The organism is Polaromonas sp. P1_G1 (assembly GCF_056405595.1).
In genome coordinates this window covers 1-49255 of the sequence record NZ_JBFUBU010000036.1, presented here as the reverse complement: position 1 = coordinate 49255, position 49255 = coordinate 1, and the positions used below count along the sequence as shown (strand labels likewise).

The following is a 49255-nucleotide window of genomic DNA, read 5'->3' as shown; positions in this document are numbered from 1 at the left end:
GGCCTGCACCGCGCCTGGAAGGCCTACACCGTGCTGGTGGCCAACGTCAAGGAGGGCTACCAGGTGCTGGACATCGCCGGCGGCACCGGCGACCTGGCSCTGGCYTTYKCCMMMAAGGTGGGCARSASCGGGCRKGTGGTGCACACCGACATCAACGAGGCCATGCTGCGCGAAGGCCGCAACCGGCTGCTGGACGCCGGCGTGAACCTGCCGACGCTGGTCTGCGACGCGGAGCACCTGCCTTTCCCCGATGCGAGCTTCGACGTGGTGACCGTGGCCTTCGGCCTGCGCAACATGACGCACAAGGAAGACGCGCTGCGCGAGATGAACCGCGTGCTCAAGCCCGGCGGCAAGCTGCTGGTGCTCGAATTTTCCAAGGTGGCCAAGCCGCTGGAAAAAATTTACGACTGGTATTCCTTCAAGGTCCTGCCCCGGCTGGGCAAGCTGGTGGCCAACGACGACTCAAGCTACCAGTACCTCGCCGAGTCCATCCGCATGCATCCGGGCCAGGAAGAACTTAAAGCCCTGATGCGCAAAGGTGGTTTCGGCCATGTGGACTATCACAACATGTCGGGCGGTGTGGTGGCATTGCATGTTGGAATCAAGTGCTGAGGCATTGAACCGCTGAATTGAAATTGAAGTGTTGAGTGTGATTAAGGAGACGATATGAAAACGAAAATCTGGTCCGCGATTCTTTCCACCGTGCTGGTCACGGCCATGGCCCTGGCAGGCACGTCGGCCGAGGCCAAGCGCCTGGCCGGCGGCAAGTCGATCGGCAAACAGTCGTCCAATGTCACACAACGTGAGGCGGCGCCGGGCGGCGCCAGCTCGGCCACCAATTCCGCCGCCAAGCCGGCCACGCCCGCCGCGGCGCCCGCGCAGGCGCCTAAACGCCCCTGGGGTGCAATGCTGGGCGGCCTGGCCGCGGGCCTGGGCCTGGCCTGGCTGGCTTCGTCGCTGGGCCTGGGCGGCGCCTTCGGCCAGATCATCATGTTCGCCCTGCTGGCGCTGGTGGTCATGGTGGTGATCGGTTTTGTCATGCGCAGGCTCAAGGGTGGGGCAGCCGCGACGCCCGGTGCGGCGTCCGGCCAGGCGCCATTCGCCTTCCAGGGCGCTGGCAATGCCACCACCCCGAAGAACTACAGCCCCGAGAACGTGGGCAACGATGCCTCCGCGCGCCCCTGGGAGCGCAGCAGCATGGCTTTCGACGCCAACAAATACGACGCGGCAGCACCTGCCGCAGGCGGCTCCATGATCGGCTCGGCCCTGCTGGGTTCGCAGTCCTGGGGCGTGCCAGCCGGGTTTGACGCCGAAGGCTTCCTCAAGGCCAGCAAGGCCAACTTTGYGACCTTGCAGGATGCCTGGGACCGCTCCGACATCCAGAGCCTGCGCGCCATGATGACCGACGACATGCTCGAGCAGATCAAGACCCAGCTCGCCGACCGCGAATCGCACACCGGCGGCCAGGTCAACAAGACCGAGGTCGTGATGCTGGACGCCCAACTGCTCGGCATCGAGGAACTGAGCGACGTCTACATGGCCAGCGTGGAGTTCTCCGGCATGATCCGCGAAGACGCCTCTGCAGGCGCCAGCCCCTTCCGCGAAGTCTGGAACATGACCAAGCCACGCAGCGGCGGTAGCGGCTGGTTGGTGGCTGGGGTCCAGGCTTTGCAATAAGCCCCCACGCTTTTCACTTCGTCTTCGACTTCGTGTAATTCGCGAGGCCTTGCAGGCCGCGGCTCGCGAGACGCTTCGCCTCTGTCGCCCGTCCAAGCCTGCGCAGGCAGGCTTGGAGCCGCGGGCTCCAGCCCCTCAGGGGCGCTGCGCCTGCTGCCCGGCAAAGTCGGTTCCGCGGCCCCGACTGGCAGATAAATAGGCTACTTACCTCGTCGGGCGTTTTATCCTGCAAAATCGGGGTCGTATGAACACTACGACCCCTTTTTCATTTCTGGAATCCATTGCCACCCGCTTTCAGCCGCCCACCTGGGTGGTCGATGAAGGGCAGCAACGGCTGGTGCTCTTCCTGAACCACGTCCTGATGCAGGAAAAGCAGGCCCAGGACCGCCTGCTGCGGCAAAAAGGGCGGGTGGTGCATCTGCGCTGGGGCCTGTTTTCGATCGACCTGGTGGTCACGCCGGCGGGCTTGGTGGACCGGGYGGGACCCGGCGCCACGCCGGATCTGACGCTGGCCGTCGCCACCGAATCGCCCCTGACGGTCATGCAATCCGTGCTGGCCGGCAAGCCGCCGCCGGTCAAGATCGAAGGCGATGTGCAGCTGGCGGCCGAACTCGGCTGGCTGGCGGAAAACCTGCGCTGGGATGCCGAAGAAGACCTGTCCCGCCTGATCGGCGATGCACCCGCGCATGCGGTGGCCGACGCCGGACGCCGCTTGTTTGAAGGACTCAAGCAGTTCCTGGCCAGGACGCCTCTGTCCCCGGCTCCTGTGTCATCCGGGGTTGCCAGCCCGGCGGCCCCCGCAAGCCCCGCGGCGGCAGGCGAGGGCGCCCCTGCCGCGAAGGCTTCTGCGTGACCCGGCTTTTCCGCGGCATCTTCATCGTCTGGACCGTGCTGCGGTTCGGGCTGGACGAACTGGTGTTGTCCAGTTTCGAGCGCCCCTGGATACGTCTGCTGACGCGCATTGTTTCAGTGGGACGCAACCTGAAGGCGCCGCGCGGCGAGCGCCTGCGCGAAGCCCTCGAAAGCCTGGGGCCCATCTTCGTCAAGTTCGGCCAGGTGATGTCCACTCGCCGCGACCTGCTGCCGCCCGACATCGCCGACGAACTGGCCCGCCTGCAGGACCGGGTGCCGCCCTTCGAATCGGCCGTGGCCGTCGCCATCATCGAAAAAGCCTTCGGCCGGCCGCTGGACCGGATTTTTGCGAGTTTCGAGCAGACGCCGGTGGCCAGCGCCTCCATCGCCCAGGTGCACTTCGCCACCCTGCCGAACGGCCGCGAAGTCGCTGTCAAGGTGCTGCGGCCCAACATGCTGCCCGCCATTGAAAAAGACCTGGCGCTGATGCATATGATGGCCGGCTGGATAGAAAGCGCCTCGGCCGACGGCAAGCGCCTCAAGCCCCGCGAGGTGGTCGCCGAATTTGATAAATACCTGCACGACGAACTGGACCTGCTGCGCGAGGCGGCCAATGCGGCCCAGTTGCGTCGCAACATGCAGGACATTGACCTGGTCATGATCCCCGAGATGGTCTGGGACTTCTGCATGCCCGACGTGATGGTGATGGAGCGCATGAAAGGCGTTCCCATCAGCCAGGCCCAGCGTCTGCGCGATGCCGGTGTGGACATGAAAAAACTGGCGCGCGACGGCGTCACCATCTTTTTCACCCAGGTGTTCCGCGACGGCTTTTTCCATGCCGACATGCACCCGGGCAACATCCAGGTGAGCCTGGCGCCGGCAACCTTCGGCCGTTACATCTCGCTGGACTTCGGGATCGTGGGCACGCTGACCGAGGTCGACAAGGAATACCTGGCGCAGAACTTCAGCGCCTTTTTCCAGCGCGACTACAAACGCGTGGCCGAGCTGCACCTCGAGTCCGGCTGGGTGCCCCCCGAAACGCGGGTCGACGAGCTGGAAGCCGCCATCCGCGCCTGCTGTGAACCCTATTTCGACCGGCCCCTGCGGGAAATCTCGCTGGGACTGGTGCTGATGCGGCTGTTCCAGACCTCGCGGCGCTTTCACGTTGAAATCCAGCCCCAACTGGTGCTGCTGCAGAAAACCCTGCTCAACATCGAAGGCCTGGGGCGGGAACTGGACCCCGACCTGGACCTCTGGAGCACCGCCAAGCCGTTTCTCGAAAAATGGATGCTGGAGCAGGTGGGCCCCGAAAAACTGCTGGCGCAGCTCAAGGCCGAGGCGCCGGCCTATGCCAAGCTGCTGCCGGGCCTGCCGCGCCTGCTGTCGCAATACCTTAAATCCCCGCCCGGCCTGCATCGCCGCGAAATCGAGGAACTGCTGTACGAGCAAAAACGCACCAACAAGCTGCTGCAAAGCGTGATTTATGGCGGACTGGGCTTTGTTTTGGCGTTGGTCACCATACAAGTCGTGCAGGTGCTGCGGTTCCGCTTGTTCTGAGCTTGACGGGCCCCTCAACGGCCTATAATTGAAGGCTTTGCATCTGGGTGCCTTTTTCGGGCAATCCAGGCGAATTTCCCCGGGTATTCCTCGGAATACCCCTCTCAAAGCCTTAAGCACTATGCCAATCTACGCCTATAAATGCGAGTCCTGTGGGCATGCCAAGGACGTCCTGCAAAAAATCTCCGATGCGCCGCTCACGGTGTGTCCGCAATGCGGCGCACCCGCGTTCAAGAAGCAGGTCACGGCCGCGGGTTTCCAGCTCAAGGGCTCGGGCTGGTACGTGACGGACTTCCGCGGCGGCAACAGCACGGGCGGCGCGCCCGCGCCCAAGACCGACAGCGGCGAAACGGGCGCGGCTAAAGGCGCCGACAGCAAACCAGCCGATTCCGGCACAGCCGCGCCGGCAAGCGCCGCCGCAGCCCCTGCTTCCGCGCCGGCCGCGCCCGCCAAGGCTCCGGCCGGCGATTCTTCCTCCAAATCGTCTTCGTGATGGCTTCAATCCGCCGATGGCTTCTGGCCGGACTGCTGGTGCTGGTTCCCCTGGCGATCACGCTGTGGGTGCTCGACTGGATCGTCGGCACGCTGGACCAGACGCTGCTGATCCTGCCGGGCTCCTGGCATCCCGACAAGCTGCTGGGTTTTCACATCCCGGGTTTCGGCGTGCTGCTTACGCTGCTGATCGTGCTGCTGATGGGCGCCATTGCCAGCAACTTCTTCGGCAAAAAGCTGGTGCGCTGGGGCAATTCCTTCCTGAGCCGCATTCCCATCGTCCGCTCTATTTATTCCAGCGTGAAGCAGGTCTCCGACACGGTGTTTTCGGAGAACGGCRACGCTTTCCGCAAGGCGCTGCTGGTGCAATGGCCGCGTGAAGGCGTCTGGACCATAGGCTTTCTCACCGGCACGCCCGGCGGCGATGTCGTCAACCACCTGCAGGGCGACTACCTGAGCGTTTACGTCCCGACCACGCCCAACCCCACCGGCGGCTACTTCGTGATGCTGAAAAAAAGCGATTGCATCGAGCTCAAGATGAGCGTCGATGAAGCCCTGACCTATGTGATTTCCATGGGTGTCGTGGTGCCCGCAAAACCTGCGCCGCTGCCCGCGACCCTGCCCCTGACCCCTCCCCTTTAAACGGCGAAAACTGCCCCAAAGGCGCTGAAAGTTCGAGTATTTTTATGGCCATCGTTTCCCAAATGCGTTCCAACTATTGCGGTCTGGTGACCGAGAGCCTCATGGGCCAAACCGTGAGCCTGTGCGGCTGGGTGAACCGCCGCCGCGACCACGGCGGCGTGATCTTCATCGACCTACGCGATCGCGAAGGTTATGTGCAGGTGGTCTGCGACCCTGACCGCGCCGACATGTTCAAGACCGCCGAAGGCGTGCGCAACGAATTCTGCGTGCAGGTCAAAGGCGTGGTGCGGGCCCGTCCCGAAGGCACGACCAACGACAACCTCAAGAGCGGCAAGGTCGAGGTGCTGTGCCACGAACTGATCGTGCTGAACCCCAGCGTGACGCCGCCCTTCCAGCTTGACGACGACAACCTGTCGGAGACGACGCGCCTCACGCACCGCGTGCTGGACCTGCGCCGCCCCTACATGCAGAACAACCTGATGCTGCGCTACCGCGTGTCCATGGAAACGCGCAAGTTCCTCGACGCCAACGGTTTCATCGACATCGAGACCCCGATGCTGACCAAGAGCACGCCCGAGGGCGCACGTGATTACCTGGTGCCCAGCCGCGTCAACGAAGGCATGTTCTTCGCGCTGCCGCAAAGCCCGCAGCTGTTCAAGCAGCTGCTCATGGTGGCCGGCTTCGACCGCTACTACCAGATCACCAAGTGCTTCCGCGACGAAGACCTGCGCGCCGACCGCCAGCCCGAATTCACGCAGATCGATATCGAAACGTCCTTCATGGGCGAACAGGACATCCGCGACCTGTTCCAGGGCATGATCAGCAACATCTTCAAGACCGTGCTGGCCACAGACCTGGGCGAGTTCCCCGTCATGGCCTATGCCGACGCCATGCACCGCTTCGGCTCCGACAAGCCCGACCTGCGCGTGAACCTGGAATTCACCGAGCTGACCGACGTCATGGCCGCCGTGGACTTCAAGGTCTTCAGCGCACCGGCCACGGCCGTGGGCGGCCGCGTGGTGGCCCTGCGCGTTCCCGGCGGCTCCGAGATGAGCCGCGGCGAGATCGACGGCTACACCGAGTTCGTGAAAATCTACGGCGCCAAGGGCCTGGCCTGGATCAAGGTCAACGACGTGAGCAAGGGCCGCGAGGGCCTGCAAAGCCCCATCGTCAAGAACCTGCACGACGCGGCCATCGCCGAAATCCTCAAGCGCACCGGCGCGCAGAACAACGACATCCTGTTCTTCGGCGCCGACAAGGCCAAGATCGTCAACGACAGCATAGGCGCGCTGCGCCTGAAGGTCGGCCATAGCGACTTCGGCAAGAAGACCGGCCTTTTCACCAAGGGCTGGAAGCCGCTGTGGGTAGTGGACTTCCCGATGTTCGAATTCGACGAGGACGGCCAGCGCTGGAGCGCCGTGCACCACCCCTTCACCGCRCCCAAGGMCGGACACGAGGACTGGATGGACACCGACCCCGGCCGCTGCATCGCCAAGGCCTACGACATGGTGCTCAACGGCTGGGAGCTGGGCGGCGGTTCGGTCCGTATCCACCGCGCCGAAGTCCAGAGCAAGGTGTTCAGCGCCCTGAAGATCGGCCCTGAAGAAGCGCAAGAGAAATTCGGCTTCCTGCTGGACGCGCTGCAGTACGGCGCGCCGCCGCACGGCGGCCTGGCTTTCGGCCTGGATCGCATCGTCACCATGATGACGGGCGCCGAGTCCATTCGCGACGTGATCGCTTTCCCGAAAACCCAGCGCGCGCAGGATCTGCTCACGCATGCGCCCAGCCCGGTGGACGAAAAGCAATTGCGCGAACTGCACATCCGCTTGCGCAATCCCCAGCCGGTCTAATGTGGCCCCCACGGTCTCTCACTGCGTGTAGTTCCCTGCCCCCCGAGGGGGCCGCTGCGCCTGCGGCCCGGCAAAGCCGGTTCCGCGGCCCCTGTTGGTCTATGGCTTTACCTTTCGTTCGCCCTGTGGCTCGGCGGAAAAAGTGTGGCGTTCAGGGCTAGCTTGAAAGCCTTCAAGATCCCCGAATCGGTGCTGGTGGTCATCCACACACCGCAACGCGAGGTGCTGCTGATAGAGCGCGCCGACAACCCCGGTTTCTGGCAAAGCGTCACGGGGTCCAAAGACACGGTGGATGAGCCCTTGCTGGAAACAGCGATGCGCGAGGTACTGGAAGAGACCGGCATCACAGCCGCTGCCTCGCAGTTTCTCGACTGGGGCTTGTCCAATGTGTATGAGATCTACCCCGTCTGGCGGCACAGGTACGCAGCCGGCGTCACCCGCAACACCGAACATGTCTTCAGCCTGTGCGTACCGGATGCCTGCGAGGTGAGGCTCAATCCCGCGGAGCACACCACCTGGCGATGGCTGCCGCACCACGAGGCCGCCGACCTGTGCTTTTCACCCTCGAACGCCGAAGCGGTGCTGCTGCTGCCGACATTCATGGCGTGAGCAACGCGGCGCGGCAGGCGCAACACTTTGTGAGTTGGCGTTTCATGGGATTGGCAAACACCGGCCGCTCGGTTTAAATGGGCTGGACCTCACGCCCATCTCCACCCACTCGCAAGGACGACCGCCACCGGCCATGCTGTACCCATTTCACAAGACCGGCGAGCTGCAACTGCTGCAAGGCGGGCGGGAATATTTTCCCGCCTTGATCCGGGCACTTGACGCGGCGCAGACCTGGATACAGCTGGAAACCTATATTTTCGATTTTCACGGCGCCGGGGCCGGGGTCGCCGAGGCGCTGGTGCGCGCGGCCGGCCGCGGCGTGACGGTCCAGGTGCTGGTGGACGGCATAGGCACCAACCCCCTGCCGCCGCAGTGGCGAGAAAAATTCGCGGAGGCCAAAGTCGAGTGGTTTGTCTATTCGCCCCTGGGGACGGGCCTGCGCGGCCTGGGCCTGCTGCTTCCGGAGCGCTGGCGTAGGTTGCATCGCAAGCTCTGCGTGGTGGACCAGCACACGTTATTTTGCGGCGGCATCAATGTGCTCGACGATTTTTACGACCCCAACCATGGCGAGCTTCAGGCGCCGCGTGTCGATTTCGCCGTGTCCGCCACCGGGCCGCTGGCGCGGGAAGCCGCCGATGCCATGGCGCTGCTGTGGTGGCGCGTGCAGGCGGGTTACAGCGCGCGGCAGCGGCACATGACCGCGGCGTGGGAGACGTTCAAGGCGGCGGGCTACGGCGGACGCACCCAGGCCGAGCCCTCTGTCGCAGGCAATAGCGCCGGCGCCACCGGTCCTCGGGCGGCGCTGGTGCTGCGCGACAACCTGCGCAACCGCAGCAGCATAGAGCGCGCCTACCGCAAGGCCATCGGCAAGGCGCACCGCGAAATCATCATTGCCAACGCCTACTTCCTGCCGGGCGGCAAGCTGCGGCGCGCCCTGATCGGGGCCGCGCGGCGCGGCGTGCGCGTGACGCTGCTGCTGCAGGGACGCTACGAGTACTTCATGCAGTACCACGCGGCCCGGCCTGTCTACGGTGCCTTGCTGGAGGCCGGCGTGGAAATCCATGAATACGAGGCCGGCTTTCTGCATGCCAAGGTGGCCGTGGTGGACGGGCATTGGGCCACCGTGGGTTCGTCCAACCTCGATCCGCTGAGCCTGCTGCTGGCCCGCGAAGCCAATGTGGTGGTCGAGGACAAGGCCTTTGCCGAAGGGCTGGCGGCCATCCTGCGCGAGGCCATGCTGACCCAGGGGCGGCGCATGGAGCCGGCCGCCCACAGCCACCGCCCCCTGGGCCAGCGCCTGCGGGGCTGGGTGGCTTACGCGCTGGTGCGGCTTGCGCTGCTGGTGGCCGGCCAGCGTTATTGAGGCCTTGAGGCCGCGCTGCCTCTAACAGCTATCAAATTGATAGCTGCTTGTGCCCATGTGGAAAGGGAGAAATGCCAAAGACCCTGTCAAATTCCGGACAAGACGGCACAGGGTCAGGCTGGTAATATCTGGCATGCTTATGAAATCCGACACGCCCCCCCAGGACGCGACCGGCGAGGGTACGCCTGTCTCCGTCAAGATCCGCGAACGGCTCGCCCTGGCGCGCAAGCGCTTTCACGCCAATGACAACATCGCCCAGTTCATCCAGCCCGGAGAGCTCGAAAAACTGCTGGACGAGGTCGAGGTCAAGATGCAGGGTGTGCTCGACAGCCTGGTGATAGACACCGCCGGCGACCACAACACCAACAACACGGCGCGGCGCGTGGCCAAGATGTACCTCAACGAGGTGTTCAAGGGCCGCTATGTGCAGCCCCCCACGATCACCGAATTTCCCAATGCCGAGCACCTCAATGAGCTCATGATCGTCGGGCCCATCACGGTGCGCAGCGCCTGCWSCCACCAYTTCTGCCCGGTCATCGGCAAGATCTGGATMGGCGTSMTGCCCAATGAACACACCAATGTGATCGGCCTCTCAAAATATGCGCGCCTGGCCGAATGGGTCATGGGCCGCCCGCAAATCCAGGAAGAGGCCGTGGTGCAACTGGCCGACCTCATCATGGAAAAAACCCAGCCCGACGGCCTGGCCATCGTGATGGAGGCCAGCCATTACTGCATGGCCTGGCGCGGCGTGAAAGACATGGACAGCAAGATGATCAACTCGGTGATGCGCGGCGTGTTCTTGAAGGACTYGACCTTGCGCCGCGAATTCCTCGCACTGATTCCGCAGAAGGGCTAAAGATGTTGGTACGTTTACTTTATGCAAGCCGCGCGGTCGACACCAGCCCCGAAGCCATCGAGGGCATCCTGTCGCAGTCGCGCCAGCACAACCCGGCCACCGGCATCACCGGCATCCTTTGCTACGGCGGCGGCATCTTCCTGCAGGCCATCGAAGGCGGGCGCATGGCGGTCAGCGACCTGTTCGGCCATATCCAGCACGACGCACGCCACAAGGACGTGGTGCTGCTGCACTTCGAGGAAATCTCCGAGCGGCGTTTCGGCGGCTGGACCATGGGCCAGGTCAATCTCTCCAAGCTCAATCATTCCATCCTGCTGAAGTATTCCGAGAAAGCCGAGCTCGATCCCTATTCCGTTTCGGGCAAGGTTTCGTACGCGTTGCTCGAAGACCTGATGGCCACCGCCTCCATCTGCGGGCGCGTTTGAGCCTGGCGGCAGCGCCGGTGACAGGGCTGCTTCTGGGCTGCGATTTCTCCAGCAGCCCGAGCCGCCGCAAACCCATCGTGATGGCCACCGGCTCCGCCGCCGGCGGCCGCGTGCTGCTCGCGGGCCTGGAACGCATCGAGTCGCTGGACGGCTTCGAGCAATGGCTGCGCCGCGAACCCGCCTGGCTGGGTGCTTTTGATTTTCCCTTCGGCCTGCCGCGCGAACTGGTCGAGCAACTCGGCTGGCCCGGCCAATGGCCGGAGCTGATGCTGCACTATGCGGCCCTGAGCCGGCCCGACATCCGCACCGCCTTTGCCGCCTTTTGCGACGCGCGTCCCGCCGGGCGGAAATTTGCCCACCGCGCAGCCGACGGGCCGGCCGGTTCCAGCCCGTCGATGAAATGGGTCAACCCGCCGGTCGCCTACATGCTGCACGCCGGCGTGCCGCGGCTGCTGGCGGCCGGCGTGCACCTGCCCGGCTTGCACGAGGGTGACCTGAACCGCATCGCGCTGGAGGGCTACCCCGGCCTGCTGGCGCGCGAGGTGCTGGGCAGCCGCTCCTACAAAAGCGACGACAAGGCGAAACAGACGCCGGAACGGCTGATCGCGCGCAAAGACCTGATCACCGCGCTGGAAAACGGGCAAACCCGGCTGGGGCTGCGCCTCAAGGTCAGCCATGCCCAGCGCGATGCGCTGGCCGACGACGCCAGCGGCGACAGCCTGGACGCCGTGCTGTGCCTGATGCAGGCGGCCTGGGCCTTGCAGCAGGGCGCACCGCGCTATGGCTTGCCGCTCGAGATGGACCCGCTCGAAGGCTGGATCGTCACGGCCTGAGATCTGCGCGAAGGTGGGCGAACCGTACTGTTTGTTTGTCCAGTATATTCAAGACCCTTCCTTCCGCAGTTCACGGGCCTCTTCGGACAATGTCTTCCCTTTCACGCACCCTTGCCATGGCTGCATTGCTGGTCGCATGGCTTCTTCCGGCTCAAGCCTCTTCACCAGGCAAATCCTCGGCGCCGGCCTGGTCCGGTGTCGTCAGCTATGTGGTCGACGGCGATACCGTCAGGGTGCGGCCGCCCGGTGGCGGCAAGCCCATCAGCGTTCGCATCAACGGCATAGACGCACCGGAAATCTGCCAGGCCGGCGGCACCGCCTCCCGCGACGCGCTCATGCGCAAGCTGCTGGGCCAGCGCGTTGCGGTGCACGGCCGGCATCATGACGACTATGGCCGCCTGCTGGCGAAGATCACGCTCAAGGGCGAAGACACAGGCGGATGGATGGTGGCGCAGGGCCTGGCCTGGTCTTACCGCAGCCGCGGCAGCGCCGGCCCTTACGCCGTACAGCAGCGGCGCGCCAAGGCCGCGGGGCTGGGAATTTTTTCACCGTCGCACGCTGTGCCGCCTGTGTATCCGGCGCAGTTTCGCAAGCGGCACGGAAGCTGCCACTAGCCGCGCTCGCTGTCCTTTGTCCTACGGCTATTTCAGCCGGCGCCGATGCGCGGGAGCGAGCCCGCTGACTAGAGTGAATGTGCGCGAACGCTGCTTCGCCATCCTCCCAGCGCACCACCAGCCCAGGCCAGCGCACATTCCCAACAAGGAGCCATCATGATTCCAAGCCCTTTGAACCTTTCGCATGCGGGCTATGCCCTCCGTCCTGTAGCTGTCGTGGTTGCGCTTTCCGTGGCGATGGCCCTGTCGGCCTGCAACAAGCAGGATGACGGGAAAACCGCCGGCCAGCAACTCGATTCAGCCATTGCCAAAACCGAAGAGGCCGCCGCCAGGGCCAAGGCCAAGGCTGAAAGCGAAATGGCCAGTGCCGGCGCCGCGGTGAAGAACGCGACCCAGGGCGCCGAGGCTTCCGGCAAGGACATGGCCGCCAAGGCCGGGGAAAAAATCGATGACCTGACGATCACGACAACCGTGACCGCGGGGTTCGCGAAAGACCCCGACTTGAGCGTGCTCAAGATCAATGTGGACACCCGCAATGGAGCCGTGACCCTCAAAGGCTCCGCGCCCACGGAAACCGCCCGTGAAAAAGCCGCCACCGTGGCCAAAGAGGTCAAAGGCGTCAACTCGGTGGATAACAAACTGGTGGTGAAGGCAGCCGGCTAGTCCAGGCTTTCGGCATTATTCCGCCGGACACGAAAAAGGCAGGCCATGGGAAATCCCATGCCTGCCTTTTTCCAGCCGCCTCGCGGGCGGCCGGCCTTGCAAAACCGTTTACGGACGAACGACGATGTCGTTGCGCACGGCTTTCACGTTCTTCACGTTGCGGGCAATGTTTTCAGCCTGGGATTTTTCCGCACTGGATTTGGCAAAGCCGGACAGCTGGACCGTGCCGTTGAGCGTTTCCACCTTGATGGAGGAAGCCGCCACGGTTTTGTCCTCGACGAATTTCGCCTTCACGGAAGTCGTGATGGCGGCGTCGTCGACATAGGCGCCTGCGGACTCCTGACCACGCCCGACAGCGCAGCCGCTGCCAATGATGGTGATGCCTGCCAGAGCGGCGAATGCAATTGCGCGAGCGTATTTCATATTGTTTTCCTCTTCGGTTGATTTCAATGGTTTTGGTGCAGGGTTGAAAAAGCCTGCCGGTGGGCGGCACCACGCCCACCGGCCTGCGGTAACGGTTATTTCTCCAGCCAGTCCTTGAGTTCGTCGGCGTGCTCTTCCTCGTCGGCAAGAACGTCTTCGAGCATGCGTCGCGTCGTCGGGTCCTTGTCGCCGATCAGCGCGATCATCTGGCGGTAGGTCTCCACCGCGATGCGCTCGGCGACCAGGTTGACGCGCACCATGGTCTTCAGGTCGTTGGATTCGTCGTAGTCCGCGTGGCTGCGCTGCAGCAGCGTTCCGGGTGAGAAATCGGGTTCGCCTCCCAGCTGCACGATGCGCCTGGCGATGCGGTCCGCGTGCCCGGATTCTTCGTTGGCGTGCACCAGGAATTCGTCGGCGATGGGCGGAGACGACACGCCGCTGGCCATGAAGTAGTGGCGCTTGTAGCGCAGCACGCAGACCAGTTCCGTCGCGAGCGCGTCATTGAGCAGTTTTACGATGGCATCGCGGTGCGGCCCGTAGGCCGGCGTGATGGCGCCGTCGGCCAGGCTGTTGCGGGCCGCGTCCAGGCCGGTCTCGTCCAGCACAAGTTCGCCAGAAGCCGCTGTGGGGAGTTTGGAAATGACGGAGGAGTTCATGGGGGTGTCCTTTGAGTCTGTTCATTGCCTTGCGCGGGGCTGGACAGCATCGACAGCAAGGCGCCGGAGATCTCCGACGACTTGAGCGCGGCCAGCAGCACGCTGCCCAGCGACACCAGCCGCCAGGGCTTGAATGCCACGGCCGCCGCGCCCGCCACCGCGGCGATGCCCAGCAGCTGCAGGGGTTTTTCCCTGGCGTAATTGCCGAGCACCGGCCGCGCCAAGCTGAACGCGGCGCTCACGGGGTGGTGCTGCCACCAGGCGCCCAGCGCGTGTTTGATGAAGCCCCAGCTTCCGCCCCCGGCGTGTTCCGGATCTTCTTCACCATGCTGTCCGGATTGCTCCTGCTCATCGTGGGACAGCTTGTCGCGGCTCATGTGCCGGACGATGGCCTTGCGGCTGCTGGCCAGTCTTTCCTGCGGTGTTGGCTGGGTGAGCGATGTCATGGCGCGGTCTTCAGTACGGTGTTCACGCGGCCATGCGCAAGGCACGGGCGTCGCTGTCGATCTGCGCCTTCAGCTCGGGAAAGCGTTCCGTGGCGAAAGGCTTGCGCGCCCGCAGCATGGCAACGACAAGAATCGCCAGTGCGACGCCCGGCACCACCACCAGCGCCCAGTGGAACTGGTTGTGCAGCATTCCCAGCATCACGGCCGTGCCGGCCAGGCCCAGGAAGACAGCGGCCGCCACAACCGCCACGGCCCAGGCCACCACGCGCGCCACCACCTCCGAGCCGGCTTCGGAAGCTTCTTCCTGGAACAGCGCCGCGTAGGCCGACAAATGGTCCACGACCAGGTCGGGCCGCTGCACGATGGTGGAGAAAAGAGGGTGGAGCATGGGCGGGATGGTCTTGGTGGCGGCGATGACTCAATAACGGTCGTGGTTGCGGTGGCGTGCCGAGGAAATCAGCAGCGCGACACCGGCGCCCACCGCCGCGGCGATCAGCACGGAACGCAGCGGCTGGTCGGCGACGTAGCGCGAGGTGGCGCCTGCGGCATTGGACAGCGATCGCTGTGCGCGTTCCTTGGCTTCAGCGGCGAGGTCCAGGCTCTGGCGGGCCAGGTGCTGGGCCTTGGAGGCCAGCATGTCGACCACGGGGTCGACGCTGCCGCGCAGGTCGCGCACCTTGTTCTCGGCCTTGTCGAGGGCTTCGTTGGCGTAGCTGCGGGTGGTGCCCACGGCTTTCTCGGCGGTCTGCAGCAATTCATCGGAGGTTTGTCGTGCGGTGTTGGCGGCGGTCTGGGTGTTCATGGCAAATCCTTGGCGGGTTGAAGGGAGGAGTGAAAAGAAGAAGGGAAAACAAAAGCCGGGTCACCGGGTGACGCGGCTCATGCGGGGAAGCTCCGGTGAAAAACGCGGTGCCGTCAGTTCTTGCGCAGAAGGCTGATAACAAAACTCACCACGGCCATCACGGCGAAGATGAAGAACAGGATCTTGGCGATCTCGACGGCGCCGGCCGCGATGCCGCCGAAACCGAAGACGGCGGCGATCAGCGCGATGACGAGGAAAACGACGGAATAGTGCAGCATCTTGGGCTCCTTGGCTGTGGGTGTGCGGCCTATGCTTCGTTTGAAGCTTCGTTTGAAAAGGCCTTGAGCCAAGCTTAGTGAGCGCCCCTGCTTTGCCTCATCGGCTGCCAGCGTGTGCCTCTGTCAGTTCGAATGGCCATGCCCTGTAGGAGGGGGCCGACAGTTTGTTACGCAGCTTTTGCGCGTCGTATGCGCGTCGCCGCCGCGGCCGACCAAAGGGATCGACGCGTCTTCGGGTCAGCGATGCTCAAAGCGTCTTCGGCAGCACCGCGGAAATTTTGGTGCCTTCGCCTTCGGTGCTGGTGACCGTCAGGCGCCCGCCGGCGGCTTCCACGCGATGCCGCATGCCGGCCAGCCCATGGCTACCGGCGCTCACGCTGCCGACCTTGAAGCCCTTGCCGTTGTCCTTGACCTCGACAGTGATGTAGCTGTCGAAGTTGTGCAGGCTGATTTCGGCCTGCTTGGCTTCTGCGTATTTGCCCATGTTGGTCAGCGACTCCTGCACCAGGCGATAGACCGTCAATTGCGCGGAGCCGCCGAGTTCGACGGCTTCCAGGTCGGTGGTGATGGACAGTCCCGAGCGTTCCTCGAACTCGCGCGCCAGGATCTCCAGCGATGCCACCAGGCCCAGGTGCGACAGCGAGGACGGCCGCAGGTCTTCCACGATGCGGCGCTTGAGCGCGATGCCGCTGTTGAGCGTGTTGGTCAGGTGCGTCAGCCGTTCCGCGGCTTCCGGCAGGTTGCCCGCCAGGCGCGACTTCAAACGGGCCACGTCGAGCTTGGCCGCCGTCAGCAGCGCGCCCAATTCATCGTGCAGTTCGCGCGCGAGGTGGCCACGCTCGTCCTCGCGCACGTTCTGCAGGTGGGTGGCCAGCTCGGCCAAGTTGGCGGTGCGCTCGCGGACCTGCACCTCCAGGAAGTCGCGCTCGCGCTGCAGCGACTCCTGCTCGCGGCGGCCGGAAGCCAGCAAGGCCTTGGTCTGCAGCAGGTACATGTAGAACGCCAGCAGGCCCGCCAGCGCCATGGTGGCCACGCCGATGCGCGACAGCTGCAGCGTTCGCCTGATCTGGTCTTGCCCCTGTTCCATTTTGCTGACGCTGCCGGCGGCCAGCTTGGCGGACTGCTGGCGGATGGCCTCCATGTGCTCCTTGCCGACGTCGGTGGTCAGCACGAATTTCCAGGCGTCCTCGTTGCCCTCTTTGCGCATGCGGATGCTCAGGTCCATTTCAGCGAGCTTGCGCGAGACATGCCGCGACATCAGGCCGAATTCCGCGAGCTGCTCCCGGTACGGGGTGAACAGCTGGCGCAGCGCGTTCAGGTTGTCGTCGATATCGGCCAGGGCGGCGTTGTAAGGCTCCAGGTAGCGCGCGTCACCCGTCAGCAGGTAGCCCCGCTGGCCGGTTTCTGCGTCCAGCATATGCTGCAGAAGTTTATTGATGGCGCCGCGGGTCAGCTGGGCCTCTTCAATGCTGGCGGCCGCCTCGGTAGACTTGCGAAAACTCGCCTCATTGATGAAGATGAGGAAGGCGGCAGCCAGCACCGCCAAAGGCAGGCTGATGGCCATTCTGGGTATCGCAAATGGTTTCACGGCAAACTCCGTTTGGTACTTCGATGAAGAATTCGTCAATAATGGATGCTGAAAATTAAAGCAGGTGCCGTTCCAGGCATCTCTCTTTCACGGCACCGCCGGCTTGCGCGGGCTTTATAAGGAAGACAGCGACATGATCAAAATTGGAATTGTGGACGACCACGCCATTGTGCGTTCGGGGCTCAAGCAGTTTTTCTCGGACCAGGTTGACTTGCGCGTCGTCGGCGAGGCCGGCAGCGGCCGCGAGGCGATTGACCTGGTTCGCAATGTCGAACTCGACATCCTCGTCATGGATTTGTCCATGCCCGGGCAGAGCGGTATTGATGCGCTGGCCATGATCCGCGCGAAGGCGCCCGACGTCGGCATTCTGATCCTGAGCGGCTACCCCGAGGAGCACTATGCGGTCAATCTGATTCGCCAGGGCGCCAGCGGCTACCTCAACAAGGAGTGCGATCCCTCCGAAATCGTCGACGCCATCCGCGTGATCTCGCTGGGAAAACGCTACATCACGCCGGCGGTGGCCGAGCTGCTGGCGCAACAGCTGAACCGGCCCAACGACGTGGCCTCGCACGAGCAGCTGTCCGAGCGGGAGTTCCAGGTGTTCCTGAAACTGGCCAAGGGTGAAACGGCGGGCGACATTGCCAAGGCGCTGTCGCTGAGCGTGAAAACGGTGAGCACTTACCGCACACGCGTGATGGAAAAAATGAGCCTTTCCTCCAACAGCGACCTGACTTATTACGCCCTCAAGAACAAGTTGATCGACTGAGTTCAATCGACGGCGGCGCTCTGCTGGATGCAATAGTCCACCAGGGCGTCGATCTCGTTGGATTTGTCGAACACCGCGTCGACACCCAGCTGGGTGCAACGCTGGCGGATATCGGCTGTGGCGTAGTTGCTCAGGACCACGACCTTCTGCCGCGAAGGGCGATCCCTGCAGGCGGCCAGCACGCCCAGGCCGCTCCCCTGTTTGAGAAACAGGTCAACAATCGCCAGATCCCAGTCCCCGCTGTTTTCCGTCAGCCAGGCCTTGCCTTCGTTCTCGGTTTCTGCGGTTCCTACGGCATCAATGCGTGCCAGCTCCTCAAGCGTCCCGATCAGGTTTTCACGAATCGTGGGATTGTCTTCTACGATGTACGTTTTCAGTCTCACTGCTCAGGTCCAGGTAGGAGGCGGCGTGGCTCTCGAAGTATTACGAAAGTCCAAAGAATTCGAGAGTCTCTTGTTTCCTAATGTATCTTTTATCAGGGCCCATTCTGCCAGCGGCAAAGGCCAGCACTTGTAGGAGGGCTCCTACGCCCCCGATTTGCCCAAGCGCTAGACGCTCGTTTGCGCACTGTAGGCACYTGCCCACAGGGTGTCGTGGCGCCTGCCGACTGTTGCGTTGTGCGATTCCGATCGATAGTAAGGCACCTGGAAAAACAGAGCCCTGCGCCGTTTCCAGACGCGGACATCACACCCACAAACGCAGGGAGGCGGCGCATGTCCGGCAGTGTTTCCAACGCCTTCCCGGCCACTGCATGACAAGCCTCACGCCTTCCTTTTGATGCAGGCTTGACCCTCTATGCCATCCATGAACGACACACAGTCCCCCCCGGTCCTTTGGCGAAGATGGCTTGCCGGTATTGCCGCCGTGCTGGCCGTCCTTGTCCTGGTGCTGGTGTTTTTTCCCTGGGATGTTCTGCGCGGCCCCATCAACCGCCATGTCTCGGACCAGCTGGGCCGGCGCTTTGAAATTACGCGGCACCTGTCGGTGCATCTGGGGCGCACCGTCACGGTCAGGGCCGACGGCGTGGAGTTCGCCAACCCCGAGTGGGCCGACAAGCCTTACCTTGTCAAAGCGCAGGCGGCCGAATTCGACATCAAGCTGCTGCCGCTGTTGGTGGGCAAGGTCGTGTTGCCCCGTATTGCGCTGACCGCGCCGGAGATCGGGTTGCAGATGGAACCCGACGGACGCAGGACTTGGGCGCTGTCACGCGACACCTCCGACGAAGGCGCCACCCCGCGCATTGATGCCCTTCTGATCGACGGCGGCAGCGTCGATTACCAGGCGGCGGCGCAGGGTGCGAACATCCATGTGGATTTTTCGCTCGCGCAGGAAACCGCCGGCCAGTTGCCGCTGAGTTACAAGGCAACGGGAAAATGGCAAAACGAGCCCTTCAGCGCCAGCGGCCGCACCGGCGGTGTGCTGCAGCTGAGCAAGGACCTCGAAGCGCCTTTCCCCATCGAGGTGAGCGCGGTGGCCGGCAAGACCAGCTTGAAGGCCAAGGGGACCATCGCCAACCTCGCGGAGCTTGCGGGGGTGGATGCCAGCTTCGACCTGCAGGGCCGCAACCTGGAAGAACTCTACAAGCTGCTGGGCGTGGTGCTGCCTTCCACACCCCCTTACAAGCTGCGCGGCAAGCTTGCCAAGCACGGCAAGGTCTGGGCCGCCAGCCAGATCCAGGGCACGCTGGGCAGCTCGGACCTCAGCGGCGCGCTCAGTTTCGACCAGTCGGCTGCGGTGCCGCTGCTGACCGGCAAGGTGCAGTCAAAATTGCTGGACTTTGCCGATCTGGCGCCGGTGATCGGGCTGCCTCCGCCCGCCGGGCCTACGCCCGTGAAAGCAGCGGCGACCAAAGCCGGGGATGAACCCGTGCCGGCTAAAAGAAGCACACCCGGCGGCGCATCGCGAAAAGTCCTGCCCGTCGCGACTCTGGACGTCACCCGGCTCAAGGCCATGAATGCCGATGTGGTGTATTCCGCATCCGACATCCGGCATGTGGAGGTCCTCCCGCTCGACAAGGGCAGCGTCCACGTCAAGCTGAACGCCGGCGTGCTGCAACTGGAGCCGATCTCCCTGGGCATCGCGGGCGGCACGGTGGCCGGCAGCATACGCATCGATTCCAATGTGATGCCCGCGACCTTCGCGACGCGGCTGGACCTGCGCGCGGTGCAGCTCAACCAGCTCTTTCCCGCAGTGGAAACCAGCAAAAGCAGCCTCGGAAAAATCAGCGGCCAGTTCGACTTGAAGGGAAGGGGCAATTCGCTGGCGCAAATGCTGGGCACTTCCTCCGGCGATGTGGCCGTGCTGATGGGCAAAGGCGAGATCAGCAACATCCTGCTTGAATTCATGGGCCTGGACGGCGGCGAAATCATCAAGTTCCTGTTGCGCGGCGACCGCAATGTGCAGCTGCGCTGCGCGGCTGCCGCGTTTGAGGTCAAGCAGGGCCTGATGAGCACCAAAACCATCGTGCTGGACACCACCGACACGGTGATCAACGGGCGCGGCACCATCAGCCTGGCCGATGAAACGCTGGACCTGATCCTGGACCCGGCGCCCAAGGACCGCAGCATCCTGAGCTTCAGGTCGCCTTTGAAGATAGGCGGTACTTTCGCGGCCCCGTCGGCGGGGCCAGACAAGAGCGCGCTGGCCGGGCGGGCCGGCATCGCGCTGGCGCTGGGCGTGGTCAATCCGCTGCTGGCTTTGGCTGCGACCATCGAAACCGGGCCGGGCCAGGATGAAAATTGCGTCGCGATCCTGAAACAGGCCGCTGCCTCCAGCGCCGGCTCACGCATGCCCGTGCCAGCCGTCAAATAACGGCGGCGCTCAGCCGTGAACGCCGCCGCAAACCGCGCAAGCGGTGTTGCGTGCCAGCTTCATTTCGCTCCACTCCATGCGTTTTCCTTCCAGCATCAGCAGGCGACCGGTGAGCGCCTCACCCACGCCGCAGATCAGCTTCAAGGCCTCGGCCGCCTGCATGCTGCCGATAATGCCGACCAGCGGCGCGAACACACCCATGGTGGCGCACAGCGCCTCTTCCATCAGCTCCGATTCGGGGAACACACAGGCGTAGCACGGCGACTGCGCATCGCGCGCGTCGAAGACCGCGACCTGGCCGTCGAAGCGGATGGCYGCGCCCGAGACCAGTGGTTTGCGATGCTTCACGCAGGCGCGGTTGATCGCGTGGCGGGTGGCGAAGTTGTCGGTGCAGTCGAGCACCAGGTCGGCCTCGCCGACCAGGCGGTCGAGCAGCGCACCCTCGGCCCGCTGCGTGACCGGCGTGACCTCGACGTCGGGGTTGATGGCCGCGATGGCCTGTCGCGCGGACTCGGCCTTGAATTCGCCGACGCGGCCCAGGGTGTGGGCCACCTGCCGCTGCAGGTTGGTGGCATCGACGCGGTCATGGTCGGCGATGGTGAGGTGGCCGACACCGGCGCTGCCCAGGTAGAGCGCCACCGGCGAGCCCAGCCCGCCGGCCCCGACGATCAGCACATGCGCCTTGAGGAGCTTGTCCTGGCCTTCGATGCCGATTTCGTCGAGCAGGATGTGCCGGGAATAGCGGAGCAACTGGTCGTCGGTCATGGGAGGAAGAGGCTGCCCTGAGGGCAGGGCGGCCCGGTGGAGGAAGGAGCGAGGAGCGCGAGAAACAAAACGGGAAAGGCCGGCATCTCCGGCGCTATCCCGTCACAGCTTTAGTTCTCTTTTTTCTCGTTTTTTGGCTCAACCACGGCCGTCTTGCTGACCAGCACAGGGCGGCCCTTGAGCTGGTTGATCGCCTGGGCCAGCTGGAAGTCCTTGTCGCTGCCCAGTTCGGGCGGGCGGCGTTGTTCCGGCGTCTTCTTGGCTTCCTCTTCGAGGCGCTTCATGGCTGCTTCGCGGGCTTTTTCCCGGTTGGCATCCTTGACTTCAGCGCCCTGGCCGCTGTTGAGGTGTTTTTCCAGGTCGGCTTCGCGTGTGCGCAGGGCGGCAAACGGGCTGCCTTCGGCGGTGTCGTCCACCATCACGTCGGGCACGATGCCGCGCGCCTGGATGGATTTGCCGCTGGGGGTGTAGTAGCGCGCCGTGGTGAGTTTCAGGCCGGTGTCAGGGCCCAGCGGACGCACGGTCTRCACCGAGCCCTTGCCGAAGGTCTGGTTGCCCATGATGGTGGCGCGCTTGTAATCCTGCAGCGCGCCGGCCACGATTTCGCTGGCCGAAGCCGAGCCTTCGTTGACCAGCACCACCAGCGGCACGGTTTTGAGCGCCGCGGGCAGGCGCTTGAGCGGGTCGGAGCCGTTGCGGCGCTGGTAGAACTCGGGCGAGGCCTTGTAGGTGAACTTGCTTTCGGCCAGCTGGCCGTTGGTGGACACCACGGTGACGTTTTCGGGCAGGAAGGCGGCCGACACCGCGACGGCGGCATCCAGCAGGCCGCCCGGGTCGTTGCGCAAATCGAGCACCAGGCCCTTGAGGTTGGGTTCCTGCTTGTAGATCTGCTCGAGTTTGGTCACGAAGTCGTCGACCGTGCGCTCCTGGAACTGGCTCAGGCGTATCCAGGCGTAGCCGGGTTCCACCACCTTGCTGCGCACCGACTGGGTGCGGATTTCTTCCCGCGTGATGGTGACCGGGAAGGTGCGGTTTTCGTCCTTGCGGAAGATCGTCAGCAGCACCTTGGTTTTGGGTTCGCCGCGCATTTTCTTGACGGCTTCATTGAGCGTCAGGCCTTTGACGGCGGTGTCGTCGATGCGTGTGATCAGGTCGTTGGGCTTGAGGCCGGCGCGGTCGGCGGGCGAACCTTCGATCGGCGAGACCACCTTGACCAGGCCGTCTTCCTGGCTGATCTCGATGCCGACGCCGACAAAGCGGCCGGTCGTGCCTTCGCGGAATTCCTTGAAGGACTTCTTGTCGAAATAGACCGAATGCGGATCCAGGCTGGCGACCATGCCGGAAATCGCGTCGGTGATGAGCTTTTTCTCGTCCACCGGCTCCACGTAATCGCTCTTGACCATGCCGAAAACGGCGGCCAGCTGTTGCAGCTCCTCGAGTGGCAGCGGGGCGATGCCCGCGCGGGCCACCGCCTGCAATTGCACTGTGGTGAGGGCCCCTGCCACGGCGCCGATTGAAATCCAGCCTGCTATCTTGAGCTTCTGACCCATAAAAATACCTTCTTTAGCCTGTTGGGGAACCCTTGTTCCCCCTGTGGGAAGCAATATACACCTTGGAGAAAGGCCGGGGGCCCCAGTTCCGTCCCTGGTGCGGCGCGGTGCGAAAAAAGAGGCGAAACAGGCGGCTATTTACAGGACTTTTACAAAAACCAGGCCGGGCGAGCCCTCGGGAGGAATCAGGCCTTGCCTTGTGCGCCCACAGCCGCCGCGGCCTTGGCCGCAGCCTCGCTGTCGCCCAGGTAATAGTGGCGCAGCGGTTTGAGTGCGGCGTCCAGTTCGTAGACCAGCGGAATGCCGTTGGGGATGTTGAGCCCCACGATGTCGCTGTCGGAGATGTTGTCCAGGTATTTCACCAGCGCGCGTATGGAATTGCCGTGGGCCGCCACCACGATGCGCTTGCCGGCCTTGATGGCGGGCGCCATCGACTCATTCCAGAAAGGCAGGACTCGATCCACGGTGTCTTTCAGGCATTCGGTCAGCGGCACCTGGCCGGGCTGCAGCTTGGCGTAGCGCGGGTCGTCGCGTTCGCTGCGCGGGTCGTTGGCCTCGAGCGGCGGCGGCGGCGTGTCATAGCTGCGGCGCCAGACCAGCACCTGCTCGTCGCCGAATTTTTTCGCGGTTTCGGCCTTGTTCAGCCCCTGCAGGGCACCGTAATGCCGCTCGTTGAGGCGCCAGCTGTGCACCACGGGCAGCCAGGTGCGATCCATCTCGTCCAGCGTGTGCCAGAGCGTGCGGGTCGCGCGCTTGAGCACGCTGGTGTAAGCGAGGTCGAACTCATAACCGTCGTTTTTAAGCAGCTTGCCGGCGGTTTTGGCCTGCTCAATGCCGGTTTCGGTGAGGTCCACGTCGGTCCAGCCGGTAAAGCGGTTTTCAAGGTTCCAGGTCGATTCGCCGTGGCGTATGAGCACGAGTTTGTACATGGTGGGAGGGATGAAGAGTGAGAAAAAGGGAGAAAAGAGGGAAAAAAGGGGATAGGGAGGGTGGCCGGCGGGGCCTTTTCTCCCTCCATTCTAAAATCACGGGTTAGCCGAAAAATACACAAAGGGTATACCGTGAAATTTCTGATCGATAACTGGATGCTGATTTCGATAGCACTCGCCTCGGGCGGCATGCTGGTTTGGCCCATGATTGCCAGCGGCATGAACGCCGGCGCGCTGACCGCCAGCGGCGCGGTGCAGCTGATCAACCGCGAAAAAGCGGTGGTCGTGGACGTCAGCGAAGCCGACGAATTCGCCGCCGGCCACGTCACGGGTGCCAAAAACGTGCCTTTCAGCGAGTTGGAAGACAAATTGCCCGCCACGGTCAAGAACAAGGGCCTTCCCCTGATCCTGGTATGCGCCACCGGCGCGCGCGCCGGCCGTGCCGTCGCCGTCGCCAAAAAGCTCGGCTATGAGCAGGCCCAATCGCTGGGCGGCGGGCTCAAAGCCTGGAAAGAAGCTAACCTTCCCCTCGAAAAGGCCTGAATCAGGGTTTGGCCAGGCTAGGGCGGGCATGAAACCTGCCTTACCCGGCCGGCCCGCTTCACCCACTTTCCACCGCTGCGCTCAGGCCGGCGCGACACGGAGAAACCATGCAAACCGTCAAGATCTACACCACCGGCACCTGCCCTTACTGCATCCAGGCCAAACAGCTGCTCAAGCAGCGCGGCGTCACCGAACTCGATGAAATTCGCGTCGACATGGTGCCCGGCGAACGCCAGAAGATGATGGACATCACGGGACGGCGCACGGTGCCGCAGATCTTTATCGGCGAAACCCACGTCGGCGGCTGCGACGACTTGATGGCCCTCGACGGCCGAGGCGGCCTGATGCCGCTGCTGAATAATCCAGCCTGAATTTTTGAGGCAGGAATTGCCTGAGATAATGCGCGCTGGCCGCCGGCCTGCCGGCGCATCGATCCCCCTCCCCGCACCCGAAAGAACACCATGGCTGAAGCCAATCTTGACCCCGTATTCCAGATCCAGCGCGTTTACCTCAAGGACGTGTCGCTGGAGCAGCCCAATTCGCCCGAAATCCTGCTGAACCAGGAGCAACCCAGCGTGGACATCCAGCTGGGCGTGGGCGCCACCCCCATCGCCGAAGGCCTGTTCGAAGTCGCCGTGACGGCCACCGTGCAGACCAAGATCGCCGACAAGACCGTGTTYYTGGTGGAAGCCAAGCAGGCCGGYATYTTCGARATCCGCAACGTGCCGCCCGAGCAGCTGGGCGCCATCCTGGGCATTGCCTGCCCGCAGATCGTCTATCCCTACCTTCGCGGCAACGTGGCTGACGTGATCCAGCGCGGCGGTTTCCCGCCCGTGCACATGGCCGAAATCAACTTCCAGGCCATGTACGAGCAGCAGCAGGCCGAAGCCGCGGCCGCCGCACCGGCCGCTTCCCAGATCATCGTGTGATGGCCCGCCGGGATAAATGTCCCGGCCGCCTCATGATGTCCTCATGAAAATACTGGTCATTGGCGCGGGTGCCTGGGGCACGGCGCTGGCCGTCAGCAGCGCCTCGCGCCACCAGGTCACCCTGTGGGCGCGCGATGCGGCGCAGCTGGCAAGCCTGAAGTCCGAACGCACCAACACCCGCTACCTGCCCGGCATTGCCTTGCCTGCTGCCCTGGCGCTGCAGGGCGGCGATACGCCGCTGGCCCAGGCCCTGGCCGGGCAAGACCTCATCATCCTGGCCACGCCGGTCTCGGCGGCGCGCGGCATGCTGCAAAGCCTGCAGCATGCCAGCGCGCCCGTGGCCTGGCTCAGCAAGGGCTTTGAAGCCCCAGTGGCCGCCGCTTCCTCGCCGTTCGGGCTGATGGTTCATGAAATCCGTGCCCAGGCTGCCCCCGATTTAAGGGCCGGCGTGCTCAGCGGCCCCAGCTTTGCGCTGGAAGTCGCGCGCGGCCAGCCGACGGCGCTGGTCGCCGCCAGCGAGCATGCCGAGGTGCGCGATGCGCTGGTCGCCGCTTTCCACGGCGCCACCCTGCGCGTGTACGCCAATGACGACGTGGTTGGCGTCGAGGTGGGCGGCGCTGTCAAGAACGTGCTGGCCATCGCCACAGGCCTGTGCGACGGCCTGCAGCTGGGCCTGAATGCCCGCGCCGCGCTCATCACGCGCGGTCTGGCCGAAATGACGCGCCTGGGCGTGGCGCTGGGCGCCCGCGCCGAAACCTTCACCGGCCTGTCGGGCCTGGGTGACCTGGTGCTCACGGCCACCGGCGACCTGAGCCGCAACCGCAAAGTGGGCCTGCTGCTGGCCCAGGGCCAGACGCTGGCGCAGGCGGTTGCTTCGCTGGGCCATGTCGCCGAAGGCGTTTACTGCGCCCGCGCCGTGGTGCAGCGCGCCGCCGGCCTGGGCGTCGAAATGCCGATCGCGCAAAGCGTGGTGGCCTTGCTGGACGGCAAACTCCAGCCCGCCGAAGCGGTGGCGATGCTGATGGGCCGCGGGCCTACGGCTGAGCTGGCCTGATCCACCGGCCCATGCCGGGCCTATTTACACAAATGCAGCGTCACCAGTAGCGATGAGTCCTGCACCGCCGTCAGGCCGTGCGGCGCACCGCCTGCCAGCCAGAGCAACTGGCCGGCTTTCATGGGCTGGGTCTGGCCGTTCGCGGTGAAGGCCACCTCGCCCTCCAGGCACTGCACGGTGATTTCGCCTTTGACCTGGTGCGAAGGCACGGTCTTGCCGGCCGGCACGATGAGGCGCATGACTTCCAGTTCATCGCTTTTGAACAGCGCGACGGTCCTGGCTTCCGAGAGTTTTCCCGCCAGCGGCTGGACGTTGATCAGCTGCCCGGAGGCGGCGTGGGGAATGGCCATGGTGGAACTCCTGCAAACATGGAGACGATCCGGAACTTTATACCCCAAGGCCGGTGTCGCCCGTCCGCGCGTTTGACCTGATCAGGTCGGCACCACCGCCCCGGGAATCGACTTGTTGTAATACAGGAAAACCTCGTCGCGCACCCAGTCCAGTGATTCATACAAGGCCTGCGCGCTGTGGTTGGTTTTGGCGGTGCTGAGGTCCAGCCGAGCAACGCCCTGCTGCCGGGCATGTTCGTGGGCCTCCTGCATCAGCGCGCGGCCGGCGCCGGTCTGGCGTGCTTCGGGCGCCACATAGAGGTCGTAGAGCGTCAGAATCGGCTGGGCGATCACCGAGCAGAAACTGGGGTAGAGCTGGCAGAAGCCGACGATGGATTCCGCGGCATCGGTAGCCTGGGCGACCAGGATCACCGACTCCTGCTTACGCATGCGGTCCCCGATGAATTGCAGCGCCAGTGCCGTGTCGGCGGGCTGTTCGTAGAACTGCCGGTAGGCGTCAAACAGCGCGGCCACGGCCGGCAGGTCGGGCAGGGCCGCGAGACGGATGGATACCGCGCTCACGCCTAGATTTCCAGGTTGTCGATCAGCCGCGTGCTGCCCAGCTTGGCCGCGCCCAGCACCACCAGCGGCTCGCCGGCCAACGGGCCTTGCGGCGCCAGCAGGTCGGCGCGGCGGCGCACGGTGAGGTAGTCGGGCTTCCAGCCGCGGCGCGCCAGCGCCTGCATGGCATGGGCTTCCAGCGCGGGCAGGTCGGGCGTGCCGCCTGCGCGGGCGGCCTCGCCCAGCGCGCGTATGGCCTTGGAGAGCTCCACGGCCTCGGCGCGCTCGGTGGCACTCAGGTAGCCATTGCGCGACGACAGCGCCAGGCCATCCTCGGCGCGCTGGGTCTCGCCGGCCAGGATCTCGATGGGCAGCGCGAACTGCTGCACCATGCGGCGCACCACCATGACCTGCTGATAGTCCTTCTTGCCGAAGGCTGCCACGCCCGAGGGCATGCCGGCGAACACGCAGCTGAACAGCTTGAGCACCACGGTGCTCACGCCGATAAAAAAGCCGGGGCGGAAGTGGCCTTCCAGGATGTCGCTCAAGTCCGTGGCCGGATGCACCTTGTAGGTCTGTGGCTCGGGGTACAGGTGTTTTTCGAGCGGCGCGAACAGCACGTTGCAGCCGGCGGCCTTGAGGCGCTCGGCGTCGGCGTCCARGGTGCGYGGGTAGSTGTCRAAGTCYTCGTGCGGSGCRAACTGCARGCGGTTCACRAAGATGSTGGASACGSTCACGTCGCCCAGCGGCTTGGCCTGSCKSACSAGCGCSAWGTGGCCSKCRTGCAGGTTGCCCATGGTGGGCACAAAGGCCGGGCGCTTGTAGGGGCTGAGGGCCTCGCGCAGTTCGGGAATGGTATGGACGATCTGCATCATGTCTCCAGAAAAGGCGTGCGCAAGAGGGCGGGGCTCACCACGCGTGGGTGGCGTTCACCGGAAAGCTGCCGTCCTTGACGGCGCGCACATAGGCTTCCATGGCGCCGCGCACGCTGGCGCTTTTGTTGTCCGGGCCTTCCATGAAGTTGCGCACGAACTTCGGCATCTTGCCCAGGTTCATGCCCAGCATGTCGTGAAGCACCAGGACCTGGCCGGCCGTGCCGCTGCCCGCGCCTATGCCTATGGTGGCGCAGTGGGGGAGGGCCTTCGTCAGCTCGGCCGACAGGGCCGCGGGCACCATCTCCAGCACCATCATGGCGGCGCCGGCATCCTGCAGTTCGCGGGCCTGCTGCTTGAGCGTGGCGGCGGCTTCCTCGCCCTTGCCCTGCACGCGGTAGCCGCCCAGCGCATGCACGGTCTGCGGCGTCAGGCCCAGGTGGGCGCAGACGGGAATGCCGCGCTCGACCAGGAAGCGTACGGTTTCGGCTGTCCAGCCGCCGCCTTCCAGCTTGACCATGTGGGCGCCGGCCTGCATCAGCACCACGGCGCTGCGCAGCGCCTGCTCTTTGGACTCGTGGTAGCTGCCGAAGGGCAGGTCGCCGATCAGCCAGGCCGTGGCCTGCGAGCGGCGCAAGCCGTTGGCCACACATTCGGTGTGGTGGCGCATGGTCTCCAGCGTCACGCCGACGGTGCTGGTCAGGCCCTGGCAGACCATGCCCAGCGAATCGCCGACCAGGATGCATTCCACGCCCGCCGCATCGGCCACGGCCGCGAAGGTCGCGTCGTAGGCCGTCAGCATGGTGATTTTTTCGCCCTGCGCATGCATTTCGCGCAGGCGCGGCAGGCTAAGCGGCTTGCGCGCCGACGGCGTGGACGAGGGCGGCAGCGTGCCGTAGGGCGTGGCGGAGGTATTGGAAGCAGACGTCATGGGGCAGGTCCGGAATTTAGCGAGAGTCTAACCAGCTTCACCGTGCTTTTTAGCGCGCGGTTTAGAGAGCCCAGACAAGCTGTGCGTGTTACCGAACTTCAGGCGCCGATCGGCTCATGCCCAGGCGTTCCAGCAGCTTGACGTCGGCCTCGGTGTCGGGGTTGCCGGTGGTCAGCAGCTTGTCGCCGTAGAAGATCGAATTGGCGCCGGCCAGGAAACACAGGGCCTGCACGCCGTCGCCCATTTGCTGGCGGCCAGCCGACAGGCGCACGCGCGCGGTCGGCATGGTGATGCGGGCCACGGCAATCGTGCGCACGAACTCAAACGGGTCCAGGTCGGCCTGGTTCGCCAGCGGCGTGCCTTCGACCTTCACCAGGTTGTTGATGGGTACCGACTCGGGGTAGGGCGTGAGGTTGGCGAGCTCGGCCACCAGGCCGGCGCGCTGGCGGCGCGTTTCGCCCATGCCGACGATGCCGCCGCAGCAGACCTTGACGCCTGCGCTGCGCACGCGCGCCAGCGTGTCCAGGCGGTCCTGGTAGTCGCGCGTGGTGATGATGTCGCCGTAAAAATCAGGCGCGCTGTCGAGGTTGTGGTTGTAGTAGTCCAGGCCCGCGCTTTGCAGGGTTTGCGCATGGCCGTCTTCCAGCATGCCCAGCGTGGCGCAGGTTTCCAGGCCCAGGGCCTTCACGGTGCGCACCAGCTCGGCGACTTTTTCGATGTCGCGGTCTTTGGGCGAGCGCCAGGCCGCACCCATGCAAAAGCGCGTGGCACCGGCGGCTTGCGCGCGTTGCGCGGCGGCCAGCACTTCGGCGGGCTCCATCAGTTTGCTGGCCTCCACGCCGGTGTCGTAGCGCGCGGCCTGCGGGCAGTAGCCGCAGTCTTCGGCGCAGCCGCCGGTCTTGACCGACAGCAGGGTGGCGAACTCGACGTGCGTCGGGTCGAAATTTTCGCGGTGCACCGTCTGCGCGCGGTGCATCAGTTCAGGGAAGGGCAGGTTGAACAGCGCCTCGATGGCGTCAACGCTCCAGCGTGGGTCGCCGGCGGGGGCTGGCGCGGCTTTGGCGCGGGGGCGGTGCAGGGTGACGGTTTGTTCTGCGGCGTGGGACATGTGTTCTTCCTTCCGAAGCGTGGGTTTTGGAGTCTAGCTGATGAGATTGGGGCAATAAGGTGTAACGATCAAGCGGCCTGCCGCGCCAGCGTGCCCAGGGCGTCAACCAATTGGTCGACGTCGGCCTCGCTGTGCGCGGCCGACAGCGCGATGCGCAGCCGGGCCGTGCCCTCGGCCACGGTGGGCGGGCGTATCGCCGGCACCCAGATGCCGCGCTCGCGCAGGCCGTCCATCACGGCCAGGGCTTTGTCATTGGGGCCTATCAGCAGTGGCTGGATGGCGGTTTGCGAGGCCGACAGCTGCCAGCCGCTGCCCTCAAGGCTTGCCGTGAGGCCATCACGCAGGCGTGCGATGAGGCGCTGCAGATGCGCGCGCCGCCACTCGTCTTGCTCAATCACTTGCAGGCTGGCGCGCAGGGCGCTCGCCAGCAGCGCGGGCGCGGCGGTGGCAAATATATAGCTGCGGGTTTTTTGCAGCAGCCATTCGACCAGCGCCTCGTCGCCCGCCACAAAGGCGCCGGCGACACCGGCGGCCTTGCCCAGCGTGGCCATGTAGAGCACGCGGCGCGAGGCTTGCGCGCCATGCAGGCCGGCGGCGGCCAGGCTGCCACGGCCCTGCGGGCCCAGCACGCCGAAGCCGTGGGCGTCGTCCAGCAGCAGCAGGGCGTCGTGGCGCTCGCACAGCGCCAGCAGCGCGGGGATGTCGGCGCTGTCGCCGTCCATGCTGAACACGGCGTCGCTGATCACCAGCTTGCGCGGCGCATCGCTGCGAGAAAGTTCGTTTTCGAGCGCGCCAAGGTCGGCATGCTCGTAGCGGTGTATCTGTGCGCGCGACAGCCGCGCGCCGTCGATCAGGCAGGCGTGGTTGAGTGCGTCCGAAAAGATCGCGTCGCCGGCGCCCMCCAGCGCCSGCACGATACCGATGTTGGTCGCGTAGCCCGCGTAAAAATACAAGGCACGCGGCAGGCCCACAAAGGCCGCGAGCTCGCGCTCCAGCGCCGCGTTGGCCGCACTGTGGCCGCTGACCAGCGGCGAGGCGCCGGCCCCCACGCCATAAGCCTGCGCGCCTTCACGGGCGGCCTGCACCAGGGCCGGGTGGGTGGCCAGGCCCAGGTAGTCGTTGCTGCAAAAGGCCAGCATGCTCTGGCCGTCCACCGTCAGGCGTGCCCCGCTTTCGGGTGTGACCTCGCGGCGCCGGCGGCGCAGGTGGGCGCTGTCCAGCTCAGCCAGGCGGGCCGGAAATTCATCGAGCCAGGAAGCGGTCGTCATTGCCATGCGGGGGGAAGCTCAAAGATGACCGCGCGCGGGTCGGGCGCGGCCTGGTGGGGAATGGTGGCCAGCAACGGCGCCTGCAGTTTTTGCCGCAGGAAGGCKATGTTGTCCTCTTGCGCCAGCATGGCGGCATCGACGTGGTTGGCCACCCAGCCCGCCAGCGTGAGGCCGCGCGCGCGTATCGCGTCGGCGGTCAGCAACGCATGGTTGAGGCACCCAAGCCGTAGGCCCACCACCAGCACCACGGGCAGGCCCAGCGCCTGGGCCAGGTCGGCACCGGTCTCGCGGTCTGACAGCGGCACCTGGAAACCGCCCGCGCCTTCCACCACTACGGCGTCGGCCAACTGCGCGAGCCGGCGCTGGCAATCCACCAGCTCGGCGATGCGTATGGGGCGCCCGGCACGGCTAGCGGCGATGTGCGGTGACACCGGGTCGGGCAGCAGCACCGGGTTGTCGAGTTCGGGCGGCACACGGCAGGTCGAGGCGGCGCGCAGCGCGACCACGTCTTCATTGACGTCTTTGCCATCGATGTGCACCGTGCCCGCCGCCACGGGTTTCATGCCGACGACGCGCACGTGGTGGCGCGCCAGCGCATTCAGCAGCGCGGCGCTGGCCAGGGTCTTGCCCACGCCGGTGTCGGTGCCGGTCACGAACAGCGAGATCGGCCTGCGCGCGGCTTCAGCCATGGGCGCCTTCTTCGGCCAGCGTGGCCTCCAGCGCCGCCAGCGCGCCGCGCGCCAGGTGCTGGGCGGATTCCGCATCCATCACATAGGGCGGCATCGCGTAAATCGTCTGGCCTATGGGGCGCAGCAGCACGCCGTTGGCCATCGCATGCTGTGTGTAGCGGCGCGCGAAGTGGGGAAGGCTGTCGGGCTCCACGTCCCAGGCCCAGATCATGCCCAGCCGGCGTGCGTGCCGGACGGCCTTGTGTTGCGTCAGCGGCGCGAAGGCCGCGTCCAGCATCTGGGCCGTTTCGGCGTTGCGCGCCAGCACGTCGGTCTGCTCGAACAGCTCCAGCGTGGCAAGCGCGGCGCGGCAGGCCAGCGGGTTGCCGGTGTAGGAATGCGAATGCAGAAATCCGCGCGCCACTTCGTCGTCGTAAAAGGCCTCGTAGACCGCGTCGGTGGTCAGCACGGCCGACAGCGGCAGCGTGCCGCCGGTCAGTCCTTTTGAGAGGCAGATGAAGTCCGGCCGTATGCCGGCCTGCTGGTGCGCGAACATCGTGCCGGTGCGGCCGAAGCCGGTGGCGATTTCGTCGGCGATCAGGTGCACCTCGTAGCGGTCGCACAGCGCGCGGGCTTCGCGCAGGTAGGCCGCATCGTGCATGGCCATGCCGGCGGCGCACTGCACCAGGGGCTCGACGATAAGCGCGGCGGTCTCCGCGTGGTGCTGCTCCAGCCAGGCCTGCAGGCTGGCGGCAGCGCGGTGTGCCGTGTCTGCCGCGCTTTCGCCGGCCTGGGCGCCGCGCGCATCGGGGCTGGGCACGGTGGCGGCCAGCCGAACCAGCGGCGCATAGGCTTCACGGAAGATCGCGATGTCGGTGACCGCCAGCGCACCCACGGTTTCGCCGTGGTAGCCGCCGGCCAGGCCGATGAAGCGGCTTTTTTCGGGCCGGCCGCTGTTGCGCCAGTAGTGGGCGCTCATCTTGAGCGCGATTTCGGTGGCGCTGGCGCCGTCGCTGCCGTAAAAAGCGTGGCCCAGGCCGGTCAGTGCGCCCAGGCGCTCGGAGAGTTCCACCACCGGGGCGTGCGTGAAGCCGGCCAGCATCACGTGGTCCAGCGTGTCGAGCTGCTCGCGCAGCGCCGCCTTGATGTGCGGATGGCCGTGGCCGAACAGGTTGACCCACCAGGAGCTGACGCCGTCCAGGTAGCGCCCGCCTTCAAAGTCGTAAAGCCACAGGCCTTCGGCCCGCGCAATGGGCACAGGTGGCTGGGCTTCGTGCAGCTTCATCTGCGTGCAGGGGTGCCACACGTGGCGCAGGCTGCGCCGGATCATCGCTGCGTTGTCCATGAGTCCTTGTGTGAAGAGAAGAGGAAAAAGACCGCGGCCCCGCTCGGGGCCGAAACGGCTCAGGGCTGCTGCACCGGGATGGTGGAGCGCTCTTCCTTGATGCGGTTGTCCGGGTTCACGAACACCAGCTTGGGGCTGAAGCCCGCGACATGCTCCTCATGCACCTGCGCAAAGGCGGCGATGATGACCAGGTCGCCCACCGCGGCGCGGCGCGCGGCCGAGCCGTTGACCGAGATGATGCGGCTGCCGCGTTCGGCGCGTATCGCGTAGGTGATGAAGCGCTCGCCGTTGTTGATGTTCCAGATGTGGACCTGCTCGTTCTCGGCCAGGTTGGCGGCGTCCAGCAGGTCTTCGTCGATGGCGCAGGAGCCTTCGTAGTTGAGTTCGCAATGCGTCACCGCAGCGCGGTGGATTTTGGATTTGAGCAGGGTTCTGAACATGGTGGGCGTCGATGAAAATGGGGCAAGAGGCAAAGCGCCACTGTTGGGCGGTTGGGCGGGCGGATCGCGGTATACAGGCGTCTGGCCAGCCGCTGTAACATTTGCGACAGTTTTCGGCTCTATTTAATAGTTTAGTGCACGGTATGGCGTGCTCCCAATCTTAGATTGCTCATGAAAAAGTCATTTGATTTCACGGCCGAAGCGCTGGCCGCCCTGGCCCAGGCCGACGCGGCGCGCGCCCTCGCCGAAGACATAGGCGCGGGCGACCTGACGGCCGGCCTGATCGATGCGGCCCGCCAGGCACGCGCACAAGTGGTGGCGCGCGAAAGCGCCATTGTCTGCGGCGCCGCCTGGGTTGAGGCGACGGTGCGGCAGCTGGACCCGCAAGCCCAGCTGACCTGGCATGTAAAGGACGGCGAGCGCTGCGAAGCCGGCCAGGTGGTGTTCGAGGTGCGCGGCCAGGCCCGTGCCCTGCTGTCGGCCGAACGCACGGCGCTGAATTTTTTACAGCTCCTAAGCGCCGTTGCGAGTAAAACAGCGGTTTACGCCGACATCGTCAAAGGCACGAAGGCCGTCATTGTGGACACGCGAAAAACCTTGCCGGGCCTGCGCCTGGCGCAGAAATACGCCGTGGTGGCCGGCGGCGGCAGCAATCACCGGGTCGGTTTGTACGACGCGGTGCTGATCAAGGAAAACCACATCGCGGCGGCCGGCGGCATTGCCCAGGTGCTGGCGCGCGCGGCCGAAGTCGCTTCTCAGGCCGATTTTGTGCAGATCGAGGTCGAGAACCTCGACGAGCTGGCCCAGGCCCTGAATGCAGGTGCGCGCATGGTGCTGCTGGACAACATGAGCTTGCCCGACCTGAAAGAGTCGGTGCGCATCAACGCCGGACGCGCCGTGCTGGAGATTTCCGGCGGCGTCACGCTGGACGGCCTGCGCGTCCTGGCCGAAACCGGCGTGGACCGCATTTCCATCGGCACGCTGACCAAGGATGTCCGGGCGATCGATTTTTCCATGCGCTTTGACGCACAGGCGGCCTGAGCATGCACGCAACCCTGCCGATTCGCGTCGAGTACGAGCAGCCCGAAGCGGCCGGCGCCTGCAGCACCCACCAAGCCTGGGCCCGCGTGCCGGCCGAGCCGACGCAGGCCGAGCGTGCGGCGCTTAAAAGCCGCATCCGCGAGCTGCTCAAGGCGCGCAACGCTGTCATGGTGTCGCACTACTATGTGCACCCCGACCTGCAGGACCTGGCTGAAGAGACCGGCGGCCTGGTGTCGGACTCGCTCGAAATGGCGCGCTTTGGCCGCGACCATGCGGCGCAAACCCTGGTGGTCTCCGGCGTGCGTTTCATGGGCGAGACGGCCAAAATCCTGTCGCCCGAAAAACGCGTGCTCATGCCCGACCTCGACGCGACCTGCTCGCTGGACCTGGGCTGCCCGGTCGACGAATTCAGCGCGTTTTGCGATGCCCATCCGGACCGCACCGTGGTGGTCTACGCCAACACCAGCGCCGCCGTGAAGGCGCGCGCCGACTGGGTGGTCACTTCCAGCTGCGCGCTCGACATCGTGCGCGCGCTCAAAGCGCAAGGCCAGAAGATCCTCTGGGCGCCCGACCGGCACCTGGGCGGCTACATCCAGCGCGAGACCGGCGCGGACATGGTGTTCTGGAACGGCGCCTGCATCGTGCACGACGAGTTCAAGGCCTTCGAGCTGCAGGCCCTGAAAGCCGAACACCCCGGCGCGCGCGTGCTGGTGCACCCCGAATCGCCTGCCGACGTGGTGGCGCTGGCAGACGCCGTGGGATCCACCTCCGGCATCCTGAAAGCTGCGCGCGAGATGGATGCCAAAGAATTTATCGTSGCCACCGACAACGGCATGCTGCACAAGCTGCGCACGCTGAACCCCGGCAAGACCTTTATCGAAGCGCCCACCGCCGGCAACAGCGCCACCTGTAAAAGCTGTGCGCACTGCCCCTGGATGGCCATGAACGGCCTGGCGGGACTGGCGCAGGTGCTGGAGACCGGCACGAATGCAATCACCGTCGATGCGGCTCTGGGCCAACGCGCGCGCCTGCCGATTGACCGCATGCTGGCCTTTACCGAAGCCCTCAAGGCGGGGCGGCCGGTGGCGGGCTTGGTGCCGCATATCGGCGCCGCCTGATCTGACGTGACAGGCAGCCTCTCCGCCCTTATCGACTTCGCCGATCCCCAGCAGCCCGACGGGCCGCGCCTGCAGCAGGCCTTCGGCGCGCCGCGCGAAGTACTGGTGGCACATCGGCCCGAAGAGGTGCGCGCGGTGCTCGATGCCGCGCAGGCCGCGGCGCAGCGCGGCGCCTGGTGTGTGGGCTACCTGCGTTACGAGGCCGCCCCCGCTTTTGATGCCGCGCTGGTGGTGCACCCGGCCGAGGGGCCGCTGGCCTGGTTTGCGGTGCATGAGCAGGCGCTGCTCTGGCCGCAGCCGATACAAGAGGCCTCGCCGCAGCTGCAATGGCAAGAGGCGATCGCGCGCCCGGCCTTCGACGCCGCCCTGGCCGAACTGCAGCGCGCGATTACCGCCGGCGAGTATTACCAGGTCAACTTCACGGCGCAGATGCGGGCTGTGCTGGACGGCGGTTCGGGCAGCGCGCCGGCCTTGTTCCAGGCCCTGCAGCGCGCCCAGCCGGGCGGTTATGCGGCCTTCCTCGACACCGGCGAGGAGCAACTGCTGTCGGTCTCACCCGAGCTTTTTTTCGACTGGCGCGAGGGTATGCTGCTGGCCCGGCCCATGAAGGGCACGGCGCCGCGCGGCGCGAATCCCGAGGACGATGCCGCGCAGGCCGAGGCTCTGCGCAACTCGCCCAAGGAGCGCGCCGAAAACGTGATGATCGTCGACCTGCTGCGCAACGACCTGTCGCGTATCGCCGAACCCTTCAGCGTGCGCGTGCCGCGCCTGTTCCACACCGAGGCCCTGCCGGCGGTCTGGCAGATGACTTCGGATGTGGAGGCGCGCACGCGGCCCGGCTGCAGCCTGGCCGACGTGTTTGCCGCGCTGTTCCCCTGCGGCTCGATCACCGGCGCGCCCAAGGTGCGGGCCATGCGGGCGATTCACGCGTTGGAGGCTGCGCCGCGCGGTGCCTACTGCGGCGCTGTGGGCGTGCTGCGCCCGGGCGGCGCGGCCACCTTCAATGTGCCGATACGCACCGTGACCTTGCGAGGTAACTCGGCGCGTTGCGGCATCGGTAGCGGCATCACCTCAGGCGCCACGGCCGCCGGCGAGTGGCGCGAATGGAAACTCAAACAGGCATTCGTGCAGCGCGCCAGCGCGCCATTCGAGCTGCTGGAAACGCTGGGCCTCGCAGATGGCCAGTTGCGCGATGCGGGTGCCCACCTGCTGCGCATGTCCCAAGCTGCGCAGCACTTTGGCTACCCGTGGGATACACGGCATGTGCAGGGCGCACTGCAGTCAGTGGCCGACTCACATGCCCAGGGCGCGTGGCGTGTCCGTTTGCTGCTGGATGCACAAGGGCGTGCCCGCGCCGAAGCCTATGCGCTGCCGGCTTCACCTGCGCGCGTGCGCCTGCAACTGGCCGTACGTGCGCTCGACGAGGCGCATGGCGAATTCGTTCGCTGCAAGACCACCCGGCGCGCCCACTATGACGCCTTCACGCCCGCACAGCCGGAGGTGTTCGACACGCTGCTCTGGAACACCGACGGCGAATTCACTGAGTGCACGCGCGGCAATGTCGCCTTCCTGCTGGACGGCCGCTGGGTTACGCCGCCGCTGCGCTGCGGCTTGCTGGCCGGCGTGGGGCGTGCCCGTGCGTTGCAAGACGGCCGCATCCAGGGGGAATCCGTGGTGCGAGTGAAAGACTTGTCGCGCGTGGAGGCACTGGCCTTTGTCAACAGCCTGCGGGGTTGGATACCTGCTGATCTGGAACCGTCCGCCGGGCTGGACCTTGGGCTTGCCTAGGCAAAGCCCCCGGGGGGTCCCCAACCGCCAGGACAAGGCGACAATGTGCCAGGTTCGTGTGGATTTTGAATTGAAAGGCAAGTTGTGCTGGAAAAACTAAAAACCTGGTTTGAATCGGAAACGCCTGTAGTTGCCCGTGACGCTGCATTCAAGAGGCAAGGCGACCAACACCTGGCTCTGGGCCAGTTTGACGAGGCCGCTGCTTGTTACCGTGACGCGATCTCGATCAATCCGGACTTTGTTGATGCGCATGTGGGCCTGGGGTTCTCTTTGGTTGAACAGCGGAAATTCGGGGAAGCCATCGCGGCGCTTGAACGTGCCTTGTCGATAGATCCCGCTCTTGCGGACGTTCACTACCTGCTGGGCAAGGCGTCAAAAGCCGTTGATGACCAGGCTGGCTCCATCCGGCATTTCACAAGGGCCCTGGAACTCAAACCGGACTTCGAATTTGCTTATCGTGATCTCTTCGACCTTTTATTTCAGTCCGGCAAGACTGAAGATGCCAAGGCGCTCATCCAAAAAGCAATTCTTGCATTTCCCCGGTCGGCGGAGTTTCACTTCTTCCTGGGTAATTTGCTTTTTAATGAGGCGGACTTTTTAAGCGCCATTCTTTACCATGGCAAAGCAGTGGCGCTGGAGCCCACCGCGGCGATGTCTTACAAAATCATGGGTGATGCGCACGGCCGTCTTGAGCACCGTAAAAAAGCCATTGAATGCTATGAAAAGGCGATTTCCATAGCCCCCGCTAACGCGGATATCCATGTAGCCCTTGGCGGTGCCATGAATGCGTCGGGGAAAAGTGCAAATGCCATTGCATCCTATCGGCGCGCAATTGAGCTCAAGCCTGAGCATGTTGAAGCGCATCGCTTTCTGGGGAACATTCTCCTGGAGAGCGGGGACAAGGAAGGCGCGATTAACTGCTACCGGCGAGTCGTCGAACTGCAGCCTGACAGCCCGGTCGCCCATCTGGTGGCCGCCATGTCGGGGGAAAACTCCGACCGCGCTCCCAGCGGGTATATCGAGCAGCTGTTTGACGAGTATGCGCAAACCTTTGACTCGCATCTGGTGCAGACGCTGCGCTACGACGCGCCGAAAAAACTGATTGACCTTATATGCGAGGCGACCACCCCGGCCGCGGGGCAATGGTCCGTGCTGGACCTCGGTTGCGGAACGGGGTTGTCTGGCGCAGCGATTTCTCCCTACGCAAAAGAGTTGGTGGGCGTTGACCTCTCCGGCAAGATGCTCGCGAAGGCTCGGGCCCGGGGCATCTACTCCCGGCTCGAGCACATGGATTTACTCGCCATGATGCAAAAGGAGGCGGCCCTCAGTTATGACATGTTGATTTCCACAGATGTTTTTGTCTATATCGGAAGGCTGGATGACTTGTTCAGCGAAGCGCAAAGGCTGCTGCGCGCAGGTGGTTTGTTCGCATTTTCCGTGGAGTCCATTGACACGATTGCCGATAAAGCGCCGGACTTGCCGGACGCTCGCGACTTTCGGCTGCACGCCACGGGCCGCTACACGCATTCCCTTGACTATGTGGCCCGTACCGGTTTGCACAATGGTTTCGAGATGCTGAGCATGAAAAAAAATCAGGTCCGCATGGAGTACGGCAGGTCCGTACCGGGCTACCTGATGCTGTGGCGCCAGCGGAACGGCGGGCCGCCATTGCCGGCTTAGCCGCTTAGGCAATCAAGGGCGTCGCTGCCGATCAGAAGGACGCAAGGGCCGGTTTAAGCTGCCTGCGCCTGGGTAGCAGGCGGCACCAGTACGGTAGGCACGGCAGACGCGGCCATCCCGGGATAGTCGCGGCTGACGTGCAGACGGTCTCTTCGATCGCAAAGCGGTCGTGCGGGTCGACGCCTTGGCCGCGGTGGATGCCTGGGCCTTTGTGAACAGCCTCAGGGGCTGGATAGACGCGACCCTTGCCTGAACCCGGCTTGCCTTAAAGCTTTTCCTTGACGTAGGACGCGCGGTCCATGTCCACCATTTCCACGCTCAGTTGCACCATCAAGCCCGCGGGCCGCGGGCTCAGGCGGCGCAGCACTTCGGCGATGCGCGCGCCCAGGTCTTTCTTGGCTTCAGGTGTACGGCCTGAGAGCAGGCGCAGCTGGGCATGCACAAAGGCGCGTGAGGCCGGCGCGGCGCCGATCTCAAAATCGTCCAGCGCCACCAGGCGGGTTTTCAGGTCGGACTCGTCCTGGATTTCAGGGCTGGCGGTGAGGACCTGGTTCAGGGCCCGCAGCACTTCGGCCTTGGGGAAGCCGGCGAGGTTGCTGGAGTATTCAACGATCAGGTGAGGCATGTAAATTCCAGAGAGGGGAGTGGCAAAAAAATCGGGAATGATCAGCTTCCGGGCGGCACCAGCACGGTGGGAATGGCCTGCTCGGCGATGCCGGGATAGTCACGGCTGAAGTGCAGGCCGCGGCTTTCATGCCGGCCGTGGGCCGAGCGCACGATCAAATCGGCCACCTGCACCAGGTTGCGCAATTCCAGCAGGTCGCGCGTGACGCGGAAATTGGCGTAAAACTCCTGGATCTCGGCATCCAGCAGCGCGATGCGATGCGCCGCGCGCTCCAGCCGTTTGGTGGTGCGCACAATGCCCACGTAATTCCACATGAAGCGGCGCAGCTCGTCCCAGTTGTGTGAGATCACCACGGCCTCGTCGGCGTCGGTGACCTGGCTTTCGTCCCAGGCGGGCAGGGCGGGCGTTTCGGCGGCGGCTTCGGCTTCAATCGCGGTCGCGGCGGCGCGCGCCAGCACCACACATTCGACCAGCGAGTTGCTGGCGAGCCGGTTGGCGCCGTGCAGGCCGGTGCAGGCGGTCTCTCCGATCGCATAGAGGCCCGCCACGTCGCTGTGGCCTTGCAGGTCGGTCAGCACGCCGCCGCAGGTGTAATGCGCGGCCGGCACCACCGGAATCGGCTGGCGTGTGATGTCTATGCCGAGTTCGAGGCAGCGCTTGAGGATGTTGGGAAAGTGCTCCTGCAAAAAAGCCGGACTCTGGTGCGAGATGTCCAGGTAGACGCAGTCCAGGCCGTGCTTTTTCATTTCAAAGTCGATGGCGCGGGCCACCACGTCGCGCGGCGCGAGTTCGGCGCGTTCGTCATGCGCCGGCATGAAGCGCCCGCCGCCGGCCGAGGGCGGCAGCAGCAGCTTGCCGCCTTCGCCGCGCACGGCTTCGGTGATCAAAAATGATTTAGCCTCGGGGTGGTAGAGGCAGGTCGGGTGGAACTGGATGAACTCCATATTGCCCACGCGGCAGCCCGCGCGCCAAGCGGCGGCAATGCCGTCACCGGTGGCGGTGTCGGGGTTGGTCGAATACAGGTAAACCTTGCCCGCGCCGCCTGTCGCCAGGATGGTCTGGCCGGCACTGAAGGTCAGCACCTGGCCGCCGGCCGTGTCGAGCACATAGGCGCCGTGGCAGCGTTTGCCGGACCGCTTGAGTTGGCGGTCGGTGATCAGGTCGACCAGCATGTGGTGCTCAAACAGCGTGATTCCCGGCGTGGCGCGCACCCGCTCCATCAGCGTGCGCTGCACGGCCGCGCCGGTGGCGTCGGCCGCGTGCACGATGCGGCGCTGGCTGTGGCCGCCTTCGCGGGTCAGGTGCAGCTCGCCCGGGTGCTCGCCGTCTTCCGAAAACGCCACACCCAATTGACGCAGCCAGGCGATGGCCTCGGGCGCGCCCTGCACAACGGCCTGCGTGGCCGGCAGGTCGCACAGGCCGGCTCCGGCCACCAAGGTGTCCTCTACGTGCTGCGCCAGCGTGTCGCCTACAGCCAGCACCGCGGCCATGCCGCCCTGGGCCCAGGCGCTGGAGCCGTCGTTGAGTTCGCGTTTGGTGACCACCGCCACGCGCCGCCCCGGGGCCAGCAGCAGTGCGGCGGCCTGGCCGGCCAGGCCGCTGCCGATGATGAGGRCGTCAAAGGCGTGCTGCGGCGGGGCCGGCAAGCGTGTCATTGATGAAAAGGTTGGGGCCTAAGCAGGCGTGTACGCAAGGCGTACGTAGATGGGCGCAAAAGCCTCGGCCTGCGTGACTTCCAGCAGGCCTTCCTTGGAGAGCTCGAGCAGCGCGATAAAGGTCACGACCAGCACCGGCATGCCGCGCGCGGCGTCGAACAGTTCTTCGAACTCCAGGAACTTGCGGCCCTGCAGTTTGCGCAGCACGATGCTCATGTGCTCGCGCACCGAGAGTTCTTCGCGGCTGATCACGTGGTGCTGGATCAGGCGCGCGCGCTTGACAATGTCGCGCCAGGCTTCCTGCAGGTCGACCACGTTGACGTCGGGAAAGCGCGGCTGCAGCGACTGCTCGACATAGACCTGCGCGCGCAGGAAGTCGCGGCCGAATTGCGGCACCTCGTTGAGCTTGTGGGCTGCCAGCTTGATCTGCTCGTACTCGAGCAGGCGGCGCACCAGTTCGGCGCGCGGGTCCTCGGGCTCCTGGCCCTCGGCCACCTTCTTGGGCGGCAGCAGCATGCGCGACTTGATCTCGATCAGCATGGCCGCCATCAGCAGGTATTCGGCCGCGAGCTCGAGATTGGTGGCGCGAATCTCGTCGACGTAGGTCAGGTACTGGCGCGTGACCGCCGCCATCGGGATGTCGAGGATGTTGAAGTTCTGCTTGCGGATCAAGTAGAGCAGCAAGTCCAGCGGGCCCTCGAAGGCCTCGAGGAAAACCTGCAGCGCATCCGGCGGGATGTACAGGTCGTGCGGCATGGCAAACAGCGGCTCGCCATACAGGCGGGCCAGCGCGACCTGGTCTATCACCGCAGGCATGTCCGTGCCCGTTGCCTCAGGCTGCGCCTGGCCGGCGGGCGGCGGCAGTTCCTGGGGAGCGGGGGGGAAATGGGGCTGGGACATGAAAAAAGCAGCGGCTGCGGTCGTCGCGAAGGGCTGTGGCGCCCTTATTTGCCGTTGGGGTGGCTGCTGGTGCCGTAGACGTAGGGCTGCTGCGGCACGCGGGCCTCGCCGTATTCGGCCTGCTCGGTCCGGTCCAGGTTCTTGTCCCACAGCAGGGCGCGCCCTGCGCGCTGTTCGGCCTCCAGCGTGGGCTTTTGGGCCTTGAGCTGGTCGATGAATTGCGTCGTGTCGGAGGTGTAGTCGGAGCGGCGGAAGATGTTGAGGAGGGCCATGGGGTCTAAACTGCCTGAAACGTATAGTGGGCTGATTTTACCGGGGTCTGCCATGCCTTCCTTGTTTTCGCCCTTTTCGCCCTTGTTACCGGCCCAAAAGGGCGGTTCCTCCGCCTTTTCATCAAGAAGGGTGCTTGCCTGTATGGGTCTGCTGTCATTTGTTCTGGGCCTGGTGGGCTGCGACCCGCAGCGCATCGCCGAACTCGAGGAAGGCGTAGCCACCGAAGCCGACGTGCGCGCCCGCTTCGGCGAGCCCGAAAAAATCTGGAGCGCGGCCGACATGGCCGAGACGCCCCTGCCGGGCGCGGCCGCGGCGCCGGGCGCCCGCACCTTTGAATACAACCGTCAGCCGCAGGGCCAGGTCAATTACATGATCACCATAGGCGCTGATGGCAAGATGAGCGCGCTCAGGCAGGTGCTCACGCCGCAGAACTTCGAGAAGGTGCTGCCCGGCATGCGCATGGAGCAGGTGCGCAAGATGCTCGGCAAGCCCATGAAGGTCACGCCCTACGCGCTCAAGCAGGAAACCCATTACGACTGGCGCTACCTGAATCCGCCATCGACGGCGCGCATCTTCACGGTGGTGTTTGACGCCGACCTCAAGGTCAAGGGCACGGCGTCCACCGACGAGGAAAGCATCAGCCCTAGCGGCGGCACGCGCTAAACCGTCTCGATTTTTGCCAGGAAGCCGGATCGCTCCATCACGGCCAGCGGCTGGGCGTTGAGCCCGGCGACCACCAGCCGGCCGCCGCGCAGCACGATGGCCTTGTGCAACTGCTCGAGCACGTCCAGGCCCGAGGTGTCCAGCGACTGCAGCGATTGCACGTCCAGCCGCACGACCAGGCCCTTGGGCGCGCTTTCCACGACGTTGAGGATGGGGTCGAGCTTGGCCACCGCGCCGAAGAACAGCGAGCCATAGAGCTGGAAGCTCGCGGTGTCGGCATCGCGTGAGACCTCGACCACCTGGAACAGGCTGCTCATGCGCTTGACGAAGAGCACGCAGGCCAGGATCAGCCCGACCTGCAGGGCCACCGTGAGGTCGAACACCACGGTCAGAAAAAATGTGCCCAGCATGATGAGCCGGTAGTGGCTGCTGGCCTGGGGTAGCCGGGCGAACTCGCGCCACTCACCCATGTTCCAGGCCACATAGAGCAATATGCCCGAGAGCACGGCCAGTGGCACGTGCACGGCCAGCGGCGCGGCGGCCAGCACGATGACGACCAGTGTGAGCGCATGCACCAGGCCGGAGACCGGCGACGTGGCGCCGGAGCGCACATTGGTCACGGTGCGGGCAATCGTGCCGGTGGCCGGCATGCCGCCGAAAAAAGGCACGACGAAGTTGGCCACGCCCTGGGCCATCAACTCCTGGTTGGGGTCGTGGCGCGGCAGGCCCGAGACCTGGTCGGCCACGCGCGCGCAGAGCAGCGACTCCACCGCGCCCAGCATCGCGATGGTGATGGTGGGCGCCACCAGCAGGCGCACCGTTTCCCACGAAAAATCCGGCAGCGCGAAGGAGGGCAGGGCGCGCGGGATGCCGCCGAAGCGCGTGCCTATGGTTTCCACCGGCAGCGACAGCGCGTAGGTGAAGGCCGTTAGCGTCACCAGCGCCACGATGGGGCCAGGCATGCGCGAGGCCATGCGCGTGGCGCGCTTGAGCTGCACACCCTCGACCGCCTGCATCATGCGTATCAGTCGCATGGTGAAGCCGCCGGCGCCGCGCGCTTGCGTGTCGAACAGCCGGGGCCAGATGAACAGGCCCAGCAGGCAGATGAGGCCCAGGCCCAGCGCATAAGGGTTGAAGCTGTCCAGGTGGCCGCCGAGGACCTTGATCTGCGAGAAAAAATCGGCCGGCATCTTGGGCACGACCAGGCCCAGCAAATCCTTCACCTGCGACAGCGCGATCAGCACCGCGATGCCGTTGGTGAAACCGACGACGATGCTGACCGGCACATAACGTACCAGCGTGCCCAGCTTCAGCAGGCCCAGCAGGAACAGCAGCACGCCGGCGCAGGCGGTGGCGATCATCAGGTTGGCCAGGCCGTAGCGCTCGAGGATGCCGTAGACGATCACGATGAAGGCACCGGCCGGCCCGCCGATTTGCACCGCCGAGCCGCCCAGTGACGCGATCAGCGCGCCGGCGATGATGGCCGTCCAGATGCCGGCTTCGGGCTTGAGGCCGGACGCGATCGCAAAGGCCATGGCCAGCGGCAAGGCCACAATACCGACGGTGACGCCGGCCCCGGCGTCTTTCAGAAAACGCTCCCGCGTGTAGCCCGCCAGCGCTGAAAACAGGCGAGGGCGAAAGGGCGCGAGGTAGGCGGGCCAGTGCATGGGTCCCCGATTGTGGCGCTGCGAGTGGGTGGACGAAGCGTCCTTTGCGTGACTTTTTTCCATTGTTCGCAATGTAAAGATTCGTTACATTAAGAGTGAAAATTAGACCTAATGGATTACTTTTTTAAGGCTTTACTGACTCAAAGCTTGCCGCTTAGGTCAGGATACGCCTCGGCATGTTCGGCATGCTTTTCTCGGGGGACGTGATTGCCTGTTGTTGTTTCTTCGTTGATGTTGCCGCGCTTGCCATCCTTTGCCGCCTTCTTGGCCGCTTTGCTGCTGGCCCACGCCATGGCGCTGGCGCAGGAAGTTCCTGTTTCCCCCGCGGTAGACGCTCCCGCCGGTATCCCCGCCGCCGCGGTGACTGGCCCTTTCAAGGCCGGGCGCGGCGTCATGGGCGAGGGCCAGGTGTTGGTCGACAGCGTGGGCACCCTCAGCTTCGAGCAGGTACGCAGCAAGTTTGATGCCGGTGAGGGCAGTCCCGTCGAGTCCGGGGCCATCATGCCCACCGGGGGCGGGGCGGCACTCTGGTATCGGTTGGCCTTGCCGGCGGTCGCCGTGCCCACGCCGCTGATGCTCACAGTTCCCCATCCCAATATGGACAGCGTGGACCTGTACCGTCCCGCGGCCGGGGCATCCGGCGCCGGTGCCTGGCAACTCGAGCGTTCCGGCGACGCGGTGCCCGTCTCGGCCTGGCCGGTGCGCCATCTGACGCCGGCGTTCGAGCTCCTGCTGCAGCCCGGCGAAACCCGGCCCACCTACCTGCGCGTGGCGCACAACTATCCCATCAGCGTGCCCTGGCAACTGTCCGACCCCGACAGCTTCCACGAACAGTCCAAGGAGGCGCACCTGCTGCTCGGGGTGTACGTAGGCCTGGTGCTGCTGATCGCGCTGATGAGCGCGCTGCACGCCGTGTCCTGGCGCGACGGCATCCATCTCTTCTTCGCGGGCTATGTGCTGGTGGTGGCGGCGGGCCAGCTGGCGCTGACCGGGCTGGCGGGTGAATTCCTCTGGCCGGGCAGCGCCTGGTGGAACGACAGCGCGCCGGTCGCCATGACGCTGGCCACCGCCGCGTTGCTGCACCTCTTTTTACGGCAGATGGTGGTCGACCGCGACGCACCCTGGCTGTCGCGCGGCCTGCTGATGATGACGCTGATAGGCGCGGGCATCCTGGCGGCTTTCCTGGTGATGGGCAACAAGTCCTCCTTCAACTTGGCCACGCCCTACTACCTGGGCAGCATGGCCGTCTACCTCAGCGTGGCCGGCTGGTATGTCTGGCGCCGGCCCCTGGTCGGCATGTGGGTGCTGGCCGCCATGGTCTGCCTGACGGTGGGGTCGGTGTTTCCCATCCTGCGCACGCAGGGCCTGCTGCCGCTGGGGGTCGCCACGCAGTACGGCGCGCAGATTGGCGCGGCCTTCGAAATCCTGCTGTTGGTGGTGGCCCTGTACCTGCGCAGCCGCGAAAAGCGCGACAACCAGGCCCGCGTCGGCGCGCTCACGCGCGTGGACCCTTTGACCGGGCTGGGCAACCACCGCGTGTTGTTGCTGCGGCTGGACGCCCTGCTGGTGCGCCAGCGGCGCGACCCGGGCGCCGGCGCGGTGATGCGCGTGCGGCTGGGCAACGCCATCGACATCCGCCAGGATTACGGCATGGAAGCGGCGCAAAGCGCGGTGGTGCAGGCCGGGGCCTGCGTGGCGGGCGTGGCCAGCGATGGCGACACCGTGGCGCGGCACCGAGACGGCGATTTTCTGCTGATCCTGCAGGGCCACCTCACGCGCGACGAACTCACGCAGATGGCGCAGCGCCTGATCGCCCGCGGCCTGGCCGACAGCCCCAGCCTGCCGCCCGGCACCATGATGCAGTTCAGGATCGCCGTGGCCGAGGCGCCTTTCAACCAGCCCGACGCCGAGCAGTTGCTGCACGCCATGGGCGATGTGCTGAGGGAGCTGTCGGGCCGTTCAGGCACCGGCCTGCGCTTTATCAGCGCGGCGGCAGGCTGAGGCCGGGCGGCGCGGAAAGCGCTCGCCCTGTCCGCGGCTTAGTGGATGCGCATGCCCGGTGTCGCACCCGGCAGCGGCTCCAGCACATAAATACCCGGCTGGGTTTTTTCATCGGCATGGCTGGCGGCCAGCACCATGCCTTCGCTGATGCCGAACTTCATTTTTCGCGGCGCCAGGTTGGCGACCAGCACAGTGAGCTTGCCGACCAGGTCTTCGGGTTTGTAGGCCGAGGCGATGCCGCTGAACACATTGCGCATGCGGCCTTCGCCGGCATCCAGCGTCAGGCGCAGCAGCTTGGTTGAGCCTTCGACTGGTTCGCAGTTGACGATCTTCGCGATGCGAAGGTCGACCTTTGCGAAATCGTCAATCGTGATGGTGGGGGCTAGCGCCTCGCCGCCCGGCAGGTCCGTGGGCGCGGCCGGTGCGGGTTCGGTCTGGGCCGGCGGTTCGAACAGTGCCTCGAGCTGCTTGGGGTCGACGCGCTGCATCAGGTGCTTGTAGTCGCCGATCACATGGCCCTTGCCCAGCATGGCGCCGGCGTCGGCAAAACCCAGCGGGCCGACCTTCAGGAAGGCTTCGACCTGCGCGGCCAGCGCGGGCAGCACGGGCTTGAGGTAAATCGTGAGCAGGCGGAAGGCTTCGATGCAGACCGTGCAGACATCCTGCAGGCGCGCGTCCATGCCGTCCTGCTTGGCGAGCTCCCAGGGTTTGTTCTGGTCCACATAGGCGTTGACGCGGTCCGTCAGCAGCATGGTTTCGCGCAGGGCCTTGGCGAACTCGCGGCTTTCGTAGAGTGGCGTGATCACGTCCTTGGCCGCGCGCAGCGCGTCCAGCAGCGCGGCGCCGTCGGCCGACACCGCGCCGAGCTGTCCCGCAAAACGCTTGCTGATAAAGCCCGCCGCGCGGCTCGCGATGTTGATGTACTTGCCCACCAGGTCGCTGTTGACGCGCGCCATGAAGTCGTCGGCGTTGAAGTCGATGTCCTCGTTACGCGCATTGAGCTTGGCGGCCAGGTAGTAGCGTAGCCATTCGGGGTTCATGCCCAGGCTCAGATACTTGAGCGGGTCCAGGCCGGTGCCGCGGCTCTTGCTCATCTTCTCGCCGTTGTTCACCGTCAGGAAACCGTGCACAAACACGTTGTCTGGCGTCTTGCGGCCGCTGAAGTGCAGCATGGCCGGCCAGAACAGGGTGTGGAAAGTGACGATGTCCTTGCCGATGAAGTGGTACTGCTCCAGGCCGGGCGTGGCCATGTAGGCGTCGTAGTTCTCGCCGCGTTTTTCGAGCAGGTTTTTCAGCGAAGCCAGGTAGCCGACCGGCGCGTCCAGCCAGACGTAGAAATACTTGCCCGGCGCGTCGGGGATTTCAATGCCGAAGTAGGGTGCGTCGCGGCTGATGTCCCAGTCGCCCAGGCCTTCGCTCTTCGTGCCGTCGGCGTTCTCGCGCACCGAGAACCACTCCTTGACCTTGTTGGCCACCTCGGGCTGCAGCTTGCCGTCCTGCGTCCATTTTTCGAGGAACTCCACGCAGCGCGGGTCGGACAGAGTGAAGAAAAAATGCTCCGAGCTTTTGAGCACCGGCTTGGCGCCCGACAGGGCCGAATAAGGGTTGATCAGGTCGGTGGGYGCRTAGACSGMGCCGCASACYTCGCAGTTGTCGCCGTACTGGTCTTTGGAATGGCAGTTGGGGCATTCGCCCTTGATGAAGCGGTCGGGCAGGAACATGTTCTTCTCTGCGTCGAAGAACTGCTCTATGGTCTTGGTGGCGATCAGGCCGGCCTTTTTGAGGTCCAGGTAGATCTGCTGCGCGAGCTGGTGGTTTTCCGGGCCGTCGGTGGAGTGCCAGTTGTCGAAGCTGATGTGGAARCCRTCCAGGTAGGGCTTGCGGCCCGCGGCGATGTCGGCCACGAACTGCTGTGGCGTCTTGCCGGCTTTTTCGGCGGCGATCATGATGGGCGCGCCGTGGGCGTCGTCGGCGCCCACGAAGTTCACCGCATTACCCTGCATGCGCTGGAAACGCACCCAGATGTCGGCCTGGATGTATTCCATGATGTGGCCGATATGGAAATTGCCGTTGGCATAGGGCAGGGCGGTGGTGACGAACAGGCGGCGCTGGGACATAAGGATCTTTTTTGGCTTAATGAGGGTAGAACCTGTTCACGGTCTAAACGGGGCCGCGTTGGGGTGCAATCGGGATGAGTGGGCCGACCGGGCACGCTGCATGGGCTAATGCCCATGCAAGGGACTGGGTGGCTCAATCGCCCGATTTCACCCCAACCCGGAGGGCAAGCGCCTTCTCGGGCGGTCTGCGGCGTTGCGGCGCTAACCCATAGCTGTGCTATGGGTGTCGCAC

The 49255-nt window shown here is 65.0% G+C and carries 52 protein-coding genes; 26 read left to right on the top strand and 26 right to left on the bottom strand.

What is annotated here, in order from left to right; all coding sequences use genetic code 11:
* From AC1D1Y_RS18170 to AC1D1Y_RS18105, 14 genes are all read left to right on the top strand, one after another.
* Nucleotides 1–612, top strand: a 612-nt coding sequence (locus tag AC1D1Y_RS18170; RefSeq protein ID WP_477683547.1) for a class I SAM-dependent methyltransferase, incomplete at its 5' end; no start/stop codon positions are given.
* 54 nt (nucleotides 613–666) lie between these two features.
* Nucleotides 667–1677 carry a Tim44 domain-containing protein gene (locus AC1D1Y_RS18165; RefSeq protein ID WP_477683546.1) on the top strand — a complete coding sequence of 337 codons (1011 nt, stop codon included), beginning with the start codon at nucleotides 667–669 and terminating at the stop codon, nucleotides 1675–1677.
* A gap of 244 nt (nucleotides 1678–1921) precedes the next feature.
* On the top strand, nucleotides 1922–2530 hold the full coding sequence (locus AC1D1Y_RS18160) for a ubiquinone biosynthesis accessory factor UbiJ (RefSeq protein WP_477683545.1): 609 nt from the start codon (nucleotides 1922–1924) through the stop codon (nucleotides 2528–2530).
* Entirely contained in the window at nucleotides 2527–4086 is a 1560-nt protein-coding gene (gene ubiB / locus AC1D1Y_RS18155; protein ID WP_477683544.1) for a ubiquinone biosynthesis regulatory protein kinase UbiB, read from the top strand. Before AC1D1Y_RS18160 ends, ubiB begins: the two co-directional genes overlap by 4 nt.
* 121 nt (nucleotides 4087–4207) lie before the next feature.
* Nucleotides 4208–4579 (top strand): FmdB family zinc ribbon protein, encoded by a 372-nt coding sequence (locus AC1D1Y_RS18150; RefSeq protein WP_477683543.1) that lies wholly within the window; start codon nucleotides 4208–4210, stop codon nucleotides 4577–4579.
* Complete coding sequence (locus AC1D1Y_RS18145; RefSeq protein WP_477683542.1) at nucleotides 4579–5220, top strand: DUF502 domain-containing protein; 642 nt, start codon at nucleotides 4579–4581, stop codon at nucleotides 5218–5220. Before AC1D1Y_RS18150 ends, AC1D1Y_RS18145 begins: the two co-directional genes overlap by 1 nt.
* A gap of 44 nt (nucleotides 5221–5264) precedes the next feature.
* Nucleotides 5265–7070 carry an aspartate--tRNA ligase gene (gene aspS, locus AC1D1Y_RS18140; RefSeq protein WP_477683541.1) on the top strand — a complete coding sequence of 602 codons (1806 nt, stop codon included), beginning with the start codon at nucleotides 5265–5267 and terminating at the stop codon, nucleotides 7068–7070.
* Nucleotides 7071–7232: 162 nt separating this feature from the next.
* Entirely contained in the window at nucleotides 7233–7679 is a 447-nt protein-coding gene (gene nudB, locus AC1D1Y_RS18135; RefSeq protein ID WP_477683540.1) for a dihydroneopterin triphosphate diphosphatase, read from the top strand.
* 133 nt (nucleotides 7680–7812) lie between these two features.
* Complete coding sequence (gene clsB, locus AC1D1Y_RS18130) at nucleotides 7813–9042, top strand: cardiolipin synthase ClsB (protein WP_477683539.1); 1230 nt, start codon at nucleotides 7813–7815, stop codon at nucleotides 9040–9042.
* 133 nt (nucleotides 9043–9175) lie between these two features.
* A complete protein-coding gene (gene folE, locus AC1D1Y_RS18125; RefSeq protein ID WP_477683538.1) occupies nucleotides 9176–9898 on the top strand; it encodes a GTP cyclohydrolase I in 723 nt (240 codons plus the stop codon).
* Nucleotides 9899–9900: 2 nt separating this feature from the next.
* Entirely contained in the window at nucleotides 9901–10323 is a 423-nt protein-coding gene (locus tag AC1D1Y_RS18120) for a BLUF domain-containing protein (RefSeq protein ID WP_436157645.1), read from the top strand.
* 80 nt (nucleotides 10324–10403) lie between these two features.
* Nucleotides 10404–11156: a DUF429 domain-containing protein gene (locus AC1D1Y_RS18115; protein WP_477683549.1), complete on the top strand. Its 753-nt coding sequence runs from the start codon at nucleotides 10404–10406 to the stop codon at nucleotides 11154–11156.
* Between the two features lie 116 nt (nucleotides 11157–11272).
* Complete coding sequence (locus tag AC1D1Y_RS18110; protein WP_477683537.1) at nucleotides 11273–11770, top strand: thermonuclease family protein; 498 nt, start codon at nucleotides 11273–11275, stop codon at nucleotides 11768–11770.
* 156 nt (nucleotides 11771–11926) lie between these two features.
* Complete coding sequence (locus AC1D1Y_RS18105) at nucleotides 11927–12433, top strand: BON domain-containing protein (RefSeq protein ID WP_477683536.1); 507 nt, start codon at nucleotides 11927–11929, stop codon at nucleotides 12431–12433.
* 108 nt (nucleotides 12434–12541) lie between these two features.
* On the opposite strand, the gene AC1D1Y_RS18100 is transcribed toward AC1D1Y_RS18105, so the two are convergent.
* The 7 genes from AC1D1Y_RS18100 to AC1D1Y_RS18070 form a co-directional block, all read right to left on the bottom strand.
* Nucleotides 12542–12856, bottom strand: coding sequence for a BON domain-containing protein (locus tag AC1D1Y_RS18100; protein WP_477683535.1), 315 nt, complete (start codon nucleotides 12854–12856; stop codon nucleotides 12542–12544).
* Nucleotides 12857–12951: 95 nt separating this feature from the next.
* A complete protein-coding gene (locus tag AC1D1Y_RS18095) occupies nucleotides 12952–13512 on the bottom strand; it encodes a ferritin-like domain-containing protein (protein ID WP_477652508.1) in 561 nt (186 codons plus the stop codon).
* Entirely contained in the window at nucleotides 13509–13958 is a 450-nt protein-coding gene (locus AC1D1Y_RS18090; protein WP_477683534.1) for a hypothetical protein, read from the bottom strand. The genes AC1D1Y_RS18095 and AC1D1Y_RS18090 overlap by 4 nt, the downstream gene beginning before the upstream one ends.
* A 22-nt stretch (nucleotides 13959–13980) precedes the next feature.
* Nucleotides 13981–14346, bottom strand: a complete 366-nt coding sequence (locus tag AC1D1Y_RS18085) for a hypothetical protein (RefSeq protein ID WP_477652510.1) — start codon at nucleotides 14344–14346, stop codon at nucleotides 13981–13983.
* Between the two features lie 30 nt (nucleotides 14347–14376).
* Nucleotides 14377–14760: a hypothetical protein gene (locus AC1D1Y_RS18080; RefSeq protein WP_477683533.1), complete on the bottom strand. Its 384-nt coding sequence runs from the start codon at nucleotides 14758–14760 to the stop codon at nucleotides 14377–14379.
* A gap of 113 nt (nucleotides 14761–14873) precedes the next feature.
* Complete coding sequence (locus AC1D1Y_RS18075) at nucleotides 14874–15038, bottom strand: DUF1328 domain-containing protein (RefSeq protein ID WP_007867921.1); 165 nt, start codon at nucleotides 15036–15038, stop codon at nucleotides 14874–14876.
* A 247-nt stretch (nucleotides 15039–15285) separates the two neighbouring features.
* Complete coding sequence (locus tag AC1D1Y_RS18070) at nucleotides 15286–16626, bottom strand: sensor histidine kinase (protein WP_477683532.1); 1341 nt, start codon at nucleotides 16624–16626, stop codon at nucleotides 15286–15288.
* Between the two features lie 133 nt (nucleotides 16627–16759).
* On the opposite strand from AC1D1Y_RS18070, the gene AC1D1Y_RS18065 reads away from it, so the two are divergent.
* Nucleotides 16760–17392, top strand: a complete 633-nt coding sequence (locus AC1D1Y_RS18065) for a response regulator (RefSeq protein ID WP_007867910.1) — start codon at nucleotides 16760–16762, stop codon at nucleotides 17390–17392.
* Nucleotides 17393–17394: 2 nt separating this feature from the next.
* On the opposite strand, the gene AC1D1Y_RS18060 is transcribed toward AC1D1Y_RS18065, so the two are convergent.
* A complete protein-coding gene (locus tag AC1D1Y_RS18060) occupies nucleotides 17395–17775 on the bottom strand; it encodes a response regulator (RefSeq protein WP_477652513.1) in 381 nt (126 codons plus the stop codon).
* 412 nt (nucleotides 17776–18187) lie between these two features.
* Between AC1D1Y_RS18060 and AC1D1Y_RS18055 the strand changes: the two genes are divergently transcribed.
* Nucleotides 18188–20203: an AsmA family protein gene (locus AC1D1Y_RS18055; RefSeq protein ID WP_477683531.1), complete on the top strand. Its 2016-nt coding sequence runs from the start codon at nucleotides 18188–18190 to the stop codon at nucleotides 20201–20203.
* 9 nt (nucleotides 20204–20212) lie between these two features.
* Here the strand turns inward: AC1D1Y_RS18055 and AC1D1Y_RS18050 are convergent, their stop codons facing one another.
* The 3 genes from AC1D1Y_RS18050 to gpmA all read right to left on the bottom strand — a co-directional run bounded on the left by AC1D1Y_RS18050 (nucleotide 20213) and on the right by gpmA (nucleotide 23447).
* The gene (locus AC1D1Y_RS18050) at nucleotides 20213–20968 is read right to left on the bottom strand and encodes a HesA/MoeB/ThiF family protein (protein ID WP_477683530.1); all 756 of its coding nucleotides are present in this window, start codon (nucleotides 20966–20968) and stop codon (nucleotides 20213–20215) included.
* 110 nt (nucleotides 20969–21078) lie between these two features.
* Nucleotides 21079–22518: a S41 family peptidase gene (locus tag AC1D1Y_RS18045; protein WP_477683529.1), complete on the bottom strand. Its 1440-nt coding sequence runs from the start codon at nucleotides 22516–22518 to the stop codon at nucleotides 21079–21081.
* Between the two features lie 185 nt (nucleotides 22519–22703).
* Nucleotides 22704–23447: a 2,3-diphosphoglycerate-dependent phosphoglycerate mutase gene (gene gpmA, locus AC1D1Y_RS18040; protein WP_477683528.1), complete on the bottom strand. Its 744-nt coding sequence runs from the start codon at nucleotides 23445–23447 to the stop codon at nucleotides 22704–22706.
* A 132-nt stretch (nucleotides 23448–23579) separates the two neighbouring features.
* On the opposite strand from gpmA, the gene AC1D1Y_RS18035 reads away from it, so the two are divergent.
* From AC1D1Y_RS18035 to AC1D1Y_RS18020, 4 genes are all read left to right on the top strand, one after another.
* Nucleotides 23580–23990, top strand: a complete 411-nt coding sequence (locus AC1D1Y_RS18035) for a rhodanese-like domain-containing protein (RefSeq protein WP_477676554.1) — start codon at nucleotides 23580–23582, stop codon at nucleotides 23988–23990.
* Nucleotides 23991–24097: 107 nt separating this feature from the next.
* Nucleotides 24098–24361, top strand: a complete 264-nt coding sequence (gene grxC / locus AC1D1Y_RS18030; protein ID WP_007867884.1) for a glutaredoxin 3 — start codon at nucleotides 24098–24100, stop codon at nucleotides 24359–24361.
* Nucleotides 24362–24451: 90 nt separating this feature from the next.
* Nucleotides 24452–24919: a protein-export chaperone SecB gene (gene secB / locus AC1D1Y_RS18025; RefSeq protein ID WP_477683527.1), complete on the top strand. Its 468-nt coding sequence runs from the start codon at nucleotides 24452–24454 to the stop codon at nucleotides 24917–24919.
* Between the two features lie 43 nt (nucleotides 24920–24962).
* The gene (locus AC1D1Y_RS18020) at nucleotides 24963–25973 is read left to right on the top strand and encodes an NAD(P)H-dependent glycerol-3-phosphate dehydrogenase (RefSeq protein ID WP_477683526.1); all 1011 of its coding nucleotides are present in this window, start codon (nucleotides 24963–24965) and stop codon (nucleotides 25971–25973) included.
* Nucleotides 25974–25993: 20 nt separating this feature from the next.
* Here the strand turns inward: AC1D1Y_RS18020 and AC1D1Y_RS18015 are convergent, their stop codons facing one another.
* The 9 genes from AC1D1Y_RS18015 to panD all read right to left on the bottom strand — a co-directional run bounded on the left by AC1D1Y_RS18015 (nucleotide 25994) and on the right by panD (nucleotide 33495).
* Nucleotides 25994–26323: a cupin domain-containing protein gene (locus AC1D1Y_RS18015; protein WP_477683525.1), complete on the bottom strand. Its 330-nt coding sequence runs from the start codon at nucleotides 26321–26323 to the stop codon at nucleotides 25994–25996.
* An 81-nt stretch (nucleotides 26324–26404) separates the two neighbouring features.
* The gene (locus AC1D1Y_RS18010) at nucleotides 26405–26884 is read right to left on the bottom strand and encodes an N-acetyltransferase family protein (protein WP_477683524.1); all 480 of its coding nucleotides are present in this window, start codon (nucleotides 26882–26884) and stop codon (nucleotides 26405–26407) included.
* Between the two features lie 2 nt (nucleotides 26885–26886).
* Nucleotides 26887–27735 (bottom strand): pantoate--beta-alanine ligase, encoded by an 849-nt coding sequence (gene panC / locus AC1D1Y_RS18005; RefSeq protein ID WP_477683523.1) that lies wholly within the window; start codon nucleotides 27733–27735, stop codon nucleotides 26887–26889.
* 37 nt (nucleotides 27736–27772) lie between these two features.
* A complete protein-coding gene (gene panB / locus AC1D1Y_RS18000) occupies nucleotides 27773–28666 on the bottom strand; it encodes a 3-methyl-2-oxobutanoate hydroxymethyltransferase (protein ID WP_477683522.1) in 894 nt (297 codons plus the stop codon).
* An 88-nt stretch (nucleotides 28667–28754) separates the two neighbouring features.
* Nucleotides 28755–29774, bottom strand: a complete 1020-nt coding sequence (gene bioB / locus AC1D1Y_RS17995) for a biotin synthase BioB (protein WP_477652524.1) — start codon at nucleotides 29772–29774, stop codon at nucleotides 28755–28757.
* Nucleotides 29775–29842: 68 nt separating this feature from the next.
* Nucleotides 29843–31042 (bottom strand): 8-amino-7-oxononanoate synthase, encoded by a 1200-nt coding sequence (bioF, locus tag AC1D1Y_RS17990; protein WP_477683548.1) that lies wholly within the window; start codon nucleotides 31040–31042, stop codon nucleotides 29843–29845.
* Nucleotides 31039–31731 (bottom strand): dethiobiotin synthase, encoded by a 693-nt coding sequence (gene bioD / locus AC1D1Y_RS17985; RefSeq protein WP_477683521.1) that lies wholly within the window; start codon nucleotides 31729–31731, stop codon nucleotides 31039–31041. The genes bioF and bioD overlap by 4 nt, the downstream gene beginning before the upstream one ends.
* Nucleotides 31724–33055 (bottom strand): adenosylmethionine--8-amino-7-oxononanoate transaminase, encoded by a 1332-nt coding sequence (locus AC1D1Y_RS17980; RefSeq protein ID WP_477683520.1) that lies wholly within the window; start codon nucleotides 33053–33055, stop codon nucleotides 31724–31726. Before AC1D1Y_RS17980 ends, bioD begins: the two co-directional genes overlap by 8 nt.
* A gap of 59 nt (nucleotides 33056–33114) precedes the next feature.
* A complete protein-coding gene (gene panD / locus AC1D1Y_RS17975) occupies nucleotides 33115–33495 on the bottom strand; it encodes an aspartate 1-decarboxylase (RefSeq protein WP_007867856.1) in 381 nt (126 codons plus the stop codon).
* Between the two features lie 171 nt (nucleotides 33496–33666).
* Here panD and nadC point away from each other — a divergent pair, with 171 nt between their 5' ends.
* The 4 genes from nadC to AC1D1Y_RS17955 all read left to right on the top strand — a co-directional run bounded on the left by nadC (nucleotide 33667) and on the right by AC1D1Y_RS17955 (nucleotide 39122).
* Nucleotides 33667–34536, top strand: coding sequence for a carboxylating nicotinate-nucleotide diphosphorylase (gene nadC / locus AC1D1Y_RS17970; RefSeq protein WP_477683519.1), 870 nt, complete (start codon nucleotides 33667–33669; stop codon nucleotides 34534–34536).
* A gap of 2 nt (nucleotides 34537–34538) precedes the next feature.
* Nucleotides 34539–35654, top strand: coding sequence for a quinolinate synthase NadA (gene nadA / locus AC1D1Y_RS17965; RefSeq protein WP_477683518.1), 1116 nt, complete (start codon nucleotides 34539–34541; stop codon nucleotides 35652–35654).
* Nucleotides 35655–35660: 6 nt separating this feature from the next.
* Nucleotides 35661–37442, top strand: a complete 1782-nt coding sequence (gene pabB / locus AC1D1Y_RS17960; protein WP_477683517.1) for an aminodeoxychorismate synthase component I — start codon at nucleotides 35661–35663, stop codon at nucleotides 37440–37442.
* Nucleotides 37443–37526: 84 nt separating this feature from the next.
* Nucleotides 37527–39122, top strand: coding sequence for a tetratricopeptide repeat protein (locus AC1D1Y_RS17955; RefSeq protein ID WP_477683516.1), 1596 nt, complete (start codon nucleotides 37527–37529; stop codon nucleotides 39120–39122).
* 265 nt (nucleotides 39123–39387) lie between these two features.
* On the opposite strand, the gene AC1D1Y_RS17950 is transcribed toward AC1D1Y_RS17955, so the two are convergent.
* Genes AC1D1Y_RS17950 through AC1D1Y_RS17935 form a run of 4 tightly spaced genes read right to left on the bottom strand, consistent with a single transcriptional unit; the run spans nucleotide 39388 to nucleotide 42574 of the window.
* Nucleotides 39388–39747 carry a 5-carboxymethyl-2-hydroxymuconate Delta-isomerase gene (locus AC1D1Y_RS17950; protein WP_477652531.1) on the bottom strand — a complete coding sequence of 120 codons (360 nt, stop codon included), beginning with the start codon at nucleotides 39745–39747 and terminating at the stop codon, nucleotides 39388–39390.
* A 41-nt stretch (nucleotides 39748–39788) separates the two neighbouring features.
* Nucleotides 39789–41402: an L-aspartate oxidase gene (gene nadB / locus AC1D1Y_RS17945; protein ID WP_477683515.1), complete on the bottom strand. Its 1614-nt coding sequence runs from the start codon at nucleotides 41400–41402 to the stop codon at nucleotides 39789–39791.
* A gap of 18 nt (nucleotides 41403–41420) precedes the next feature.
* Nucleotides 41421–42302, bottom strand: a complete 882-nt coding sequence (locus AC1D1Y_RS17940; protein ID WP_436157382.1) for a segregation and condensation protein A — start codon at nucleotides 42300–42302, stop codon at nucleotides 41421–41423.
* Nucleotides 42303–42346: 44 nt separating this feature from the next.
* Complete coding sequence (locus tag AC1D1Y_RS17935; protein WP_477652534.1) at nucleotides 42347–42574, bottom strand: DUF3460 family protein; 228 nt, start codon at nucleotides 42572–42574, stop codon at nucleotides 42347–42349.
* A 142-nt stretch (nucleotides 42575–42716) separates the two neighbouring features.
* Here AC1D1Y_RS17935 and bamE point away from each other — a divergent pair, with 142 nt between their 5' ends.
* Complete coding sequence (gene bamE, locus AC1D1Y_RS17930; protein WP_477683514.1) at nucleotides 42717–43238, top strand: outer membrane protein assembly factor BamE domain-containing protein; 522 nt, start codon at nucleotides 42717–42719, stop codon at nucleotides 43236–43238.
* On the opposite strand, the gene AC1D1Y_RS17925 is transcribed toward bamE, so the two are convergent.
* Nucleotides 43235–44905, bottom strand: coding sequence for a SulP family inorganic anion transporter (locus AC1D1Y_RS17925; RefSeq protein ID WP_477683513.1), 1671 nt, complete (start codon nucleotides 44903–44905; stop codon nucleotides 43235–43237). The genes bamE and AC1D1Y_RS17925 overlap by 4 nt on opposite strands.
* A 264-nt stretch (nucleotides 44906–45169) precedes the next feature.
* Here AC1D1Y_RS17925 and AC1D1Y_RS17920 point away from each other — a divergent pair, with 264 nt between their 5' ends.
* A complete protein-coding gene (locus AC1D1Y_RS17920) occupies nucleotides 45170–46906 on the top strand; it encodes a sensor domain-containing diguanylate cyclase (RefSeq protein ID WP_477683512.1) in 1737 nt (578 codons plus the stop codon).
* A gap of 38 nt (nucleotides 46907–46944) precedes the next feature.
* On the opposite strand, the gene metG is transcribed toward AC1D1Y_RS17920, so the two are convergent.
* Nucleotides 46945–49023 (bottom strand): methionine--tRNA ligase, encoded by a 2079-nt coding sequence (gene metG, locus AC1D1Y_RS17915; protein WP_477683511.1) that lies wholly within the window; start codon nucleotides 49021–49023, stop codon nucleotides 46945–46947.
* Nucleotides 49024–49255 lie beyond the last annotated feature (232 nt).

Bases quoted from the DNA above. Each gene is read 5' to 3' on its own strand.
- AC1D1Y_RS18150 (WP_477683543.1), top strand. From the start codon at position 4,208: ATGCCAATCTACGCCTATAAATGCGAGTCCTGTGGGCATGCCAAGGAC.
- clsB (WP_477683539.1), top strand. From the start codon at position 7,813: ATGCTGTACCCATTTCACAAGACCGGCGAGCTGCAACTGCTGCAAGGC.
- AC1D1Y_RS18120 (WP_436157645.1), top strand. From the start codon at position 9,901: ATGTTGGTACGTTTACTTTATGCAAGCCGCGCGGTCGACACCAGCCCC.
- AC1D1Y_RS18115 (WP_477683549.1), top strand. From the start codon at position 10,404: ATGGCCACCGGCTCCGCCGCCGGCGGCCGCGTGCTGCTCGCGGGCCTG.
- AC1D1Y_RS18110 (WP_477683537.1), top strand. From the start codon at position 11,273: ATGGCTGCATTGCTGGTCGCATGGCTTCTTCCGGCTCAAGCCTCTTCA.
- AC1D1Y_RS18105 (WP_477683536.1), top strand. From the start codon at position 11,927: ATGATTCCAAGCCCTTTGAACCTTTCGCATGCGGGCTATGCCCTCCGT.
- AC1D1Y_RS18100 (WP_477683535.1), bottom strand. From the start codon at position 12,856: ATGAAATACGCTCGCGCAATTGCATTCGCCGCTCTGGCAGGCATCACC.
- AC1D1Y_RS18095 (WP_477652508.1), bottom strand. From the start codon at position 13,512: ATGAACTCCTCCGTCATTTCCAAACTCCCCACAGCGGCTTCTGGCGAA.
- AC1D1Y_RS18090 (WP_477683534.1), bottom strand. From the start codon at position 13,958: ATGACATCGCTCACCCAGCCAACACCGCAGGAAAGACTGGCCAGCAGC.
- AC1D1Y_RS18085 (WP_477652510.1), bottom strand. From the start codon at position 14,346: ATGCTCCACCCTCTTTTCTCCACCATCGTGCAGCGGCCCGACCTGGTC.
- AC1D1Y_RS18080 (WP_477683533.1), bottom strand. From the start codon at position 14,760: ATGAACACCCAGACCGCCGCCAACACCGCACGACAAACCTCCGATGAA.
- AC1D1Y_RS18075 (WP_007867921.1), bottom strand. From the start codon at position 15,038: ATGCTGCACTATTCCGTCGTTTTCCTCGTCATCGCGCTGATCGCCGCC.
- AC1D1Y_RS18065 (WP_007867910.1), top strand. From the start codon at position 16,760: ATGATCAAAATTGGAATTGTGGACGACCACGCCATTGTGCGTTCGGGG.
- AC1D1Y_RS18055 (WP_477683531.1), top strand. From the start codon at position 18,188: ATGCCATCCATGAACGACACACAGTCCCCCCCGGTCCTTTGGCGAAGA.
- gpmA (WP_477683528.1), bottom strand. From the start codon at position 23,447: ATGTACAAACTCGTGCTCATACGCCACGGCGAATCGACCTGGAACCTT.
- grxC (WP_007867884.1), top strand. From the start codon at position 24,098: ATGCAAACCGTCAAGATCTACACCACCGGCACCTGCCCTTACTGCATC.
- AC1D1Y_RS18020 (WP_477683526.1), top strand. From the start codon at position 24,963: ATGAAAATACTGGTCATTGGCGCGGGTGCCTGGGGCACGGCGCTGGCC.
- AC1D1Y_RS18015 (WP_477683525.1), bottom strand. From the start codon at position 26,323: ATGGCCATTCCCCACGCCGCCTCCGGGCAGCTGATCAACGTCCAGCCG.
- panB (WP_477683522.1), bottom strand. From the start codon at position 28,666: ATGACGTCTGCTTCCAATACCTCCGCCACGCCCTACGGCACGCTGCCG.
- bioB (WP_477652524.1), bottom strand. From the start codon at position 29,774: ATGTCCCACGCCGCAGAACAAACCGTCACCCTGCACCGCCCCCGCGCC.
- AC1D1Y_RS17980 (WP_477683520.1), bottom strand. From the start codon at position 33,055: ATGGACAACGCAGCGATGATCCGGCGCAGCCTGCGCCACGTGTGGCAC.
- panD (WP_007867856.1), bottom strand. From the start codon at position 33,495: ATGTTCAGAACCCTGCTCAAATCCAAAATCCACCGCGCTGCGGTGACG.
- nadC (WP_477683519.1), top strand. From the start codon at position 33,667: ATGAAAAAGTCATTTGATTTCACGGCCGAAGCGCTGGCCGCCCTGGCC.
- AC1D1Y_RS17950 (WP_477652531.1), bottom strand. From the start codon at position 39,747: ATGCCTCACCTGATCGTTGAATACTCCAGCAACCTCGCCGGCTTCCCC.
- AC1D1Y_RS17940 (WP_436157382.1), bottom strand. From the start codon at position 42,302: ATGTCCCAGCCCCATTTCCCCCCCGCTCCCCAGGAACTGCCGCCGCCC.
- AC1D1Y_RS17935 (WP_477652534.1), bottom strand. From the start codon at position 42,574: ATGGCCCTCCTCAACATCTTCCGCCGCTCCGACTACACCTCCGACACG.
- bamE (WP_477683514.1), top strand. From the start codon at position 42,717: ATGGGTCTGCTGTCATTTGTTCTGGGCCTGGTGGGCTGCGACCCGCAG.
- AC1D1Y_RS17925 (WP_477683513.1), bottom strand. From the start codon at position 44,905: ATGCACTGGCCCGCCTACCTCGCGCCCTTTCGCCCTCGCCTGTTTTCA.